We start from the raw sequence: 56,871 nt of genomic DNA on the forward strand, positions 1-56,871 counted from the left end.
ACGTGCAGTACAACCAGATCCCCGAGGGCGGTGACGGCCTGCTCTCGATCGGCGACGCGCGCAAGACGAGCTTCGGCTCGCAGTCGACGAACGTCTTCGCGCTCGACGCCGGTGCCGGCGAGTTCGTGTACATGGGCGACCGCTGGAACGCCGGCGCCGCGAACTCGACCTACGTCTGGCTGCCGATGACCTTCGGCGAGAACGGCCGCCTCGAGATGCGCAACCCGTCGGCGGAGTCCGCGGAGTGGAAGGACGGCTGGACCGCCGAGTACTGGCGGAGCCACGGCGGCGGCGGCCTGAGGTGGAGCGTCGTCGACGACGGCCTTCCCGAGACCGCGCGCACGAACGTCGACCTCGGCGACGTGCTGCCCTCCGACGTCACCGTCCGCGCCGGCGGCGTCGACCGCGAGGTCGGCGTCACCTGGAACCGCGACGTCTTCACCGCGACGGGTGCGCAGCGCCTGACCGGCACGCTCGACGCCGATGACGAGTTCGCAGCCGGGCGTACCTTCACGCGCACGATCGACGTCGTCGGCTACGGCGAGTTCAACATCGCGCCGCAGTCGACGGTGACCGTGTCGAGCCGTCCCGAGCTGGCCTCCGCCCTCACCGACGGGTCGAACGCCAAGGGCTGGGACGACTGGTCCTCCACGGGCACGCACCCGAAATCGAGCTGGCTCGCGTTCGCGTGGAACGAGCCGCGCGTGCTCGACCGCCTCGTCCTGAACACCTACAAGGACGGCACGGCGAGCTGGCCGTCGAAGGTCGGCGTGAGCTACCGCGACCCGAGCGGCACCTGGGTCGACGGCCGCGTCTCGGTCGACGTCGCGCAGGATGCCTCGGGCCCGGCGCCCGTCGTCGAGCTCGACCTGAGCTCGCTGCCCGTCGTCTCGCAGCTCCGCGTCGACCTGCGCACGACCGTCAACGTCTGGCAGGCCGTCACCGAGGTCGAGATCCAGGGCTACGCGCCGTCGGATGTCGCGGTGCCCACCGGGCTCTCGGTCGACGGCGACCCGATCGCCGGGTTCGAACCCGACGTGCACGACTACACGGTGCCGTTCGCTGGATCGGGCTACCCCGAGGTCACGGTCGAGACGGCCGGAGGCGCCGAGGCGACCGTCGAGGCCGACGTCGACCAGGCGAGCGCCTCGCGCCCGTGGGCGAGCGTCGCCGTGCGTGCGCTCGACGGTTCGACCGTCGCGGCTGCGCAGGGCTACCGGGTCTCGTTCCGGGCGCCCTCGACCGATGCGAGCCTCAGCGGCATCAGCATCGACGGCACGACGCTCGGCGGGTTCTCGTCGACGAAGACCGAGTACGCCGACCTCCCGATCCGCACGGGTCAGGTGCCGGTCGTCGCGGCAACGTCGACGAACGCGGGCGCGAAGGTCGTCGTCGGCGAGTTCGCCGGCAACCGGGTCGTGGTGAAGGTCACCGCCGAAGACGGCAGCGTGCGCACGTACACGCTCGGGTTCGTCGTCGATGACCGTTCCCGCAACGCGTCCCTCACGGGCATCACCGTCAACGGCGCCGCCGTGGCCGGCTTCACGCCGAACACGACCTCGTACACGGTCGACGTCGGCGACTGGGGCACGGTTCCCGAGGTCGGGGCCGCGGTCGCCGACGCGACCTCGAAGGTGACGGTGTCCTCCGATCTCGCGAAGGCCGTCATCACCGTGCAGGCCGAGCATCCCGACTTCGCCAGGACCTACACGGTCGCGTTCACGGCCTCCGGCGCCTGCCCGGCCGTGGCCGCGCCGTGGCGTTCGACGAGCTGGGGCACGGCGGGCGCGGTCTGCCAGGCCGACGGCGGCGCGTTCCGGGTGACCGACTCGAACGTCGGCGCGTGGACGAACAAGGACACGCTCACGCACGCCTGGCAGCCGGAGCGGCTCGCCGTCGGCGGCGCGATCGAGACGACGGTCGCCGGCATCCAGCGGGGCAGCAACAGCGACCCGCGTGCCGGCCTCATCGTGCGCAACGACCTCAGCGCCACCGGGCGCGCCTCGGCTGCCGGGTACGCGATCCTCGTGGCGAGCGCCACGGGCGCGTACCTGCAGAACGACGCGAACGGCAACGGCTACATCGACGCGGAGACCACCAAGGTCACCGGGGCCGCGGTGCCGGTGCAGCTGCGACTGGAGCGCACGAGCGCGACGACCCTCACGGGCTCGTACCGCCACGACGACTCCGAGGCGTGGAAGGCCGTCGGCACGGTCACCCTCGCGCGTCCGGACGCGAAGCTCGACGCGGGCGTGTACGCCACCGGCAACAACGGCGCGGGCGCCTCGACGGCCACGTTCGTCGGCACGCACTTCTCCGACGACCTCGCCGAGGTCGACGCGGTCGAGGGCACGACGGTCGCCTTCACGGCGCCCGTCCTGCCGGCAACGGTCACCGCACGCCAGTACGACGGCGTCGAGCGCAGCCTCGCCGTCGCGTGGGATGACATCGACCCGGCCTCGTACGCCGCGGTCGGCGAGTTCGCCGTGCACGGCACTGTCACCGGAACCGCGCTGCGGGCCACCGCGAACGTCACCGTGACGCCGCTCGATGCGGCGACCGCGGTGCCGGCCGTCGGCGTGCTCGAGCACGACAACGGCTGGGACACGGGGCTCCGCGACGGCGCGTACAACGTCACGATGAACCTGTGGTGGGGGCAGAACGCCTCGATCTTCCGGCTCTTCGAGAACGGCGTGCTCATGTCGGAGACCCCGCTCGCCTACAAGGGGCTCACCGCGCAGAAGGCCGTGGTACCGATCGCCGGCAAGGCGAACGGAACCTACGTCTACACGGGCGAGCTCGTGAACGGCACGGGCGTGACGGCGACCAAGCCGGTCACGGTGACCGTTCGCGATGCGAGCCCTGGCACGCCGGCGCTGAGCCACGACAATCACGACAAGGACGGCGCGTTCACCGTGACCGCCGACCTGTGGTGGGGCACGAACGCGACGTCGTACGAGTTCTTCGAGAACGGCGTGCGGGTCGGCGCAGGCGAGCTGAACGCGGCGACGCCGGCGGCGCAGCGCGCAAAGCTGCCCGTCACCGGCAAGGCGCCGGGAACGTACGAGTACACCGTCACGTTCACGAACGCCGCCGGCTCGACCACGAGCGCGGCGCTGAAGGTGACCGTCGCGAAGTAGCGGACGCCTGATCGGGGCAGGTCGGATGCCGCGGCATCCGACCTGCCCTTCCGCGTGCGGCCGTGGCTCGACGGCGCGGCCGACCGTGCGCCCGGCGACGCGCTGCGGCATCCGCCATGGTCCTTTCGGGCAGGCGGACGCACGTAAACTTGCCCGACGATGGATGAGCAGCCGACCCCGCCCACGCCCGAGATCCCCGCAGCCTGGTACCCCGACCCCTCGGGTGGCGATGGGCAGCGATGGTGGGACGGCACCGCGTGGACCGAGCACGTGCATCCTGCGGCTCCGGCTGTCGCGGCGACCGCCGGCCAGCCCGATGAGGGTGCCGCGCCCCCAGCGAAGCGGTCGCGACGGGGACTCGTCATCGGGCTCATCGCGGGCGGCACTGCCGTCGTGCTCGTCGCCGGAACGGTCATCGGCCTGAACGTGGCCGGGGTGTTCGGCGGCGACGACCTGACCACGGTCGGCGGCTACGACTACGCGGCGCCGATGCTCGACCTGGAGCGCGACCACGAATTCGAGTTCCGCGCCGCCTACGACCTCGAGGCGAAGGCGAGCGAAGTCGGGGCGGAGGAGTTCGACACCGACTTCGCCTTCGAGGTGTTCACGGACGCCGCGCTCAGCAAGCACGCGCCGACCATGGTGAATCAGTGGAACGACACGGTCACCATCTCCGCGCAAGAGGACTCCGAGGCACGGTACGCCGACAGCGACGCGTTCGACGGCCGCGAAGCGGAGAGCCCGCGCATCCGAGACGTCGGCGAGGCCTATGGCGCCTGGGGCCTGAACGCCACCTACTACCTCGTGCAGCACCTCGACGAGCAGGGCGCCGAACTCGAGCGCCCGCGTGTCACCCCGTTCACCGTGCAGCACGAGCTCGAGGCGCCGACCGTGACCTTCGCCACCGACGGCGGCACGGGCAACCTCAGTGTCGCCTGGCAGGCGGTCGAGGGAGCGAGCAGCTACCTCGTCGTGGCGTCGTCGACCAACGGCAACACGCGGGAGATCTCCGTCGTCGGCGAGACCGACGGCGAGACGACCTGGTCGACCACCGATGCCGTGTTCGACATGAACGAGGGCAGCAAGGCGACCTGGGCGATCGAGCAGAACGTCGGTCTGCAGCTCTTCGACCGCAGTGCCGACGAGCTCGAGAACGACGCCACGGCGTACCAGATGGCCGAGCTGCTGCGCAGCGCCGAGTTCGATCTCGGCGTGATCGCGACCGACGGCACGTCGTACTCGCCGTACATCTCGTACGACGGGCTCTCGGTGGCCGGCGACCTGCCGTTCACGCGCGCCGAGGGCGCCACCGACGAGCTCTACCCCGACCGCATCGTCGGCGTCGCGAACCTGCAGTCCGTGCCGACGAAGTTCGCGTTCACCTCGCTGGACGGGGCCACGCGCCAGAGCGTCGCGTACGCCGACCCCGCCGCGGTCGTCGAGTACCCCGATTACTCCGCCGTCGGCATCCGCGGCAAGGGCACCGACCTCGGCATGTGGCTGAACCTCGAGCCCGGAGTCGACGTCGCGGCCGAGATCGCCGCGTTCAACGCGCGCGCTGAGGCCGAGGCGCCGACCACCGGTGGCGGCGTCGAGCTCGTCTCCGCCCCGGTCGACGAGATGATCGACCAGTTCGAGCCGTCGACGACGGCTCCGGCGACCGACCTGCCCATCGTCGCGAGCAACGACTTCACGCGCTACCTCGCCGCGAACCTCATCGACCGCCAACAGGCGATCGATGTCTCGGCGTACGTCGGCGCGCCCGGCATGCCCTCGCTCGACGACGCACTGCAGGAGGCCACGGGGCAGAACCCCTACGTGGTCGGCGTCGACGGCTACGGTGCGAGCGAAGACATCCTCTACGTGACCTACACGGCCGCTGCCGACGACCTCGCCGCGAACCGCGACGCGACGCATGCGAAGGCGCAGGAGGTGGTCGCCGAGGTGATCACCGACGGCATGGGCGACGCCGAGAAGGTCACTGCGCTGAACGACTGGATCACGGCGAACGCGGAGTACGACTACGAGGCGCTCGCCGCGAAGGAGGCCCTCGGCTCCGTCCCCGGCGCGGAGGCGGCGGCCTGGCAGGCCTCCGGCGCGTTGGTCGACGGCTCTGCGGTGTGCGCCGGATACGCGTACGCGTTCGAGGCGCTGGCCCTCGAGGCCGGGCTCGACGCGGTGGTGGTCAGCGGAGATGTCACGGCCGGCGGTCGCCACGCATGGAACAAGGTGAAGGTCGACGGCCGGTGGCTCGCGGTCGACACCACCTGGAACGACGATGCGATGGCGAACCAGTTCCTCATGATCACCGACGCGGAGTTCACCGGGCCGGCCGAGCGCACCGAGGACATCTTCTGGATGCAGGACTCGCGCATCGGCGACTACGCGGCGAAGTAGCGCACGGGCGGATGCCGCGGCATCCGCCCGGCGCGTCGTCGCCGTTCGCTACTGTCGAGAGCGTGAACCCCAGGCCGAGCGAGCGCGACGACGAGGTCGACCTGCTCATCGACGCCTGGTCGCGCCGCCTGCCCGACGCCGACCTGTCGCCGCTCGACGTGATGTCGCGCCTGCGACGCGCCGCCAACCGGCTCGCGAAGCTGCGGGCTGCGGCGTTCAAGGACGCCGGCCTCGCGTCGTGGGAGTTCGACGTGCTCGCCGCCCTGCGCCGACAGGACGAGCCGCACGAGCTGAGCCCCGCACACCTCATCGCCGCCACCATGATCGGCAGCGCCGCGATGACGAACCGGCTCGACAACCTCGCGGTCCGCGGCCTCGTGGAACGCCGCCCCAATCCGCGCGACGGGCGCAGCGTGCTCGTGCGCCTGACCGCGGAGGGCACCATCCGCGTCGACGAGGCCATGCGGGGCCTCGTCGCGCGCGAGGGCGTCGAGCTCGAGGCGCTCACGCGCGACGAGCAGGCCACGCTCGCACGGCTGCTGCGCCGTCTCGCCGACGATCCGGAATGACCGGGCCGGCGCCGACTTCCCCCTTCGCCGCCGAACCGACGACAATGGGGTGTGATGCAGGAGGAACGGGCGATGACTGACCAGACGGATGCCACGACGGGCGATCGTGCCGTGGCCGCGCGCGCGAGCCGATCGCCCGCGCCGGCGCACGAGCACGTGCATGCGGCCGAGGGGTGCCCCGAGTGCTTCATCGAACTGCAGCCCGACGGGGAGTGGTGGAAGGCGCGGCCGGAGGGCTCGCGACTCGTCGGCCTCGTCGTGTCACGCCCCGACATGCCGTCGGTCACCGAGCAGCGCGACGGCCTCGCCGCGTTCGGGGTCGCGATCTTCGACTTCCGGCACCCGGCGCCCGAGAGCGTCGAGAACTGGGAGCAGCGCCTCGAGCGGTTCTTCGGCACGCTCCGTTCGGGCGACGTGCTCGTCGTCGCGAACCAGCACGCGCTCGGCCGCACCGTCGACGAGGAGACCCGAACGATCGCGGCCCTCCGTCGTCGCGGCATCGTCGTCAAGGTGCTGAGCCACGGGGCCCGCCACCTCGCCGACGCCGAGGCCTGATCTCCCGCGGAGCGCCAGCGCAACATGGCCGGTACCCACGCGTAATACGCCACCGATAGCGTGTGCGCACCGGACGGCCCACGACGTGGCCTCTGCGATGAAGGAGAGCTGATGACATCCCGACCCCTTCCCGACACCCGACGACGACGGCTCGTCGCGCTCGCCCTGCCCGGCCTGCTCGCGGCAGCCCTCCTCACGACGGCCCCGGCCGCGGCCGCATCCGCCGACGAGCCGATCGACGGTGCGCGCACCTCGGGCGACCCGATGTTCCCGAACGTCGGCAACGGCGGCTACGACGCACTCGACTACGACGTGTCGATCGCGTGGACCCCGAACGCCACGCAGTCCGGTTCGACGATCGCCGGCACGATCCAGGCCACCAGCACGATGACGGCCACCGCGTCGCAGCCGCTCAAGAGCTTCTCGCTCGACTTCGAGGGTCTCGAGGTGGACTCCGTCGTCGTCGACGGCGTCCCGGCCGCCTGGACGCGCGAGGTCGACCCCGCCGCGATCGAGTACAAGCTCATCGTCACGCCGACGACCCCCGTGAGCGGCGACTTCACGGTGAGCGTGGCCTACCACGGGGCTCCCAGCTCGCACACCGACCTCGACGGCTCCTCCGAGGGCTGGAACCGCACCGCCGACGGCGCGACCATGCTCGGCCAGCCGATCGGCTCGATGGCGGGCTACCCCCACAACAACACGCCGGCCGACAAGGCCACCTACACGTTCACCCTCGACATCCCGACGACCCTGAACACCGTCGCCGGCACCGCCCCCGGCACGGCGGCTGCGGTGAGCAACGGCGAGCTCGTGTCGAAGACCGCGTCGCCCGACGGCACGCGCACGACCTGGGTGTGGGAGCAGACGAAGCAGATGGCGTCGGAGCTCGCGGTGGTCTCGATCGGCCGCTACGACGTGATCGAGTCGCAGGTCCAGCTCAGCGACGGCAGCACGATCCCGTCGTGGTCGTTCATGGACTCGGCGCTCTCGGCGGCGAACAAGAACACCATCCGCACGCGCGAGGCGCAGCTCGGCACGATCATCCGCAACCTCGAGACGTTCTACGGGCCGTACCCGGGCAAGAGCACCGGCATGATCATCGACACCGTGCCGAGCGGCATCAACTACGCCCTCGAGACGCAGGACCGCTCGTTCTTCCCCTCCGCCGGCTCGGTCGGCGGCAACACGCTCATCCACGAGCTCGTGCACCAGTGGTACGGCGACAACGTGTCGCCGGTGACCTGGACCGACATCTGGATCGGCGAGGGCATGGCCACGTGGGGGCCGGCGTTCTACAACACGACCGAGGGCGTCGGCACCGGCGCGACGCCGACCGAGACCACGTACTTCAACTCGTGGAACAACTCCGCGCCGACGAGCGCCAACTGGTCGACCGCGCCCGGCGCCCAGACCGACTCGGGCAACCTCTACGGATACCAGACCTACACGCGCGGCGCGCAGTTCTGGGCCGCACTGCGAGTGGCGATCGGCGACGAGGCGTTCTTCCAGCTCATCGAGCAGTGGCAGGTCCGCTACTCGGGCCAGAGCCGCACGGGCGCCGACCTGAAGGCGCTCGCCGAGGAGCTCTCCGGACGCGACCTGACCGCCTTCTACACCGACTGGATCCTCGAGACGGGCAAGCCGGCCTGGCCTGAGAAGCTCACGGTGTCGCTCGCCGGCGCCCCGGCGACGGGCACGGTCCGCGCCGGTGACGTGGTCACCTACACGCTGAGCGCGACGAACACCGGCCGGGTGCCGCTCGCGACCTCGGTCGTGACGGTCGACCTCACGGGCGTGCTCGGCCAGGCGACGATCGATCCGGCCTCGCTGCCGGCCGGCGTCACGCTCGACGGTTCGACCCTGACCTGGGCGGTGCCCGCCACGGCGGTCGGCGCACCGGCGGCGACGGTCTCGTTCGGCGCGACCGTCTCGGCGGCCGCGGCGGGGGGCCCGCTCACGGCGACGGCGAGGGTCGCGACCCTCGGCGGCACGTGCACGGACTGCACCGCGACGCTCGACGTCGCCCGCGACGCCGAGCGCCCGACCGCGAAGCTCGTCACTCCGACGACGGCGGGGCCGTTCCCATCGCTCGCGGTGCGGGTCGACGCGACCGACAACGCCGGCTTGCGGCGCATCGTCGCCAACGTCTACAAGGGCACGACGCTCGTGAAGAGCACGCAGACGGCCGTCGAAGGCGGGGCGAAGAGCGGCACCCACACGGCGACCGTGCAGCTGCCCGACGGCGACTACACGGTGAAGTACAACTCGCAGGACCTCATCGGCAACATCTCGGCAACCTCGACGTTCGCGTTCACGATCGACGCGACGAAGCCGACGGTCACGGTCAAGGACGGCGCCTCGTTCACCGTGGCGACGGGCGGGTCGTACGACCTCGTGAGCTACAAGCTCTTCGACGCCGGCAAGGTCGATCGGGTCGTGATCAACGGGGTGGTCAAGGACCTGTCCGACAACCAGTGGTCCGACGTGAACTTCCTCAAGCCCGGTGTCTTCGGCGCGGTGAAGGGGCAGAACACGATGGTGGTCCACGACGTCGCCGGCAACGCGCAGACCGTGGTGTTCACGCTGAACTAGCGCGGCGCACCGCACGGTGGAAACGATGAGGCCCCTCCAGCAGGAGGGGCCTCATCGCGTCTGACGTGGCGCGCTGGACTCGAGACGGCGCCGGCGCGCCTACTCGACCGGCGACGCGAGTGCGGCGGCGAGGCTCTCGCGAACGATCGCGAGGCCGCGCATCAGCTCGTCTTCGGTGATCGTGAGCGCGGGCAGGAACTTCAGCACCTCGTCGTGGGCGCCTGAGGTCTCGATCACGAGACCGCGCGTGAACGCCTGCTTCGAGATGCGGGCCGCGAGCCCGCGGTCGGCGTCGCACGCGAGGCCGTACATGAGTCCGCGACCGCGCACCACGAAGCCGAGCTCGGGGTTCTCGGCGGCGATCTGCTCGAGCTCGGTGCGCAGCAGCGCCGACGTCGTCGCGACGCCGTCGACGAACGCGGTGTCGGCCCAGTAGTTCTCGAGGGCCGCGCGCGCGGAGACGAACGCGAGGTTGTTGCCCCGGAAGGTGCCGGTGTGGGCGCCGGGCTTCCAGACGTCGACCTCTGGGCGCAGCAGCACGAGCGACATCGGCAGGCCCGAGCCCGAGATCGACTTCGACACGGTCACGATGTCGGGGACGATGCCCGACTCCTCGAAGGCGAAGAACGCACCGGTGCGGCCGACGCCCGCCTGGATCTCGTCGAGGATCAGGAGGATGCCGCGCTCGGCCGTGATCGCACGAAGCCGCTGCAGCCAGGCGGCGCTCGCGACGTTGATGCCGCCCTCGCCCTGCACGGCCTCGACGATGACGGCGGCGGGCAGGTCGACGCCCGAGCCCGGGTCGTCGAGCATCTTCTCGAGCAGGTCGAGGGTGTCGACGTCGGCCCCGAGGTAGCCGTCGTACGGAAGGCGGGTGATGTTGTCGAGCGTGATGCCCGCGGCACCGCGGTAGTGGCTGTTGCCGGTGGCGGCGAGGGCGCCGATGCTGAGACCGTGGAACGCGTTCGTGAACGCCACGACGTTGGTGCGGCCGGTCGCCTGGCGCGCGACCTTGAGGGCGGCCTCGACGGCGTTCGCCCCGGTCGGGCCGGTGAACTGCAGCTTGTGGTCGAGCCCGCGCGGTTCGAGCACGAGGCGCTCGAACGCCTCGATGAACGCCTTCTTGGCCGAGGTGGCCATGTCGAGCCCGTGGATGATGCCGTCGCGCTCGAGGTACTCGACGAGAGCACGCGTGAAGAGCGGGTTGTTGTGCCCGTAGTTGAGCACGCCGGCGCCGGCGAAGAAGTCGAGGTACTCGCGGCCGTCTTCGCCCACCAGGGTCGAGCCGACGGCGCGATCGAACACGACCGGGAAGGCGCGCACGTAGCCGCGCACCTCGGATTCACGGCGGTCGAAGACTTCGAGTGCGTCGCTCATGGCAGGCAGGACCTCTTTCTGTTCGGCGTCGGCGGTGAGAGAAGCCTAAGCCTCTTGGCTGGGCGTCGACGCCGAGGCATCCGTCGCCCGCGCAGCGGTCGTCGCGCCCGCGCCCGCCTCGACGAGGCACGCCTCGAGCGCGACCCACGAGAGCATCGCGCACTTCACGCGCATGACGTACTTCGAGACGCCGTGGAACGCGATCGCGTCGCCGAGCAGGTCTTCATCGGGTTCGCCGGCGCCCTGCGAGCGCAGCATGGCGCGGAACCCGTCGATGAGCTCGCGCACGTGCGACGTGTCGGAGCCGACCACGAGCTCGGTGAGGGCCGAGGCCGACGCCATCGAGATGCTGCATCCGTCGCCCTCCCAGCCGAGGGCCTCGACCGTGGTGCCGGATGCGTCGAGGCGGATGCCGAGCGTGATCTCGTCGCCGCACGTGGGGTTCAGTTCGTGATGCGAGGCCTGCGGGTCGGCGAGTGCGCCGTCGCCGACGCGACGCTTGGAGTGGTCGAGGATCAGCTCCTGGTAGAGCCCGGACAGGTCGCTCATGCGTCGGCTCCGAAGAACGCGCGCACCTCGGCGAGGGCGGCCGTGAAGCGGCGCACCTCGTCGGCGGTCGTGTAGACGTACGCGCTCGCGCGGGTCGTGGCCCGCAGCCCGAGCCGGCGGTGCAGCGGTTGCGCGCAGTGGTGCCCGACGCGCACGGCGATGCCCCGCGAGTCGAGGAACTGGCCCACGTCGTGCGCGTGCACGCCGGGCACGTCGACGCTCGCGAGGGCGCCGCGCTCGACGCCGGCCCCGCTGCCGACCAGGCGGATGCCGGGAATGCGCGAGACCTCGTCGACGAGCAGCGCTGCGAGTTCGACCTCGTGCTCGTGCACGCGGCGCATGTCGAGCCGCTCGAGGTAGCGCACGGCCTCGGCGAGGGCGACCGCCTGCGACACGGGCTGGGTGCCGGCCTCGAACCGTTGCGGCGACGGCAGGAACTGGGCGGACTCCATGGTCACGGTCGTGATCGTCGAGCCGCCCGTGCGGGCCGGCGGCAGCGCGTCGAGCAGGTGCTCGCGGCCGTAGAGCACGCCGATGCCGTTCGGGCCGAGCATCTTGTGCGCCGAGAAGGCGGCGAAGTCCACGCCGAGCGCGGCGAAGTCCGTGGGGCGGTGCGGCACCGACTGGCACGCGTCGAGCAGCACGAGCGCGCCGTGGCGGTGGGCGAGTTCGACCACGTCGGTCACCGGCGCGATGTGGCCCGTCACGTTCGAGACGTGCGCGAACGCCACGAGCCTCGTCTTCGGGCCGATGACGGACGCCGCGTCGTCGGCGTTCCACGTGCCGTCGTCGTGCACCGCGACGAACCGCAGGGTCGCCCCCGTCTTCGCGGCGAGGCGCTGCCACGGGATGAGGTCGGCGTGGTGCTCGGCCTCGGTCACCACGATCTCGTCGCCCACGCCGAGCCGGAACACGTCGGCCTCCGGGCCGCCGAGGCCGGCCGCGGCATCCGCCATGCCGAGCGCGACGATGTTGATCGCGTCGGTCGCGTTCTCGGCCCAGACGATCTCGCGCTCGCCGGCGCCGACGAACGCGGCGACCGTGGCGCGCGCGCCCTCGAAGGCCGTCGTCGAGGTGCCCACGAGTGTGGAGGCGCCGCGGTGCACGGCCGCGTTCGCATGCGCGAGGAACGCGCGTTCGGCGTCGAGCACCTGCACGGGGCGTTGGGCCGTCGCGCCCGAGTCGAGGTACGCGAGCGGGAAGCCGTTGAGCTCCTGTGCGAGGTACGGGAAGTCGCTCCGGATGCTCGCGAGGTCGAGCGGCTGCGGCTGCCGGGTCTGCGTCTGGGGGTCGGGGTTCACGTGTTCTCCTGCGCCCGGCGCACGCGACGGTTCGCGCGCGGCGGCACCCCTCCAGTCTGACGCACTTCCGCTGGGAGGCGGCCGTCGCGGGCCAGATCGTCACCCGCGATCGCGTCCACCTCGCGCGGGTCCCGATGCGCTGCGCTCCTCGACCGGCGGTCGCAGCTGCGCCAGGCGGGCCTCGACGGCCGGGCGGAACGCATCGGCCCAGATGCGGTACCCGCGGTCGTTCGGGTGGAACAGGTCGCCCGCGAACTGCGTCGTGACGCCCCACATGCCCTGGCGGTTCGTGCGGGCGAAGAGCGGGACGACGGTGAGCCCACGTTCGGCGGCCGCCGCTCGCAGCAGGCGGTTCGCGGCGCGCACCCTCGCCTGCGCTGGCGGGAAGTAGAAGCTCGGCAGGTCGGCCACGATCGCGTGGTCGGGCAGCGCCGCGAACAGCTCGCGCACCTCGCGGTCGAACCGCACGGGGTCGAAGTCCGCGATGTCGTTGGCGCCGATGCAGACGGTGAGCACATCGGGCGCGAGCCGGGCGAGCACCGGCAGCTCGGAGTCGAGGGCGATGCCCAGCGTCGCCCCCGAGATGCCGAGGTTCACGGTCCTGACACGCCGAGCGGATGCCGCGGCCATCGCCCGCGCGACGAATCCCACGTAGCTGTGGCCGGGCCGGCTCGCCCCGATGCCCTGGGCCGCCGAGTCGCCGATGGCGACGTAGAGCAGCTCGCCTGGGCCGGCGCGCTGCTCGCGCCAGTACGCCGAGTTCACCGGGATCGCCTCGGCCAGTGCGATCCTCCAGTGGTGCTGGCGCCGCGCGAGCCACCTCCACCAGAGGGCGACGGCAGCGACGACGGCGATCAGGAGGCCGGCGGCGACCGATCGGCCGCGACGCGTCGACCCGTGCGCCTGTCCCACGCGCGCCTACTCGGCCGACGGCAGGCCGACCGCGTCGGGCCGCGCCCAGTCGAGCACGCGCAGCGCCCGCAGCGTGTTCCACGGGCTCGGATCGCCGGCCGGGGCGTCGATCGCGAAGAACACCGCGCCGTTCCACGGGTCGCCGGCGGCCCACCGGCCGTCGGCGCGGCGGTGCTCGAGCAGCAGGTCGACGGCGGGCCCGATGCGCGGGTCGGGCTCCGAGCCGGCGGCGAGGCTCGCGGCCCGGAAGTGGTCGAGCGAACGCAGCACGTCGTACACCCAGTACGGCGGGAAGATGAAGTTCTCGTACCGCTCGCGCACGATGCCGCCGGTCGACTTGCGCCGGTAGAGGTTGCGTTCGAGCAGGTACTCCTCGCCGCGGTGGCGGGCCTCGATCACCGTGGAATCGGTCGCTTCGCCGACGGCCTGCTCGTAGGCCAGCAGTCCCTCGAGCACGCAGAGCGTCGAGTCGAACGAGGAGCGGCTCGACTCCTCGGGCGGTTCGCAGTTCCACCCGCCGTCGTCGAGCTGCCCGTCGAGCAGCAGCCCGATCATGCGGTCGGCGCCATCGCCGAGCACCCCGAAGGTCGCGGATGCCGCGAGCACGCCGCCGTTCACGCACGCCTCGACCTCGCCGTCGAAGAACGACAGCCGCTCGTCGAAGTCGCGGAACTCGACGCCCTCTCGAACGCGGTCGATCGCGGTGCGCACGGCCGCGGCATCCGGATCGACCCCGAAGAAGCGGAGCGCCTGGAGGGTCCACATCACGCTGCGGCGATCGCCGTTCTGGCCGTACTCCTCGCCGCCCCAGTACCCGTCGGCCGTCTGCAGGTCGAGCAGCCTGGCGCCGTGCCCCTCGACGGCGACGCGGGAGCGCTCGGCCGCGACGACGTCGTCTGACTCGCCCGTCAGGTCGCGCATGACCTGCCAGCGCACGGAGGGATCGGACTCGAGCAGCCATTCGATGACATCGACGCGTTCCATGCGTTCCATGCTGTCGGGTGCGGATGCCGCTGCCAAGGGCTTGCGGCGGCAGACTCGGATCATGCTGCATTCGCTCGACCTGCCCGTCGTCCTCGACACGCGCGCCGGGACCGTGCGCCTCCGGCGTGCGACCGCCGCCGATCTCGACGGGCTCATGACCCTGCTCTCGGACGATCCGATCAGCGCGTCGCGCGGCGACGTGGCGTCTGGCGAGGACGCCCCGGCGTACGCCCGCGCACTCGCCGAGATCGTCGACGACCCCGCCAACGAGCTGCTCGTGGCGGTCGACGACGCAGACCGGATCGTCGGCACGATGCAGCTCACGCGCATTCCGGGCATGGCGCGGCGCGGCTCGACGCGGCTGCTCGTCGAGGCGGTGCGGGTGCGCAGCGACCTGCGCTCGGCGGGCATCGGGGGAGCGATGATGCGCTGGGTGATCGAGGTCGCGGCGCCCGCACTCGGGTCGAGCCTCGTGCAGCTGACCTCGGATGCCGCGCGCACCGGCGCGCACCGCTTCTACGAGCGGCTCGGCTTCGCCGCCTCGCACGTGGGATTCAAGTATCGAGTGCCAGGCGCATGAGCACCCGGGGGAACCCGTTGAGCACCGACGTGGTGTCGGCCGCCTTACGGAACCCCGCCTTCTGGAAGAGCCTGCGCGTGCCGACGTACGCCATGGTCAGGTCGACCTTCTCGCCCTCGTTGTCGACCGGGTAGCCCTCGATCGCCGGGGCGCCGCGCTCGCGGGCGAACTCGACGGCGCCCTCGAGCAGGCGATGCGAGATGCCCTCGCCGCGGTGGCCGGGGCGCACGCGGATGCACCACACCGACCAGACGTCGAGGTCGTCGACGTGCGGGATCCTGCGGTTGCGGGCGAAGCTCGTGTCGGCCCGCGGATGCACGGCCGCCCACCCGACGACCTCGTCGCCGTCGTAGGCGAGCACGCCCGGCGGGGGATCTTCTGCACAGAGCTCGCGCACGCGCTCGCCGCGGGCCGTGCCGGAGAGCGCGAGATTCTCTTTGGAGGGCACCCGATAGCTCAGGCAGAAGCACACGTTGGCATCGGGCCGCTTGGGCCCCACCATCGTGGCGACGTCGTCGAACACGGATGCCGGTCGCACCTCGATCCCCATGGGGCCACGATGCCACCGCCGACCGACATCCGGTAGAGCGACGAAGGATGGAGACCGCGAGGGGGTGTGTGACAGACTGACTCCGATATCCCGGGGGCGGGGAGGTGCGATGCATCGGGGCAACGGGCGCACGCGCCGCGCGGGGACGGGTCGGCTCGCGGCGCCCCTCGCGATCGGGGCGGTGCTGCTCGCCGTCGCCGGCACTGCGGCCACCGCGGCCGCGTGGACGGATGTCGTGGGCTTCGGCGCCGACGCGGGGGTCTCTGACGGGTTCGACGTGCAGGCGCGCACGGCCCTCACGATCAGGCTCGAGACGGCGGAACCCGAGTGGGGCGTGTGGGGCGACATCGGGCTCCCCGGCGACCCCGATTCCGATGTCGCGGGCAATGAGCTGATCACGCTGCCGGTCGAAGGCGTGCAGCCGAACTCGAACTACGCGCGCCCCATCCAGATCTGCAACACCGGACCGGTCGACGCCGAGATCGTCGACGCCGAGATCACCACGCAGGGCGTGCTGGTCGATGCAACCTCCGTGCTCGTCGAGGCGATCGACCTCGGCACGGTCATCCCCGCGGACTCCTGTCGACCGGTCGAGGAGGGTGGAGCGCCGTCGGTCACCGGCGTCATCCAGTTCACGTCGAAGACCGCATGGGTCGACGACGATCCCCTGGCCAATCCCACCGACCAGATCACCATCCGGATCTTCTGCCGGGAGGCGTCGTGAGCCGCCGGCCGCGCGTGTCACGGGCGCCACGGGGCCCGAGCCCGAGCCCGCGTGCCGACGGCGGCATTCGCCGCATTCTCGCGAGTGCGATGCGTGCGACGGCAGGGCTGCTGGGCGCCCTCGCGATCGTCGTGGTCGCCGCGACCGCCCCGTCGACGAGCGCTGATTGGGAAGACCGCGGACGCACCCTCGTGCCAGTCCTGGCCGGCGACCCGGCCCCCGACCCGACCGTGGTGGCGCCGATCACCGACGGGGCCAACACGGTGCTGGAGGACGAAGCGAATCCCGAGAACTGGGCGTGGACGAGCAGGGACACCGCCACCGGCGGGAGATTCCCGTACCCCGGGCCGAAGGACTTCTGCGTCGACCTCGTCGTCAACACCGAGACGGCGGAGCTCTCCGCCTGGGAGCTCGAGTTGCATCTCGCGGAGCCGCCGTGGGACTGGAGGCCGCCGTTCACGCAGTCGATGCTCAACAGCATCTTCTACGATGACAACTTCAGCGTCACGCCGGCGGCGGACTACGCGACCTCCGGCCTCGCGTACATGCGGCCCGACGGCGACGGGGGCGAGTACGCGTCGTTGATCCAGTCCTACGGCGTGTCCTTCTGCGCGGAGACTGGCTCCCCGGCGTATCTGCCGCCTGGCCCCGGCACCACCTACGAGATCACGAGTGTCGCGGTCGCCGACTCGGGCGGACAGGCGAAGATCACGCTCGTCGTCAAGGGCTACACGTGGTATTTCATCGGCTACACCGCGACGTTCAACCTCGAGGACCTGCTCGACGAGGCCCTCCTGAACGGCGAGATCACGCAGGCGCAGTACGACGCGTGGCTGCCGACGAAGGTCTGGTACGGCCCGTTCGCCTCTGGCGCCACCGGCGTCGGCTACAACGTGACGGTCACGCCGTACAACGAGTACGTCACGTTCATCAACGAGCACGCGACGATCACCCTCGAGGTGACCGGAAGCCAATGGGGAGTCCGCGCCTGATCCGGGGCGACGACAAGAAGGGGAAGAGCACATGAACACGAACACCAGCACGGGCACGGGGACGGGCCGACGAACGCGCGTCTTGAAGGTCGCGCTCGCCGGCATCGCGATCCTCGGCATCGGGGCCGCGATCACGACGGCGGCCTGGACCGACGACGTCTTCTTCGGAGCGGATGCCACGGCCTCGAGCTTCGACCTGCAGGGCGCCGCGAACCCGGAGGGGGCCGCGTGCGATGCCACGCTCACCTATGGGGATGAGGGGCTGCCGGGCGATGTGGCCGAGATCGACATCACGACGGCCGAACTCGGCGCCCTGTCGCCGGAGGACGTGGTCGTCGTCCCGTTCTGTCTGTACAACGCCGGTTCGCTGAGCGGCACGCTCACCCCGCCGGCGGCGGGCGGCGTCACCGTCGCCGGAACCCTGTTCGACGGCGGATTCCTGACGCCCGCCGACATCGCGGTCGCGCTCGACGCCACGACCATCGCGGCCGGCGGCTACGTCGCCGGAACGATGACGGTCACCACGCCGGACGACTGGACCGATGAGGCGTTCAGCCTGGCCGCCCACATCTCGTTCGTCGTGACCGGCACCTCGGACTGAGCGAACGCTCGCAGGCGCACGGTAGGACGATGCGAATCGTCCGTCGGATCGGCGGCATCCTGAGTTGGGTGCTCGCCGCGATCGGCGTGCTCGCCGGCGGCCTGTGGCTCGCGACGAACGCCGGGCTCGTGCAACCGCTGATCGTGGTCTCGGGCTCCATGGAACCCGGCATCCGCGTGGGGGACCTGCTCGTCGCGGTGCCGGTCGCGGCCCGTGGCGTCGGGGTGGGCGAGGTGGTGAGCCTGCCGAACCCGCAGACCGGCACGCTCGTGACCCACCGCGTGCTCGAGGTGGTGCCGAACGCAGACGGCTACGCCTTCACGATGCAGGGCGACGCGAACGAGGCCGTCGATCCGCTGCCGTACCTCGTGGCCGCCGATGCCTCCGTGTGGCATCCGACGCTGACCCTGCCGGGCGTCGGAGTCGTCGTGGACCGGATCGCCAGGCCATCGGTGGCGATCCCCCTGCTGGTGACCGTCGGAGCCCTCATGCTGTTCACCGCCCTGCCCGGCGGCCCGCGCCGGCCGGAGACATCGCCCGAAATGCCGCCGGCCCCCGCCCTGTCCGGGCCGGAGACGATGCCCGAGGTGCCGCCGCCCGGCGACGAGGCGCATCGGAGCGAGGAGGTGCGGACATGACGACGCCCCGCGCGACCAGGTCGTCGCCGCTGCGCATGCTCCTCGCTGCGCTGCTGGGACTCGGCATCGCCGGAGCCGCCGTGCCCGCTCCCGCTGCTGCCGCGGACTCGCCGCCGCCACTCGTCTTCGTGCTGCACTTCCAGGACCTCCAGCCCGGCGAACCGCAGACGCAGTCGGACACCTTCACCCTGCCGAGGTCCGCCGATCTCATCGCCCTCGAGTGGCTGGAGCGGTCCGGCATCTTCACGGTGCTCGACCTCGACACCGAGGTGTGCGACGCGTCGGGCACGTGCGTCGACCCCGATGCCGGCGGAGGCGTACTCGTCGCCGGCGAGCTGACGGTCACGGTGACCGCGACGATGACCGGCGCCGGCGCCGGCGCCACGCCGACGGGTTCCGCGGTCGGACGCCTGACCTTCACCGGGCAGGACCCCGCGCCGGATGCGGCGTCGGGTGCGGGCGCGCTCGGCGGAACCGGCGTGGACGGCTGGGTGCCGACCGCGTGGGCGGCCGCGCTGCTCGCCCTCGGCGCCCTCGCGCTCCGCGCCGGTCGGCGGGGCAGGCTCGCCCCAGGCGACGAAGGCCGCGAGGGCCACTAGGACGATCCACACCCGCCTCCGTCATCCGGAAGCCCTCGCGGACGCCGCGGCATCGGCTCGACCGGCCGCGAGCCCTGTCGCTCAACGGCCCGATCGGATAGGAATGACGCATGCTACGCGGCAGCACGGTGGGGCTCAGGGCCCGGTACGACGAGGACATCCCGATCCTGCGGACCGAGCTCTACGACGACGTGGTCAACTTCTCGCGCGCCGATGGCCGGGCGTGGCGGCCGATCACCCCCGGCTCGAACGAACCGCGGCTCGTCGTGGACGAGACCGATCAGGTGAACGTCGCCTTCTCGGTGGTCGAGCTCGGCAGCGGCGCGCTCATCGGCGCGGCCACGTTCTGGGACATCGACACCCACAACCGGTCCGCGCACCTCGGGATGTCGCTGCTTCCGGCGGCACGCGGGCGTGGCTTCGGTACCGACGTCGTGGCGGTGCTCTGCCACTACGGGTTCGTCGTGCGCGGGCTGCACCGGCTGCAGGTCGAGACCCTGAGCGACAACGACGCGATGCTGCGCGCGGCCGAGCGCAACGGCTTCGTCCGCGAGGGCGTGCTGCGTTCGTCGGCCTGGGTCATGGGCGAGTTCCTCGACGAGGTGCAGCTCGGACTCCTCGCCGAGGACTGGAAGCCGGCCCCGACGCCCTAGCGGTCCGGGTTCGTCGCAGCCCCGTCGAGCCAGAGCGTGTTGCTGGGATCGCTGTGCGCGGTGCCGGTGCCCACGTGCTTGTCGCTGATCTGCGGGCCCTTCGTGATGACGTGCACGAGCGCCATCGCGTGCCCCTGCCCGAGGCCGTAGTCGGCCTTCAGCCAGGCGACGATGGGCGCCGACTTGGTGGTCTCGTCGAAGCCCTGCTCATGCGCGAGCTCGATGAACTGGCGCGGCGTGATGCCGGTCTTCGCCTCGATGTTGTCGAGATATGCCTGGAACGTCATGTTCTTCCTTCTGGTTCGAGCGGTGGGTGAGCGGTGCTCAGTCTGCCCACGTCTGGATGATGACGGGCGACGCGTGGATGCACAAGACCTTGAGTCGCTCGGGACCGGCGTTGGTGAACCGGTGCCACACGCCGGTCGGCACGGTCGCCGTGTCGCCGACCGCGGCCGTGACCTGCCGGTCGCCGATGGTGAGCGTCGCCTCGCCCTCGAGCACGACCCAGGTCTCGGGATACGGATGCCAGTGCAGGTCGGTGCCCTGCCCGGTCTCGTAGTCGACGAGGAAGTACGAGACGCCCGATCCGTGCTCGGCGCCGACGAACCGGCGGGTGCGGCTCGTCGAGCTGATGAGCAGGTCGCTCGCGTGCACGAGCTCCGGCGCGGCGGACGAGTCCGTCGTCGGCGCGAGCGTGAGCTCGGCCGGCGTCGATGACGTGATCATGGATGCCTCCTGGCGGTGACGGCGGGTGATGGGAACAGGCTCCTCCCGCGGCATCCGCTCGCGTTAGTGTTTCGATGTGGATCGAAACTTCGTCGACTTCCGTCTCGTGCCGGGCGACATCTCGGCGATCCGGTTCGGCGTCTCGCCGGGCCACGAGCTCTGCAACGCGATGCGCGTGCTGCAGCGACCCGAGGAGCATCCGCTGCAGTGGGGGTGGCTCCGCGGCGTGCGATCCCGGATGCCGCGGCAGCCGTTCGAACTGCTCGCCACCGTCATCGGGGCCGAGGGGTACTTCCCCGACTTCTTCACGGCGACGCCGACGTGGAACATGCAGCCCGACGACGAGTTCGAGCGGCTGCGACAGGTCTCGCCCGACCTCATGCGGGTCGACCTGGCCAAGATGGTGCTGCGCTCGACGGGCGCCAGGCAGCGAGCGATCCAGCAGATGCTCGATGATCCGCTGCGCGCCCGGGCGATGCTCGCCGATGCGTTCGAGGCGATGTGGGAGGCCGTGCTCGCGCCCGTCTGGGTGCAGCTCGAACGTATCCTGCGCGCCGACATCGCGGTGCGGGCCCGGCGCATCACGACCGAGGGTCTCGCCGGCATGGTCGGCTCGCTGCACCGCACCGTGAGCTGGAGCGACGACGTCGTGCGCGTCGAGCTGCGCCTGCACCGCGAGGCCCTCGACTGCCGCGGCAGCGGGCTCGTGCTCGTACCGTCGGTGATGACGGCGCACGGCTGCTCGGTGCTCACCGAGCCGCCTGCCCAGCCCACGATCTTCTACCCCGCGCAGGGCGTGACCGAGACGTGGGCGCGCGACCCCGGTTCGGCTGCCGAGGCGCTCGGCGCGTTGCTGGGGCCTGCGCGCGCCGGCATCCTGCTCGCCGCGCATGCCGAGCGCACGACGTCGCAGGTGGCATCCGACGCGGGGCTCGCGATCTCGACGGCGTCGCACCACCTCGGCGTGCTCCGCGAGAGCGGCCTCATCGCGAGCCGACGCGACGGCGCGCGGATGCTGCACCTGCGCACGCCGCTCGGGGAGGCGGTGGTCGGGGCGGCCCTGTAGCGGGAGCCGGTGTCGAGCAGCCTGATGCTGCTCGAGGGGAAGGCAGTCGCCGTGATCCACGGCGGAGGGGGATCGATCGGTTCGGCGACGGCGCGCGTGTGAACGCCTTGGGATTGCACCACGTGCAGGGGCTCGCGATCGCCGACACGTCGCTCGAGGCCTACCTGCACCCGGTCACCGGCTCCCTGCACCCGGTCACCGGCTCCCTGCACCCGACCTCGACGAGGTCGCGGAGTACCTCGCGTTCGCGGCATCCGATCGCGCCGCCTCTCACCGGGGTCGTGTCGAACCTCCCCGCGGGGGCGCTCGTCGACTGAGGGAGCGAGGTGCCACGATGGGCGGCATGACCTGGCCCGACGCACGAGACCTGCTGCCCATCGATGCCGCCCGAGCGACCCTGGTCGGTCGTGCGTGGCTGCCCTCTGGTGTTGCGAGCGCAGCGGCGGCAGCCGGGCCAGCAGTCGTCGCGGTGCGCGGCGACGAACTCCACGACGTGTCGCGCGCCTTTCCGACGATGCGCGCGCTGACCGAGGCCGCCGACCCCGCCACGGCACTGGATGCCGCGCTCGAGGCGAGCATGGGGGAGCGCATCGGCAGTTTCGGCGAGGTCGTGGCGAACACGCCGCCCGAGACGAGGGATGACACGAAGCCGTGGCTGCTCTCGCCGATCGACCTGCACGTGGTCAAGGCCGCGGGCGTGACGTTCCCCGTCTCGATGCTGGAGCGCGTCATCGAGGAGCGGGCGCGAGGCGACCAGGACGCCGCGACCGAGATCCGCCGTGAGATCCTGGCCGCACTCGGCGGGAGCCTCGACGACCTGAAGCCCGGATCCGACGAGGCGGCGGCGCTCAAGGCGCTCCTCCTCGAACGCGGATGGTGGAGCCAGTACCTCGAGGTCGGCATCGGGCCCGATGCCGAGGTGTTCACCAAGGCCCCCGTCCTCGCGACGGTGGGCACGAACGTCGACGTCGGCGTGCACCCCGCGTCGCAGTGGAACAATCCGGAACCCGAGGTCGTGCTGGTCGTCACCTCCGAGGGCCGCATCGTCGGCGCGAGCCTCGGCAACGACGTGAACCTCCGAGACGTCGAGGGCCGCAGCGCGCTGCTGCTCGGCAAGGCGAAGGACAACAACGCTTCGGCCTCGGTCGGGCCATTCATTCGACTGTTCGACGGCGGTTTCGGGCTCGACGACCTGCGGCTGGCGGTCGTGTCGCTCACGATCGACGGAGCAGACGGCTACCACCTCGATGGCATGAGCGAGCTCGCTCGAATCAGCCGCGAACCCGCGGACCTCGTCGACCAGGTCGTCGGGGAGCACCACCGCTACCCCGACGGATTCGTGCTCTACCTCGGCACGATGTTCGCTCCCGTCGATGATCGGGACGCGCCCGGTCGCGGCTTCACGCATCACGACGGCGACCTCGTGCGCATCGCCGAGCCGCGCCTCGGGGCGCTCGTCAACCGGGTGCGCTCGACCGCCGACGCCGAGCCGTGGACGTTCGGCATCGACGCCCTCTACCGTTCCCTCGCCGCGCGCGGACTGCTGCGCTGAATCCACGGCCAGGATCCGGCGATTGAGGAGACCAATTCGCCCCGTTTGCTGCGTTGTGTCGTCACGCGTGGCGTGGTCAGGCGAAATCATCTAACCTTTAGGAACCCCGTTCTCACGCCTGGAGGAACTCGATGAAGAGTCGCACGCTGCGATCCGGTCTGTCGCTGACCGAGCTCGGCTTCGGCGCCGCGCAACTCGGCAACCTGGTCCGCGCCACCACCGACGACGAGGCGTCCGCCGCCGTCGCCTCCGCGTACGACCGCGGCATCCGGTACTTCGACACGGCCCCGCACTACGGGCTCGGCCTCTCCGAGCGTCGGCTCGGCGCGGCCCTTTCCGCGTACCCCCGAGACGAGTTCGTGCTCTCGACGAAGGTCGGCCGCCTCATCGTGCCGAACGAGGCCTACGACGGCCGTGCGCGCGACGACGAGGGCTTCGATGTGCCCGCCGACCTTCGGCGGCGGTTCGACCTCAGTCGCGACGGCATCCGTCGCTCGATCGACGAGAGCCTCGAGCGGCTCGGACTCGACCGCATCGACATCGCCTACCTGCACGACCCAGACGCCTACGGCCCCGAGGCCCACGCCGAGGCGATCCCGGCGCTCATCGAGCTGCGCGACGAGGGCGTCGTGCGCGCCGTCGGCGCCGGCATGAACCAGTCGGCGATGCCCACCGAGTTCGTGCTCCGGCACGACATCGACCTCATCATGCTCGCCGGCCGCTACACGCTGCTCGAGCAGGGCGCGCTCGACGACCTGCTGCCCGCGGCGGCCGAGCGCGGCGTCGGCATCGTCGCGGCCGGCGTCTACAACTCCGGCCTGCTCTCGCGCCCGAGGCCGCCGGCCGACGCGCGCTACGACTACGCGCAGGCTCCCGCCGAGATCATCGCCAGGGCCGACGCCGTCGCCGACGTGTGCGAGGCCTTCGGCGTGACCCTGCCCGAGGCCGCACTCGCGTTCGCGCTGCGGCATCCGACCGTGGTCTCCGTCGTCGTCGGCATGCGCACGGCCGACCAGGTCGAGCAGACCATCGAGCGGTACGCGGTCGACATGCCCGACGGGCTCTGGTCGACGCTGGCCGACCGCGGACTCCTACTCCTGCGCGATGCCTGAGGCGTCAGGCCTCCTGCGCCTGCCCGAGGCCGCCGGCGACTCCACGGCCCGCGATGCCCGGTTCGCCGCCGTCGACGATCTCGGGCGCGGATTCGTCGAGGTGGGCGGCCGTGTACTCCTCGACGCCGAGCACGTGCACCATCATGCGGATGCGGGCCCGGTCGGGGTCGTGCGCCGCGAGCGCGGTGAGGATCGCGCGGTGCTCCTGCTGCGTCGAGTGCACGGCGTCGTGCTGGTGGATCGCGCGCCAGAGGCGCGCCCTGGCCGTGCGGCTCACGAGTGCGTCGATGATCGCCGCGAAGGCCGGGTTGCCGCTCGCGTTCGCGATGAGGCGGTGGAAGTCGGTGTCGACGTCGATCGTGGCCTCGAGGTCGATGCGCTCGTCGGTGAGCAACGACTCGCCGCGGTCGAGGATGCGTGCGGCCTCGGCGAGGTCGTCGTCGCTGATGCGCAGCGCCGCATGCGCGGCGGCCTCGGGCTCGAGCACGCGGCGAACGCCGAGCAGGTGCACGTTGTTCTCGGGGCTCTGCAGCTCGGCGAGCATGCCGAGCGGCTCGAAGAGCCGGCCGGGCTCGAGCGAGGTCACGTAGGTGCCGTCGCCCTGGCGAGTCTCGAGGATGCCGAGGATCACGAGGGCGCGCACCCCTTCGCGCAGGGGCCCGCGCGAGACGCCGAGCCTCGTGCCGAGCTCGCGCTCGACGGGCAGGCGGGAGCCCGCGACGAGCTCCCCGCTCGTGATCATCTGACGGATGCCGTCGATCACGACCTGGGCGCGGGATCGCGCCGGGCCGGCCTCGGGGGTGTTCTCGCTCGTCATGGGCACAGCCTAAATCACCACCTGCGCACCACCCGTGAATTCATCAGATCTTTGGAGGAGGCTGCATGACCGAGGTCATCGACGCCCATCAGCACGTGTGGGATCTCGAACGAGCCGAGTACTCGTGGCTCACCCCCGAGGCCGGCGTGCTGCACCGCACCATCGAGATGGCCGAGGTGCTGCCCGAATTCGCCGCGGCCGGCGTCACGGGCAGCGTGCTCGTGCAGTCGGCCGACAACGACGACGACACCGACAACATGTTCGAGGTCGCCGCTCGCGAGCCCGTCGTGCTCGGCGTCGTCGGGTACGTGCCGCTGCACGAACCCTCGCGGGCGGCAGAACGGCTCGCCGAGCTGCGACTGCGGCCCGGCTTCTGCGGGGTGCGCAACCTGATCCACGACCGGCCCGACCCGCACTGGCTGCGCCGGCCCGACGTCGACGAGAGCCTCGGCCTGCTCGCCGCGGCCGGCGTGCCGTTCGACGTCGTCGGCGTGCTGCCCGAGCACCTCGAGGCCGTGCTCGCGATCTCGGAGCGGCATCCCGACCTCGACATGGTGCTCGACCACCTGAACAAGCCGCCGATCGGCACCGACGAGTGGGAGCCGTGGGCCACGCTCATCGCCAGGGTCGCCGAGAATCCCAGGGTGCACGGCAAGGTCTCCGGCCTCTACGCCGCGACGGGGAACCCAGCCGACTGGACGGTCGAGACGGTCCGCCCCGTGTTCGACCACGCCCTCGCGGTCTTCGGACCCGACCGGCTCATGTACGGCGGAGACTGGCCCGTCTCACTCATCGCGGGCGGCTACACGCACGTCTGGCATGGGCTCTCCGAGCTCCTCGCCGACCTCACCGACGCCGAGCGCGCCGGCATCCTCGCGGGAACCGCCCGCAGGTTCTACACCCTCCCAGAATCGGAGCTCCTCGATGACTGACCAGTTCACCTTGGCTCGACTCGGCGACGCGGGCCGGGAAGTGCCCGTCGTCCGGATCGGCGCACGCACGCTCGACGCCCGTTCGGTCACAACCGACTTCGACGGCGCCTTCTTCGCCGCCGACGGCATCGCCCGTGTCGCGGCCGCCCTCGACACCCTGCCCGTGATCGACGCGACCGGCCTGCGCGTCGGCGCCCCGATCGCGGCACCCGGCAAGGTCGTCTGCATCGGGCTCAACTACCGCGACCACGCTGAGGAGACCGGCGCCGCGCTGCCCGCCGAGCCGGTCATCTTCATGAAGGACCCCTCGACCGTCGTCGGTCCGTTCGACGACGTGCTGATCCCGCGCAACTCGACGAAGACCGACTGGGAGGTCGAGCTCGGCGTCGTGATCGGCACGACCGCGCGCTACCTGGCGTCGCCCGACGAGGCCCTTTCCCATGTCGCCGGCTACGCGGTCTCGCACGACGTGTCGGAGCGCGAGTTCCAGCTCGAGCGCGGCGGGCAGTGGGACAAGGGCAAGAGCTGCGAGACCTTCAACCCGCTCGGCCCCGTGCTGGTGCCCGCCGCCGACGTCGCCGACCCCCAGGCGCTCGGCCTGCGGCTCTGGGTCAACGGGGAGATCCGCCAGAACGGCACGAGCGCCGACATGCTCTTCTCCGTCGCGCACGTGATCTGGTACCTCAGCCAGTTCATGGTGCTGCGTCCGGGCGACCTGATCAACACCGGTACACCCGCCGGCGTCGCGCTCGGCATCGAGGGCAACCCGTACCTGCGCGCCGGCGACACCGTCGAGCTCGAGATCGACGGCCTCGGCCGCGCGACCCAGAGCCTGGTGCAGGCGTGAGCGCCGGCGAGTTCGACGGCCTCGTCGCGATCGTCACGGGCGGGGCCTCCGGCATCGGCCTGGCCACCGCGAAGGTGCTCGCCGAACGCGGCGCCACCGTGGCCGTGCTCGACCGCACCCTCGTCGGCCTCCCCGAGCCGCTCATCGGATTCACGGCGGATGTCACCGACCGGGCCTCGATCGACGCGACCGTCGCCGAGGTCGCCGAACGCCTCGGCGGCATCGACGTCGTCGTGAACAACGCCGGCATCAGCGCCGTCGGCACCGTCGCCGAGAACGACGACGCCGAGTGGGCGCGCGTGCTCGACGTCAACGTCATCGGCATGGCGAGGGTGACCAGTGCGGCGCTGCCGTGGCTGCGGCGCTCCGACGCGGCATCCGTCGTGAACGTCAGCTCGATCGCGGCGCTCAACGGCCTGCCGCAGCGCGCGCTCTACTCCGCCTCGAAGGGGGCGGTGCTCGCGCTGACCTACGCGATGGCCACCGACCACGTCGCCGAGGGCATCCGCGTCAACTGCGTCTGCCCCGGCACCGTGCACACCCCGTTCGTCGATCGGATGCTGCAGGGCTTCGCCGACCCCGTCGCCGAGCGGGCGGCGCTCGACGCCCGACAGGCCACGGGCAAGATGGTGGCACCCGAGGAGGTGGCCGCGGCGATCGCGTACCTCGCGAGCCCGAGCTCGGTCTCGACCACCGGCACCGCGCTCGACGTCGACGGCGGCGTCTCGCACCTGCGCGTCAGGCCGGCCGGGGCGCGCTCGTGAAGCGCCTCGCCTCGGTCCTCGGCATGCCGGCCGAGAACCGCGAGGAGTACGAGCGCCTGCACGCCGAGGTCTGGCCCGCGGTGCTCGAACGCCTCTCCGCGAGCAACATCCGCAACTACTCGATCTACCGCCACGGCGAGGTGCTCTTCGCCTACATGGAGTACGTCGGCGACGACCTCGAGGCCGACATGGCCGCGATCGCCGCCGACCCCGAGACGCAGCGCTGGTGGTCGGTGTGCGAGCCGCTGCAGCGCCCCTTCGCCGAGCGGGCCGAGGGCGAGTGGTGGATGGAGATCCCCGAGGTCTTCCACCTCGACTGAGCGGATGTCGCGGGGCGGGGCAGGTCGACGTCGCGCGCGCCGGCGACGGCGGAACTCCGGAGTCCTGGGGCGACGCGCCGTATTCATCGGCGGCGGCGCGGCGTGTCGAACGAGAACTCCGGAGAACGGCCGGCCGACGCATGCCGGCACGGCATGATGGCCGTATGGCCCCAGAGATCCCCGGCATGATCGGCATGCCAGCCCCGCAGTACGTCATGAGCACCAACGGGCGCCGCATCGCGACGTACTCGTGGGGCGGCGACGAGGCGCCGACGGTGCTGCTCGTGCACGGGTTCGCGTCGAGCGCGCGAGACAACTGGGTGAACACGGGCTGGGTGCGAGACCTCACGCGGGCCGGATACCGCGTGCTCGCGATCGACCAGCGCGGCCACGGGGCGAGCGACAAGCCGTACCTCGACCGCGCCTACGTCATGGACCTCTTCGTCGAGGACATCGTGACGGTCCTCGACACCTACCTGCTCGAGAACGCGCACTACGTCGGGTACTCGCTCGGCGCGCGCGTCGGGTGGCAGGTCGCCGTGGCGCACCCCGAGCGCCTCGACCGCGCCGTGCTCGGGGGCATCCCCGACGGGCGGCCGCTCGCACGCCTGCAGATCGACCAGGCCCGCGCCTACCTCGAGCACGGTACGCCCGTCGAAGACCAGGTCACGCGCAATTACGTCCTGCTCACGGAGCGCGTGCCGGGAAACGACCTCGGGGCGCTCATCGCGCTCGCCGAGGGGATGCGCCTCGGCGACGCCGACCCCGACGTGTCGAATCCGCCGACGCAGCCCGTGCTGTTCGCCACCGGCAGCGAGGACGCGATCCTCGAGCGTTCGCGCCTGCTCGCTGCGGCCACGCCAGGCAGCCGGTTCATCGAGCTGCCGGGGCGGCACCACTTCAACGCGCCCGTGTCGCGGGAGTTCCGTCAGGGCGCGATCGCGTTCCTCGGCGAGGCCTGAACGGCGCGAGCGTCAGCGGGCAGGTCTGATCCGCAGGAGCGTCAGCGGGCAGGTCTGATTCGCAGGAGCGTCAGCGCCCGAGGCCCGGCCGCTCGACGTCGAGTCCGAGCCAGTCGGCGAGGCTGCCGATCTCGGCATCGACCGCCGCGCTCGTCGACCGGTCGAAGGCCGCGTCTTCGTGGATCGCGGTGATCACGAGCACGCCGCGCTTGCGGTCGGCCACGGCGTCGAGCTTGCCGACGAGCCGGTCGCCATGCAGGATCGGCAGCGCGAAGTAGCCCCAGCGGCGCTTCGCCGCGGGCTTGTACATCTCGAGCGTGTACTCGAAGTCGAACAGCTGCTGCGCGCGCAGCCGGTCGTAGGCCAGGCGGTCGAACGGTGAGAGCAGCGCTGTTCGCCCGGTGAAACCCGAGCGCACCTCGTCGAGCACGACCGGGTCGACGCGCCATTCGCCCGGCACCCCCTCGACCACGGCCGGCTCGCCGGCTGCGCCGACGTCGACGGGTTCGAGCGGCATCTTCGTCGACTTCGCCCGCGCGATGCCGAGCGCGGCGAGGCGGCGCTCGTTGCGTGCACCGGCCGCCTGCTCGGGCGTGAACGATGCGGTGTCGGCGGTGTCGGCGGGGTAGACGCGGTCGGCGATCGTGAAGAGCCGTTCACGGCCGCGACGGCCGGCGATCGCGATCTCGCCCTGGAGCGCGAGGACCTCGAGCATGCGGCCGACGTTGCGGTTGTGGGTCCACCCGGTGGACTGCCACGACACGATGCTGGTGTCGTCGATCTCGCGCGACGCCAGGGGCTCGGTCGAGGCCTCGAGCCGGCGTAGGACATCGCGCCGGAACGCGGCGTTCTGCTCGAGCCAGACCTGTGCGCGGTCCCATGTCGGCCACTCCGCCATCTCGGCTCGGAAGAGCGGTAGATCGCCGATCGGCCGGACCAGGGCGTCGAGCTCGAACAGCGCGCGGTCGTGCTCGAGCGCTCGCACCAGGTCGGCCGGGCGGTACGACGCGCCGAGGCGGCTGAAGGCGACGAGGTCGGCGTTCGGTGCGATGGCGGCGGTGGGGTCGACCTGCAGCAGGGTCAGGCGCCGGACCACTTCGAGCAGGTCGGTGGGGCGTTCGGCATCGAGCAGTTGGGCGCGCACGGCGACCCGGCGAGCGGTCGTGGCGTCGAGCCGGTGCACGGTCAGCCCACCGGAACGTCGGCGGTCGGCTCGTGCCGTCAACTCGGGCGGATCGCCCGGTTGCTGCGGATGAGCCCCGCCGGGTCGACCCGCTGCTTCACCGCGGCGAGCCGGTCGAGCACGGCCGGCTCGTAGACGTCGGCGAGCGTGCCGGCGCCGAGCATCGACGGGACGCCGCCGAGGACGCCGTGCCGCTCGGCGAGGTCGTGCAGCGGCCGCAGTGCCGCGACCGGGTCGATCGACGGGTCGAGCAGCAGCACGCCGGCGCTGAGCAGCAACGGCGCCCTGATCGCACCGACGGCGGAGAGGTCGGCGCCGAGCTCCTCGGCGGTCGCCCCGCCCATGGCGCGCAGCCCGCATCGCATGAGTCCGAGCTCGGCACCCGCGAGGAACGCCTCGACCAGCTCGGCGGCGAAGTCGTCGTCGTCGCTGCCGATGGTCGCGCCGAAGTCGGCCGTGGGCATCGGGTCGACCGGTTCGGCGGCCACGGCGGCGAGCCGGCCGATCGTGAAGGTCGTGAGCGAGTTCGCGATCGGCTCGGCGACCCCGAGCAGCCGTGCGGCGTACCCGCGCCCGGTCGCCTCGTCGCCGACGTGCACGAGCCCGATCGAGGCGACCACGCGGCCGCGCAGGTGCGGGGGCATCACGGGCAGGTCGGGGAACCGCATCATGCCGATGTCGAGGCCCAGCTCCGGCACGTCGCGGGCCAGCGCGAACGCCGCGGCGAGCACCGGAACCGCGGCCTCGACCGGGAACACCAGGCCGCCGCCGAACAGGGTGTCACCGTCGAAGAGGGCGAGCTCGATCGCCGTGACGACGCCGAAGTGCCCGCCACCGCCGCGCAGCGCCCAGATCAGCTCGGCGTCGTCTTCGTCGGAGACCCGGCGCACCGCGCCCGACGCGTCGACGAGCTCGACCGCGACGATCGACCGTGCGGTGAGGCCGTGGCGGCGGCTGAACATCGAGTGGCCGCCGTTGATCGCGAGCCCGACGACGTTGACCTCGGGGTTCGACCCGGCGAGGCCGATGAGGCCGGTGCCGTCGAGCGCCTGCAGCGCCGCGCCCCAGTTGACCCCGGCGCCGACGCGCAGCGTGCGGCCCTCGACGTCGACCGTGATCTCGTCGAACGCCGACGGGCGGATCAGGATGACGCCCTCGAGGTCGTCGGCGGCCCCGTGCCCGTTGGGCTGCGTCGTGACGCCGAGTCCGCCGGCGCGAGCGGCGGCGAGGACCGCCTGCACGTCGGCGACATGCGCCGGCGTCGCGACGGCCGCCGGCCGCTGGTCGACGCTGAGGTTCCACGGCGATCTGGCCGCGTCGTAGTCGGCCTCGCCGGGCAGCACGAGCGTGCCGGCGAGGTTCGATCGGAGGTCTTCGAGCGCGGTCGCGCGGGCGTCGGTCATCGGTGGAGCCCCTCTCATCCGCCGCACACGTTACTCCCGGCATCCGACATCGTCACGGGCCCACCTCGCCCGTGCATGGGTCGCGAGCGGCGCTCGGCACGGATGCCGCGGGGCGGGCGCCCGGCCGGGCAACGTACGCTGGTGGGCGCAGAACCCCGGCGTGCGGCATCCGTTCGCATGCCCATCGAGAGGACCCCCGTGAGCCTGATCCGCCTGAACGACGTGAGCATCGAGTTCGACGGGCGACCCGTGCTGAAGGAGGCGTTCCTCAAGCTCAAGGCGGGCGACCGCGTGGGCCTCATCGGCAAGAACGGCACCGGCAAGACGAGCCTCCTCGAGGTCGTGCTCGGTCGCCGTGAGCCGTCCAGCGGCACGCGCGACGTCACGCTCGGCACCACGATCGGGTACTTCTCGCAGTTCTCGGAGCTCGATGGCGAGCAGAGCATCCAGCAGACGCTGAGCGCGCACTTCGCGCAGGTGCACGAGACGCAGGCGCGCATCGACGAGATCGGCCTCGCGCTCGCCGAGCCGATGGGCGACGACGAGATGACGCGACTGCTCAGCGAGCAGGGCGAGCTCTTCGAGCGCATGGACCACATCGGCGGCTGGACCTACGAGACCACCATCGACACCGTGCTCACGCGCCTCGGCTTCGACGCCGAGCGCCGTGACCTGCCGGTCGGGCGGCTGTCGGGCGGATGGCGCAACCGGGCCGCGCTCGCACAGATCCTGGTGCAGTCGCCCGACGTGCTGCTGCTCGACGAGCCGACGAACTTCCTCGACCTCGACGGCGTGAAGTGGATCGAGAACTGGCTCGCCTCCTTCGCGGGTGCCGTGCTCGTCGTCTCGCACGACCGCCAGTTCCTCGACGGCGTCGTCGACCGCATCATCGAACTCGAGAACTACCGACTGCAGGAGTACGAGGGCGACTACTCGGCCTACGTGCACGCGAAGCAGTCGCGCCTGAAGATGCTCGAGAAGCAGTTCGCGCATGAAGAGGAGCTGCTGGCCTACGAGCAGACCGCCTCGGCCGCCCGCCGTGAGGCGGCACGCAACCCGTCGAACGCGGTCGCACGGCGCCTCGCCGACATCAAGAAGCGTCAGGCACCGCGCCCGATCGACCAGATCATCACGGGCATCTACGAGGGCCTCCGCGTCAGCAACGACCTGCTCACCGTCACCGGGCTCGCGAAGGGCTTCAACGGCTTGCCGCTGTTCGAGGGCGTCTCGTTCGACCTGCATCGCGGCGACCGCGTCGCGGTGCTCGGCTCCAACGGCTCGGGCAAGTCGACGCTGCTCGACGTGCTCACGGGCGAGACCGAGGCGGATGCCGGCAGCGTGCGCTGGGCGAAGGGGGCCAGGTTCGTGTCGTACAACCGGGTCTCCGCCGAGCTCGACCTCGAGGACACCGTCGGGCATGCCGTGAACGCCTACCCGGACTCGCTCGCGTTCACCGCGACGAAGAAGTCCGTGCACCGGTTCCTCGCGATGCTGCAGTTCTCGGAGGCCGACCTGAAGCAGAAGATCGGCACGCTCTCGGGCGGGCAGCGCGCCCGCGTCGCGATCGCGCAGTGCCTGCTCTCCGGCGCCGCGGTGATCGTGCTCGACGAGCCGACGAATCACCTCGACATCACGTCGACCCAGGTCATGGAGCGCGCGCTCACGCACTTCCCCGGCGCCGTCGTGGTGGTGAGCCACGACCGCTTCTTCGTCGACAAGCTCGCCGATCGCCTGCTCGTGTTCGAGGGCGGCGGGCGCGTTCGCGAGACGCCGGCGACCGGTGCGCTGTAGTCCGGACTCGGCGGGCCTGCGCCGCCGTACGAACCGGGGCTGAACGATCCGCGGCGGATTCCCTGATGCCGCCGCGCCGAACCGGGGATAGGCTCCGCGTCCATGGACATGCTGAAGGGCGAGCAGATCGCCGCGGCCGGCCTGACCGACTGGCGCAAACTGGCCCAGGGACTGCACGCGCGGTACCTGGTCGACGACTTCGGCGCCGGCGCGCGGTTCGTCGTCGCGGTGGGCGAGGCGGGTGACGCCCTCTCCCACCATCCACGCGTGACGATCGGAACCGGGTACGTCGACCTGGAGCTCGTGAGCGACGACGCGGTCTACCGCGACGGCGAGGGCACCGAGCACGTCATCGAATGGGTCACACAGCAGGACGTCGACCTCGCACGACGGATCACCGAGATCGCCGCCGCCAGCGGGGTCACGGCCGACCCGGCCTCGGTGGGCGAGATCGAGCTCGGGCTCGACACGGCCAGCTCCGCGACCATCGCCCCGGTCTGGGCCGCCCTCCTGACCGGGAGTGCCGAGTCCCAGGGCCGAGGGACCCCGAGCGATGAGGTGCGCGACGCCACGGCTCGGGTGCCGAACCTCTGGTTCGGCGACGACGAGGAGTACGAGACCTCGCGTCAGCGGTTCCACCTCGAGGTCTACGTGGCACCGGAGGTGGCCGAGCAGCGGATCGCCGCCGCCGTCGCCGCCGGCGGCACCGTCGTCGATGACAGCGACGCGCCCTCGCTCACGGTGATCGCCGACCAGGACGGCAACCGGGGCGTCGTGTGCATCGACGCGTCCGCCGCTGCGAAGGCCTGAATCGCCGGGACGGCACCTCGGATCAGCCCCAATGGTTGACGCGCCCGCGGAAAGCGATTACCTTGCGAATCGAGCATCCGCGAGAAAGCGCTTTCTCGGCCATTCGACGCGGAACGACACGATCTCGACGAGGAGACCCATGCCCCAGCTGTCGCGCGCCCTCCGAACCTCCCTGACGGCATTGACCGCCGCCGCCCTCACCCTGACCGGAACCGCCGGCGCGACCGCGTTCGGTCCCTCCGGTGCGCTGAACGCGGGGAACCTCCCCATCGCCGATCACGTCGCGATCACCCCGACCGGCAGCGACTTCACGATCTACGCCGCCCCGGGCAAGAACGTGACGGTCGACGCCCACAGCCGCATCTCCGACCGCGGCGAGGCGTTCACGAAGCGCATCAAGTTGAACGGGTCGGGCGCCGAGGCCGCCCGGTCGCTGCACTTCGCGGTCGCCGAGTCCGAGGTGCCCACCGAGGTCTTCGTCGCCGCCCGCAGCGGCAGCGCGACGGCCGACCGCGCCGTCGCCCTCTACACCGCGACCGGCGAGGTCGGCCGTGCGCCGGCGCTCGCCGATGTCGACTCGCTGGCGGTGACCACGGAACGCATCGCGATCACCTCGCCCGGCGAGTACTGGTTGGCGTCGCCGAGCTCGGGCGTCAACGTCTACTTCGCGCAACTCGGGGCGTTCGAGCCGCAGGCCCGCGCCGCCTGGGGCGACGTCGCGACGCCGGTCGTCACCTCGGTCGAACCCGACCCCGTGAACCCCGCGAACCTGCTCGTCGCCTACGAGGGCCTGCTCGGCACCGACGGCGGCGACGTGGTCTACGCCAGCCTCCTCGCCGCGAACGGCGCCGTCGTCGACCAGACGCTCGCGGCGACGGACGGCACCGCAGGGACCCTCTCGCTGACGCCGCCGGCATCGGGTGCGTACGAGGTCGAGGTGCGGCTCACCCGTGCGGGCGAGACATCCGCCCTCATCTCCGCCCGTGCCGCGGTCGGGGACTTCTCGCTCCCGCTCGTCGGCCCGACCGTGACCGGCGCCCTGACGAGCGGCATCGTCGGCGGCTCGGCCACCGTGACGCTCTCGTGGTCGGCGACCGCCGAGGCCGACTCGTACTCGGTCGAGGCGAGCTCCGGCGGCGCGCCGTTCACCGCCCTCGCGCAGGGCGTGACCGGCACCACGGCCGACGTTCCCGGCTTCACGCCGGGCGCGAGCCACCAGGTGCGCATCGTCGCCCACCGCGGTGCCGAGTCGGCGACCGGAGCCGAGTCCACGGTCGACGTGGCCGCCGGGGTCGAACGCTGGCAGATCGCCGACATCGGCTCGAACGCGGGATCCGGCGGCTCGGTGCTCGAGCACGACGACGGGTCGATCACGTTCGACGCGAAGGCCAGCTCGACCAAGCTCGCCAACAGCGAGGACGGCTTCCAGTACTTCTACACGCAGGTCGACCCGGCAACCGAGAACTTCACGCTGACCGCGACGTTCCGCGTCGACGACGCGACCGCGAAGGACGCCCAGTCCGGGTTCGGCGTGCTCGCCGTCGACGACCTCGTGCCGGGCGTCTCGGCCGCGAGGTACTTCAACTCCGCCGGAGCGCTGCTCACCCGCTACCCCTTCGGCACCGGTGCGGGCGAGTGGCAGGACGGCACGCCCGGCGCGCGCTTCGTGCACGGCTACACGGGTGCGACCACCGACAACACGGCCGGCACCCGCGACATGGGCGACTCCGAGGCGTTCGACTGGGAGTACCGCCCCGACGCGGTCGGCCCGAAGTTCGCCGCAGGAGACGAGTACGAGCTGACGCTGCGCAAGTCCAACACGGGATACCACGCCATCTGGCACCGCGACGGACAGGACCTCGAGGTGATCCACTACGACCCCGACATGCTCGACGTGCAGAACGCGGATGCGTCGTTCGTCGGGCTCGCGGTGGCCCGCAAGATCCAGGTGACGGTCACCGACTGGGAGTTCACGACCATCCTGCCCGCCGACGACGAGCCGAGGCAGGACCCGCCGACCGAGTACGTCCCGGCGACGCTCTCGGTCGACGTGACGCGCACCACCCCGGAGTCGAGCCTCGATGTGCCGCTCGTCGCGAACATGTACGGCACCGGCCGGATCCTCGACGCCTCGGGCGAGGTCGTCGCCGGCGACGTGCCGCTCGCGCCCGGCGAGCGCGTGCTCGTGCCCGTCGAACTCGAGCCGGGCGTGAACGAGCTCACGGCACGGTTCCTGCCCGCGGCCGAGCAACCGCACCTCGGCGAGGACGAGCAGGTCGAGTCGACCGACCCGGTCGACGTGCCGCTCACCGTCACGGTCGACTCGTTCGGCGAACCCGGCCAGTCGATCCGCGTCGCGCCCGACGGCACTGCCGACGGCGACGGCACGACCGCGTCGCCGCTCGACCTGCCCACCGCCGTCGCCTTCGCGCAGGCCGGGCAGCAGATCGTGCTCGAGGGCGGCACCTATGCGCTGCCCCGCAGGGTCGTCGCCGAGCGCGGACGCGACGGCACCGCAGAGGCTCCGATCACCCTCATGTCGGAGCCCGGCGCGCGAGCCGTGCTCGACCTCTCGGGTTCGCCCGACGGCGGCCTCGTGCTCCGCGGCGACTGGTGGCACGTGTACGACCTGGAGATCACCGGGTCCGCCGACAAGAAGAAGCCGATGCTCATCCAGGGCCACCACAACGTCGTCGAGCGGGTCGAGTCGCACCACAACATGGACACCGGCATCCAGATCTCCGGATCCGAGGCCGAGCCGCCCGCCCTGTGGCCGACCGACAACCTCGTCGTCTCGTCGGTGTCGCACGACAACGCCGACCTCGGCGGCAACGACGCCGACGGCTTCGCCGCGAAGCTCAGCGTGGGCGAGGGCAACGTGTTCCGCTCGAACATCGCGTACAACAACATCGACGACGGCTGGGACCTCTACGCCAAGTCCACGACCGGCCCGATCGGCACGGTCATCGTCGAGGACTCCGTCGCCTACGACAACGGATGGCTGCAGGCCGACCCGAGCCGCATCGGGGAGGGCAACGGCTTCAAGCTCGGCGGCGAGTCCATGCCCGGCGACCACCTGCTGCGCAACTCGGTCAGCTTCGGCAACCTCGCGACCGGCGTCACCTCGAACTCGGGACCCGACATCCGCCTCGACCGGGTCACCTCGGTCGGCAACGACCGCGGCGTCCGGCTCGAGACGAACGCCGCGGCGACCGACTATCGCGCCGCCGGCGTGCTCTCCTGGCAGTCGCCCCAGACCGATGTGCTCGCGCTGAAGCAGGCCGACACCTCGCTGCTCGCCGACCCGACGAACGTCTGGAACACGGGCGCCGCGTCGCCGGTCACGGCCGACTGGTTCGAGTCCGTCGATCTCGACGGCCCGCGGCCCGAGATCGCGGCGGACGGCTCGATCGACCTGCACGGCCTGCTCGAATTGACGGATGCCGCGCCCGCCGCCTCGGGCGCCCGGATCGAGCCGATCGCCGAGCCGACCGAGATCGCGGTGCTCCCCGAGGTCACGGTGCCGTTGGCCAACCTCACCGCGCCGTCGATCGCCGGGAACCCGGTCAAGGGGGCGACCCTCACGGCCGATCCCGGAACCTGGTCGCACGGCGACGCGGCCATCGCCTACCAGTGGCTGAGCGACGGCGAGCCGATCCCCGGCCGCAAGGGCACCGAGGCGACCTACAAGGTCCGCGGCGGCGATGTCGCCCACGACCTGTCGGTCGCCGTCACCGCGACGGTCGACGGGCAGGGGCCGGTGACGGCGACCGCGCCCGCGGTGACCATCGTCGACGACCGCCCTGGGCCGGCGCAGGTGATCGCGCAGCTCGTGCAGACGCTCCTCGACTGGCTGCGGAGGCTGTTCGGCTGAGGTCCGGGGGCGACGAGGGTGTGCGGACCCCGCGCCGCGTTCGTGCGTTCGGAGGATCCCGCCGAATCGGGCATGGCGCTGCGTGAGAGCGCTCCACTACCGTGGTCAGCATCGACACGCCACCGTCTGCGCTCCTCGGCCGTGCCGGCGAGCGCGAGCGCCTCGCCGAGCTCGTCGGCTCGGCGCGCAACGGGCGAGGGTCGGCGCTGCTCATCCGCGGCGAGCCGGGCATCGGCAAGACGGCGCTCCTCGACGAGGCGACGCGCGAACTCGCCGGAGTGCGGGTCGTGCGCGCCGACGGCTTCGAAGCCGAGCAGGCGATGCCGTACGCGACGCTGCAGCGGCTCGGTTCCCCGTTCACCGAGCTCGTGGCCACCCTGCCCCCACGCCAGGCGTCCGCGCTGCGCATCGCCGCCGGCATCGACGACGGCCCGCCGCCCGACCGCTACCTGGTGGGGCTCGGAACGCTGTCGCTGCTCGCGGCGGCGGCCGAGCGGCATCCGCTCGTGTGCGTCGTCGACGACGCGCACCTCGTCGACGCGGAGTCGCTCGAGGTGCTCGCGTTCGTCGGTCGCCGGCTCGAGGCCGAATCGGTCGCACTCGTACTCTGCACGCGCCCCGAGGCGCGCGTCGACGTCGCGGCGGCCGGCGTCGCGGTGCTCGAGCTCGGCGGCCTCGACGCCCCGACGTCGGTGCAGCTGCTGAACCGGTCGGCGACCGAGCCGGTCGACCCGTTCCTCGCGACCCGCTTCGCCGAGGAGACCGGCGGCAATCCGCTCGCCCTCATCGACCTCGCTCGCGAGTTCACGGCGCAGCAGCTCACGGACTCGTCGCTCGCGGTCGGACCGGTGCCGATCGGCCTGCGGCTCGAGTCCACCTACCTGCGGGCGGCCGACGCGCTGCCGGCCGACACCAGGCGCTGGCTCGGCATCGCCGCGGCCGAGTCCACGGGGCGCGCCGCGATCATCGACGAGGCGGCGCTCCGGCTCGGGGTGGCGACGGATGCCGCGGGCGGGGCCGAACGCGCGGGGCTCGCGTCGGTGCGCGAACGTGTGCGGTTCCGGCATCCGCTCGTGCGGGCCGCGGTCTACAACGCGATGCCGGCGGGCGAGCGGCGCGCGGTGCATGCGGTGCTGCGCGAGGTCGCCGACGAGCAGGGCCGACCCGACCTCGCGGTCTGGCATGCGGCGGCCGCGGCATCCGGTGTCGACGACCAGGTCGCCGATCGCATGGAGCGGGCGGCGGATGCCGCGGGCGGCCGCGGCGGCACGGCCTCGCGCGCCCGGCTGCTCGCCGGGTCCGCGGACCTCACGACGCCGGGGCCACTCCGCGACGCCCGGCTCATGGCGGCAGCCGAAGCCGCGGCGGCGGCAGGCGCTGCCCAGCTCGCGCTCGACCTCGTCGACCGCATCGAGCACGACCGCGTCGCTCCCGTGCCCCTCGATCCCGTGACCGAGGGGCGACTGCTCATGGTTCGGGCGATGCTCGCCCTCTTCGTCGGCGACCCCGACGGCGTGCGCGGCGGCGGCGAGCGGCTGCTGCGAGCAGCCGGACTCTTCCACGGGCGGGCGCCCGAGCTCGAGCAGCGAGCCCTGCTGTTCGCCTTCAACGCCGAGCTCACCTCGGAGTCGGCCGTGCGCAGCGGCACCCTGCGGGAGCTCGGGCGACGGCTCGCCGACGGCGCCGACGTCGCCGACGGACGCACGTCGCTCACGTTGCGCGCCCTCGGCGCGCACATCCTGCGGCCGTACCCCGAGGCGGTGCCGATCATGCGCGAGGCGGTCGCGATGCTCCAGGACTCGAGTGACGCGCAGCTGCTCGAGCTCGGCTCCGAGGGGGTCGCCCTGACGATGGCGTTGTGGGACGAGCGCACCTGCGTCGAGCTGCTCGAACGCACGATGCGCGCCGCCACCGAGGCGGGCAACCTGCGCGTGCTCGACACCACCCTGTGGGTGCTCGGACTCGTCGAGCTCGCGCGCGGCGACCCCGCGGCATCCGGCCGATACGTGGAGCAGGTGCGCGAACTGCGCCGAGCCATCGGCTACGACGCGGAGCAGGTCGTGAACGCCTCCTACCTCGCGTGGTCGGGGGCGCCGACGGAGCTCGTCGAGCGGGTCGCCGAGGCCATGCTCGGCACCGGATTCGACGGCGTGTGGACGGTCGCGATGACCGGCCTCGCCATCCGCGAGGTCGCGGACGGCCACTACCGCGACGCCTACGAACGCCTCCGCCCCCTGGTCGAGCTCGAGTTCCTCCAGGTGACGTATCAGGAGCTGCCCGACCTGGTCGAGGCGAGCGTGCGCAGTGGCAACACCGGCGCCGCGAGGGACGCGGCCGACCGGCTCGCCGGGTTCGCGGCGGTGAGCGGCACGCCGTGGATCCGCGGTGTCGCGGCACGTGCCGCCGCCCTGGTCGCCGAGCCCGAGGCGGCGGAGCCCAGGTACCTCGAGGCGATCGAGCACCTCGGCCGAGCGACGGCGCCCGGCGAGCTCGGACGCGCGCACCTGCTCTACGGCGAGTGGTTGCGGCGCGTGAAGCGCCGTCGCGAGGCCAGGGAGCACCTCCGCACCGCATGCGAGATCTTCGAGCGCGTCTCGGCGCCGGCGTTCGCCGCCCGTGCGCGCCGGGAGCTCGAGGCCACCGGAGAGCATGTCGTCGCCCACGAGCCGGGCGACGACGGCGCCGAGCACCTCACGCCGCAGGAGGAGGCCGTCGCGCGTCTCGCCGCAGCGGGTCGCACGAACGCCGAGATCGGCGCGGAGCTCTTCATCAGCGCGAACACCGTCGACTACCACCTGCGCAAGGTGTTCCGGAAGCTCGGCATCACCTCGCGGCGGCAGCTCGTCGAGCGGCACCCCGTGCACTGACGCAGGACCCGGCTTCGCCCGGTTCGCGTTCCCACGACGCCTTGCGGCCTGGAGGTCGCGCCGAATCCGCACTCCAAGCCGCAAAAGGTCGTGAGAACCGCCGCGCGACGCCGTGCGGTGTTCGCGACTACGCGCACCACGTGATTCGGTGCCCGGCGCACGCGCGCGAGCATCGAGGCATCCGCGAATCGCGAGCCGCGCGACTCGCCCCGAATCCGGGAGGCGCCCATGCCCTACGTCACCGCCGATGACGGCGCGCAGATCTTCTACAAGGACTGGGGCTCGGGCGGCACGCCCGTGCTGCTGAGCCACGGCTGGCCGTTGAACGCCGACGCGTGGGAGGCGGCGGCGCTGTTCCTCGCCGAGCACGGGCACCGCGCGATCGCGCACGACCGGCGCGGCCACGGCCGCTCGAGCCAGACCTGGAACGGCAACGAGATGGACACCTACGCCGACGACCTCGCGTGCCTCATCGAGCACCTCGACCTCACCGAGCTCACCCTCGTCGGCCACTCGACCGGCGGCGGCGAGATCGCGCACTACGTCGGACGGCACGGTTCCGCACGCGTCGCGAAGCTCGTGCTCGTCTCGGCGGTGCCGCCGCTCATGCTCGCCACGGACGACAACCCCGGCGGGCTGCCGATCGCCGTGTTCGACGGCATCCGCGCGGGCGAGGCATCCGATCGCTCGCAGCTGTACCGCGACCTCGCCGACGGCCCGTTCTTCGGCCACAACCGCAACACCGACATCTCGCAGGGCGTGCGCGACGCGTTCTGGCTGCAGAGCATGGCCTGCGGGCATCGCGCCGCGTACGAGTGCATCGCCGCGTTCTCGGCGACCGACTTCCGGCCCGACCTGGCGAAGATCGATGTTCCGACGCTCGTGATCCACGGCGACGACGACCAGATCGTGCCGTTCGAGGTCGGCGGCGCCCGCTCGGCCGAGCTCATCGACGGGGCGACGCTGCTCGTCTACGAGCACGGCGCGCACGGCCTGCCCGACACCGACCGCGAGCGGCTGCACGCCGACCTGCTCGCGTTCATCGACTCCTGACGTTCATCGACTCCTGAAGCTCATCGACACCCGGGTTCATCGACACCCGGGAGCGGATGCCGCGGCGCCGGCTCGCGACATCCGCTCGCCCCTCGCTATATCACCCTCGAAAGGACAGCACCATGACCGACGGCAGCACCCCCGACCGCACCGTCCCCGACACGATCGTGCTCGTGCACGGCCTCTGGATGACCCCGCGCAGCTGGCGCGGCTGGAAGGAGCACTTCGAGGCGAAGGGCTTCACCGTGCTCACGCCCGCCTACCCGGGCTTCGAGGTCGAGGTGGAGTCGCTTCGCGAGACCCCCGACGTCATCGCGAAGCTCACCGTGCCCGAGACCGTCGACCACCTCGCCGCCCAGATCGAGGCGCTGCCGAACCCGCCGGTCATCATGGGGCACTCGTTCGGCGGCACGCTCACGCAGCTGCTGCTCGCGCGCGGACTCGGCGCATCGGCCGTCGTGGTGGACTCGGCGCCCACCGAGGGCGTGCGCATGACGCCGCTCTCGCAGGCGAAGTCGCTGTTCCCGGCGCTGAAGAACCCCGCGAACATCCACCGCGCGGTCGCGTTCACGCCAGAGGAGTTCCACTACGCGTTCGCGAACACCCTCTCGCGCGAGGACTCCGACGCCGCCTGGCAGGAGTTCGCGATCCCTGCGCCCGGCAACTGGATCTGGGCGTACGGCCTCATCGCGAACTTCAAGCCGGGCCACCAGGAGACGTGGGTCGACTACGCGAAGGACCGCGCGCCGCTGCTCTTCATCGGCGGCGAGAAGGACCACATCATGCCGCCCTCGGTGAACCGGTCGAACGCGAAGCACTACGCCAAGTCGCCCGCGCTCACCGAGTACGTGGAGTTCCCCGGCCGCTCGCACTGGATCTGCGCCGAGCCCGGCTGGGAGGAGGTCGCCGACCACGCCCTCGAGTGGGCGCTCGCGCATGCGCGCCCGGCTGCGGTGACGGCCGGGGCGTGACGCGCCCGTCGCGACCAGCCCGTCGCGACCCGATCGTCGCGACCCGATCGTCGTGTCGCCCGTCGTGCCGCGGCCATCGTGACCCGAAACGGGTCCTCGACGTGCGGCCCGGGCTGACATAGTGTCACGGGCATGAAGCTCACGCGGATCGGCGGCCCGACCGTGCTCGTGGAGCTCGACGGGTGGCGACTGCTCGTCGACCCGACATTCGATCCGGCCGGTCGGCACTACGCGTTCGGGTGGGGCACCGGGTCGACGAAGACGCGCGGGCCGGCGATCGCCCTCGACGACCTCGGGCCGATCGACGTCGCGCTCGTCAGCCACGACCATCACGCCGACAACCTCGACGACGCCGGCCGCGCGATGCTGCCGTCGGCCGGCGCCGTGGTGACCACGGTGAGCGGCGCGGGCCGGCTCGCGCAGGGTGCGCCCGGCTCCCGGGTTCCCGGCGATCGCCTGCACGGGCTCGCGACCGGCGGCTCGGTCACGCTGCCCGCACCGCGGCCCGGCCTGCCGGCGCTCGTGATCGCGGCGACGCCGTGCCGTCACGGCCCGCCGCTCACCCGGCCGATCGTCGGCGACGTGATCGGATTCGCCGTCCGCAGGCAGGGCGAGGAGCAGGTCGCCCTCTGGGTCACCGGCGACACCGTGCTCTTCGAGCCGCTGCGGCGTGCCGCGGAGGAGCTCTCGATCGACGTCATGCTCGCCAACGTCGGCGGGGTGCGTTTCGGCGTTACCGGCCCGCTGCGGTTCACGATGACCGGTCGCGATGCCGTCGAGCTCGTCGGCATCGCCGCGCCGCGTGTCGCGACGTTCGCGCACTACGACGGCTGGTCGCACTTCGTCGACGGCGAGGAGGGCCTGCGCGACGCGATCGACGCGTCCGCGGCATCCGTCCACGATCGCGCCGTGTGGCTCGCCGAGGGCGTTGCGCTGGAGGTCTGAGGCCCCGCCCCCGCCCCGGCCCCGACCCCGGCCCGCCCCCCCCGGCCCGCCCCCGGCCCGCCCCGCCTCGGCCTCGGCCCGCCCCCGGCCCGCCCCCGCCCCCAGCCCGCCTGACCACGCACCGAGAGGACGGGTTTCGGCGGTCTTGGGGTGCCGACACCGCCGAGACCCGTCCTCTCGCGGCGCGCGAAGGCGGGCGCCGACGAAACGTGCGCGTGACACGGCCGTGCGAGGATGCTCCGCGTGCCAGAACCCGTGATCGCCCCCGGAGACCTCACCGACCCGCGCGTGCTGCGCCTGCTCGAGGACCACCTCGCCGACATGCACGCCACTTCGCCCGCCGAGAGCGTGCACGCGCTCGACGTCTCCGGCCTCTCCGACCCGGCCGTCACGTTCTGGGCGATCGCCGACGGCGACGACGTGCTCGGCTGCGTGGCGTTGAAGGAGCTCGCGCCCGGTCACGGCGAACTCAAGTCGATGCGAGCGGATGCCGCGGCGCGCGGCCGTGGCCTCGGTCGCCGCCTGCTCGAGCACGTGCTCGACGAGGCCGGCCGTCGCGGCTACGCGCGGGTCAGCCTCGAGACGGGGACCGAGGACTTCTTCGCGCCCGCCCGCGCGCTCTACGAGAGGGCCGGATTCGTGGAGTGCCCGCCGTTCGGCGACTACGCGCTCGACCCCAACAGCGTCTTCTACACGCTGGAGCTCGGCGCGCGCGACTGACCCGACGCGCGCGACCGAGTGCGGCTCTTCCGCGAACCTGACCGAAACTCAGGATTGTCTCGACAAATATCATTGTCGGTACGAGGCCGGATGACCTCGATCGACGCTGGGCGGCGATCCTGACCGACCTCGGCGTGAGCGGTCGCGAGGCCGTCGGCGAGCGGGTCGTGCTCTCGCCCGCCGGCCTGCCGGACGTCGCAGGCGTCGAGGGCGTCGTCGACCTCGCCGATGCCGCGAACCTCGGCGTGCGCACCGATGCCGCCATGTACCGCTTCACGCGCGGGTCCTTCGCCGCGGGCATCGGGCGCCACCTCTTCGGTGCGGATGCCGCCAGCTGACCCCCGGGGGGCGCGCCGCGCTGCGCTGCGTCGCGCCGCGTCGCGCCGCGTCGCGCCGCGCCGCGCTGCGCCGCCGAGCGGTCACGATCTGCGGCATCCGGAAGGTGGGATGCCGCAGATCGTGACCGCTCGCGAGCGCTGACCGGCGTGGCGGGCCGGAATCGGCGACTGGAGGGCGCCGGATCGGCCCCGCCGGAGAGCTGGGCGTCAGCGCCGCGAGGCGAAGAACGCCGCGATGTCGCCCGCGAGCACGTCGGGCACCTCGAGCGAGGCGAAGTGCCCGCCCTCGGGGAACCGGCTCCAGTGCACGATCGCGTCGTTGTCGCGCTCGGCGAACACCTTGATCGTCTGGAAGTCGTCGGCGAACACGGCGACGCCGGTGGGGGCGTGGTTCACGCGCGGTTCCTCCTCGAGACCACGTGGATGAAGTGGATCGGCTGCCCGTCGATCTCGGTGATGAAGTTCGGCACGGCGTTGATCCGGGCCTCGACGGCGCGCCAGTCGAACGTCTTCCACTGCTCGACCGCGTCGCGCAGGTAGTGGTTCGGGGTGCCGGTGGTCCAGTCGTCGGCGGGCGCCGCCTGGGGCAGGCGCGTGCGGGCGAGGCGCTCGGCCAGGTCGTCGAGGTCGGCCTGCGGCACGGCGACGGTGAAGGGTCGGATGTCGGTCTGCGATGCGGTGTCGATGTTCATGTCTTCGACGGTACGGTCGAGAGCGGAAAGGATCGTTCCTGTTGGCTGAATATCGTCGGACATCGTCGTGACCGAGACCGCTGGCCGCCTGCTCGCCCTGCTGGGTCTGCTGCAGTCGCGTCCGTCGTGGCCCGGGCCCGAGCTCGCCGAACGGCTCGGGGTCACCACGCGCACGATCCGCAACGACGTCGAGCGGCTGCGGGCGCTCGACTACCCGGTCGAGGCGACCCGCGGCTCGATCGGCGGCTACCGGCTCGGGGCCGGCGGCCGGTTGCCGCCGCTGCTCCTCGATGACGAGGAGGCCGTCGCCGTGGCGATCGGCCTGCGCGCGGCCACCGGCGTCGCGGGGGTCGGCGAGTCGAGCCGCCGCGCGCTGGCCAAGCTCGAGCAGGTGCTGCCACCGCGGCTCCGGCCCATGGTCGAGGCCGTGACGAGCGTCATCGACCGGGCGCCCGAGAACAACGGCACGGATGCCCCAGACCCCGAGGTCGACCCGGAGGTGCTGCGGGCGATCGCGACCGCCATCCGCTCGACCGAGTGGCTGCGCTTCGACTACGCCTACGACGACCGTGACGACGAGCCGCGCCTCGTCGAGCCCTACCGACTGCTCGCCTGGCTGCGGCGCTGGTACCTCGTCGCCCGCGATCCCGAGACGGGGGAGTGGGACGTCTTCCGCGCCGACCGGGTGCGTCCGCGCATGCCGACCCGCAGGCCGTTCACGCCGCGGCTCGTGCCCGGCGGCGACTACACGGCGTTCACGATGCGGCAGGTCGCGGTCAGCGGATGGAACGTGCACGCCCGCCTCCGCGTGCACGCCGCGGCATCCGCCGTGCTCGATCGCATCCACCCCGCCGTCGGCATCGTCGAGGAGGTCTCGGCGCACGAGTCGGTGCTGCTCACCGGCGCCGACAGCCTCGACACGGTCGCGGCGTACATCGGCATGCTCGGCATGGACTTCACGGTCGAGTCGCCGCCCGAGCTGCGCGACCTGCTGCGGGTCTACGCCGATCGCTACCGCCGGGCGGCCGACGGCGCCTGACGCCCCGTCAGGGGAGTGCCGCGAGGAGCCGCTCCGCCGTCGCTCGAGCCGATGCCGTGCCCGTCGCGACCGAGACGATGTCGCTGAGGAACACGTTGTGCAGCGCGATGGCGACGATGCCGTAGGCCGTGCTCGCGCAGGCGTCGGCGTCGGCGTCGGGGTGCTCGACGGCGATCAGGCGCGCGAGGAGCTCGTGCGTGCCCCGGTAGGCGTCGACGATGAGCTCGGCGAGCGCGGGATCGCTGCGGGCGGCCTCGACGAAGCCGAGCACGACCGCGTTCTCGCGGCCCGGCGCGGCGAACTCGTCGCCGAAGAGGTGGTCGAGGGCGGATGCCACGGAGTCGGTGCCCGCAGGCAGGATCGAGGTCCCCTCGGCGCCGTCGTAGTAGAAGCTCCGGGCGCTCGCGCGCAGCAGCTCCTCGCGGTTGCCGACGAAGTGGCGCACGTGCCCGCGCGACATGCCCGCCTCCTCGGCGATGCGGTCGAGGCTCGCGCCGGTGATGCCGTTGGTGCCGATGGTGCGGATCGTCGCCTCGACGATCTGCTTCGTGCGCTCATCGGCCACTGATGGTCGCGCCATGTGTCTCCTCCCTCTCGCACGATAGCGGCCCGCCATCGTCTTCGAGGTTTATTTTCTAGTCGGACTTGACTAATAACCCTATCCGAACCTACCGTGGCATCCACCCGAACCCATGAGAACGGCCAGAGAGGCACCCATGCAGCACATCGAGCACGTCGGCCCCGGGCCCGTGAGCCCGCTCGCCAGGGAGGAGTTCGTCCGCATGCGCGACGGCGTCCGCCTGGCGACCGACGTCTACCTGCCCGGTGCGCCGGCGGCTTCGGATGCCTCGCCAGGCGACACCGTCCTCATCCGCCTGCCCTACGACAAGAGCGGCGCCTACACGTACATCCCGCTCATCGCCGAGTACTTCGCGCAACGCGGCTATCGCGTCGTCGCCCAGGACGTGCGCGGCAAGTTCCGCTCCGAGGGCGAGGCACTGCTCTTCGTGAACGAGGCCGACGACGGCTACGACACGATCGAGTGGATCGTCAACCAGGCGTGGTCGAACGGCCGCGTGGCCATGTGGGGCGACAGCTACTACGGGTTCACCCAGTGGGCCGCGGTCTCGTCGCAGCATCCGGCGCTCAAGGCGATCGCGCCGCGCGTGACGGGCACGCAGCTCGGCGAACCCGTTCGGACCGCGCCCGGCGCCCGCACCAGCGGCGTCGAGTGGGGCATCACCTACCTCTACCCGCTCACGTACTTCCACTCGCAGGACGCCTACTTCTGGGACCTCGACCCCGAGCGCCGCCCGTACAGCGCCCAGGTCGAGGCCGTGCTCGAGCAGCTCGGCTCGCGCTCGATCTCGTACGACCAGTGGTACCCGCGGCCCGTGCACCTGCCGCGCTTCCCGAACGGCGACCCGTTCGATGCGCGGCCCGTGCCCACCCTGCACACCATCGGCTGGTGGGACAACTGCGCGCCGCTCTCCTGGGCGGATGTCGCGCGCATCGCGCAGCGCCCGGCCTGGGCGCTCAACCACTTCCTGCGCATCGAGTCGATGGACCACGAGTCGTACTACCTCGGCGAGCCGGAGGAGGACCGGGTCGCGGAGCGCTCGCACGAACAGTTGCTCGCCGGCCTGCCGCGCATGCTCGAACCGGCGCTCGCGTTCTTCGAGGTCTTCGTGCGCGGCAACGGCGTGCCGACCGACATCCCGCGGGTCGCCTACAACCTGGCCGGCACGCCGGGCATGCGGGCGAGCGAGACCTGGCCGCCGGCGGATGCCGCGCCGCTCGACCTCTTCGCCCACGCGGGCGGCGAGCTGTCGCCGGAGCGGCCGGCCGCGGCATCCGACATCGAATGGGTGCACGACCCCGCCGACCCGGTGCCCTCGAGCGTGGCGAACGCGTTCGCGTTCCTGCTCGACGCACCCGACGAGGCCGCGCTCGCCGACCGCGACGACGTCGTCGCGTTCACGACCGAGCCGGTGGCCGACGACCTCGACCTGACCGGGCCCGTGAGTGCCACGGCCGTGATCGCCTCCGACGGCCCGGGCATGGACCTGTTCGTGCGCCTGCTCGACGTCGACGAGCGGGGCCGGGCGTTCCGCATCGCCCGAGGGCAGGTGCACCTGCACGAGGCGCGGCAGGCGGCGCACGTCGAGGTCGACCTCGGCCAGCTCGGCTATCGGCTCCCGGCCGGCCACCGCCTGCGGGTGCACGTCTCGAGCAGCGACGCGCCCGAGTTCATTCCGCAGCCCGGAACGGGCGAGCACCCGTGGGGTGCGACCGAGCTCACGACCAACCGCCAGCGCCTGCACCTCGGCGGCGACCGGCCGTTCCGACTCACCCTCACGGTCGGCACACGCGCCGACGCCGACGAGACCGACACCGCCACGAAAGGAATCCACCATGTCTGAACCCGTCCTCGAGTTCGCCTTCGAGCTCCGCGTCGACTGCGACCCGCACCTGCGCATCGGGCGCAGCGCCGACGAGGAGCTCACGTTCACCCCGATCACCGGCGGCACCGTCGCCGGCCCGCTCCTGAACGGCGCCGTGCTCGCCGGCGGCGGCGACTGGGCCGTGGAGCGCAGCGGCACCTCCCAGCTCGAGGCGCGCTACCTGCTGCGCGCCGACGACGGCGCCGTCATCGACATCCTGAACCGCGGCTACTTCCGCGCGTCGGCCGAGGCCATCGCACTCCACGAGGCCGGCGAGCACGTCGACGAAGCCGAGATCTACTTCCGCACCGCCCCGGTGTTCCAGACGGATGCCCCGGCGCACCGCTGGCTCGCCGAGCACCAGTTCGTCGGCCTCGCGCGCGACGAGGACGGCCAGGTCTGCGTTCGCGTCTTCGTCGTGCGCTGACGCGCCGACGCTCGCCCCGCGACGCCGGCCACCGACATCCGCCCATCCCACCGATCGCATCACCTGACGCTCCACCGCCGAGGCGCACCGCCGACGCACTGCACCGCCACCCCCACAGCAGCACGAAAGGACCCGTCATGAGAGTCACACGCATCACCGCGGCCGCCGCCGGCGCCGTCGCAGCCCTGGTGTTCCTGAGCGGATGCACGGGTCGAGCCGACACGTCGCCGGTCACGTCGGAGCCCGTCGACACCTCGAAGCTCGTCTCGTCGCTGCCCGCGGCGACCGGCGAGGTCGACGAGGTCACCTGGGCCCTCGTCGAGGGCGAGCCGTCGACGCTCGACCCGGCGGGCGACTACAGCCTGGCGATCCCGAACCTCTGCGAGAACCTGCTGACGATCAGCCCGGACTTCTCGGTCGGTCCCGGCGTCGCGACGAGCGCCGACTGGGCCGACCCCGTGACCTTCGTCATCGACCTGCGTGACGACGTGACCTTCTGGGACGGCACGTCGCTCACGGCCGACGACGTCGCATTCAGCCTCGAGCGCAACCGCGCCGAGACCTCGGCCTGGTTCTCGGCCTTCGTGCTCGTCGAGTCGATCGAGGTCACCGGCGACCATCAGGTCACCGTGCACTTCACCGCACCGGATTCCACGTTCCGCGATGCGATCGCGGGGGCGGCGGGCGCCGTGCTCAGCAAGGCGTTCGTCGAGCAGGCCGGCGACGCGTTCGGCACCTCCTCGGGCGGCGTCATGTGCACGGGCCCGTACGTGTTCGACGAGTGGACGCCGGGCACCGAGATCGTCACGAGCGCGAACCCCGACTATTGGGGCGGCGCGCCGCTCGTCGACACCCTGACGTACACCTTCATCACCGACGGTGCGACGCTCGCCAACGCCCTGCTGGCGGGCGAGGTCGACGGCGCCTTCAACGTGCCGCCCGCCAGCCGGGACAACTTCGCCGGCTCCGACAGCGGTCGCCTCGTGCTCGGGCCGTCGACCGCGTCGTACTCGTTCGGCCCGACGAAGTCGACCGGCGCAGGCGCGGATCCGCGCATTCGCCAGGCGCTCAGCCTCGCGATCGACCGCGAGCAGTTCATCACGACCGTGCTGCACGGGCTCGGCGAACCCCAGTCGACGTTCACCCCGCCGTTCGCATGGGCCGGAATGGAGGCCGCCGACCAGTACACGGCCGCCTACGACGCGATCCCGGCACCCGACCTCGACCTCGAGCAGGCGAAGCAGCTCGTCGAGGAGTCGGGCGTCGACACGACGACGCCGCTCGTCGTCGCGATCCCGGCCGGCGCGAAGGAGCTCTCGCAGACCGCCGCCATCATCCAGAGCGCGGGAGCGCAGATCGGCCTCACGATCGAGATCGACGAGCGCCAGCCCTCCGACTTCTCGCAGATCTTCTTCGACCCGGCGGCACGCGAGTCCATCGACTTCGTCGCGACCGTCGGCTACCTCGACGCCCCTGGCGTGCTCGGCTACGCCCAGCAGTTCCTGCTGCCCGCCGAACTCGGCGGCTTCTTCAACTGGAGCGGCTACTCGAACGACGAGGTGACCGCCGACCTGCAGACCGCGCGCACGACGCTCGACCCCGCGGCATCCGCGGATGCGTTCATCGCCGCGCAGGAGATCTTCGCACCCGACCAGCTGCAGGTGACGCTCGCCTCGGCGTACCAGACGACGTTCCTGCAGGACGGGCTCACGGGTGTCACCACCTCGGTCGCGGTCTACAGCAGCCCCTGGGCGCTGCACCTCGGCAGCGAATGAGCACCGCGACGCCGGCCGGGATCGGAGGCACCACATGAACGCGGGAGTCGTGCGCACCCTCGCCGGCAAGCTCGGCGAGCTCGCGCTCACCCTGTTCCTGGCCAGCGTCGTCATCTTCTCGGCCGTGCTGCTCACGCCGGGCGACCCGGTCTCGGCGCTCGCCGGCGGCATCCGCCCCACCCCCGAGCTCGTCGAGGCGATCCGTGCGCAGCACCACCTCGACGACCCGGTCTGGCAGCAGTACCTGCACTGGGTCGGCGGGGTGCTCACGGGCGACCTCGGCACGTCGTTCGTCTACAAGACGGATGTCGGCGCGCTCATCGCGCCCCGCATCGGCGTGACCGTGATGCTCGTGCTCTACACGGCCGTGCTCATCGCGATCTTCGGCATCGGGTCGGGGGTGTTCGCCGCGACCCGGGGACCGAGGGCGGATCGCGCCGTGCTCATCGGCACCTCGATCGGCATGGCGATGCCCACGTTCGTCGTCTCGATCCTGCTGATCTGGGTGTTCGCGAGGGTCCTCGGATGGTTCCCCGTCTACGGTGCGGGCGAGGGCCTCCTCGACAACCTCTACCACCTGACCCTGCCGGCGATCTCGCTCGCGGTGCTCTACATCGCGTTCTTCAGCCGCATCACGAGGGGCGCGGTCGTCGGCCAGCTGCACTCCGAGCACGTCGACACGGCGCGGGTCCGCGGCATCCCCCGCTCGCAGGTCTTCCGTCGGCACGTCTTCCTGAACGCCTCGCCGCAGATCCTCGCGGTCTCGGGCGTGACGGTCGCAGGGCTCTTCGCCACCTCGGCGATCGCCGAACAGGCCTTCGGCATCGGCGGGCTCGGGTCGCTGCTCACCGAGGCCGCGGCCCGGAAGGACCTCCCCGTGGTGCAGGTCATCTCACTGCTGCTCGTGGTCGTCTTCGTCGTGCTGAACGCGGTCGCCGACATCGCGATCGCCGTCATCGACCCCGACAGCGCAAAGCCCAGGAGGAACGCATGAGCGTCGCACAACTCGCCGGCGGCCGGGTCGCGGCCGTCGTGCGCCGGGCCGCCACGCGCGACCCGCTCGTCATCGCCGCCGTCATCGTGGTGGTCGGCGTCGCCGTGATGGCCGTCTTCGGCCAGGCGCTCGCGCCGTACGATCCGAACGCGATCTACGTCGGGCCCGTCTCGGCGCCGCCGAGCCTGGAACATCCCTTCGGCACCGACGACCTCGGCCGCGACATCCTCTCCCGGCTGCTCGCCGGCACCGCGCCCAGCGTCATCGGGCCGGTGATCGTGGTCGCCGTCTCGAGCCTCACAGGCGCCGCGCTCGGCATCTCCGCCGCATGGTTCGGCGGTGCGGTCGACGGCATCGCGTCCCGCGTGATCGAGCTGATCTTCGCGATCCCGGGTCTCGTGCTCGCCGTGCTCGCGGTCGCGATGTTCGGCAAGGGCCTGCTCGCGCCGACCCTCGCGCTCGCGATCGCCTACCTCCCGATCGTCGCGCGGCTCATCAGGGCCGGCGCCAGGGCGGAGCTCGGCAAGCCGTACATGGCGGCCCTGCGCATCCAAGGCGTCGGCTCCGCGGCGATCTGCTTCCGGCACCTCGTGCCGGCGCTGCTCCCTGCGCTCTTCGCGCAGACGACCATCGGGTTCGGGTACGCGATGCTCGACCTCGCCGCGATCTCGTTCCTCGGGCTCGGCGCCCAGCCGCCGGCATCCGACTGGGGCGTCATGATCGCGGGCGGCCAGCCCGCGCTCATCGCCGGCGCACCGGAGCAGTCGGTGTTCCCGGCGCTGTTCGTCGTGCTGACCGTGCTCGCCGTCAACGTGCTGGGCGCCCGGGTGACCGCATGGTCCGAAGGAGGCGAACGATGACCGAGGCGCTGAGCGGGATCGTGCTCGAACTGGATCGCGTGTCGATCACCACGTCGCCCGCGGCCGGTGCGCGCACGCTCGTGCACGACGCGTCGCTGACGGTGCACGCGGGCGAGGCGGTCGGCCTGGTGGGGGAGTCCGGCTCAGGCAAGACCCTCTCGACCCGCGCCGTCGCGGGATTGCTCCCCGAGGGATTCACGGTCGGCGGCACGATCCGGATCGACGGCGAGGACGTGTCGCTCCTGCCCGCGGCGCGGCTCCGCGATGTGCGGGCCCGACGCCTCGGCATGGTGTTCCAGACGCCGCGAGCCCACCTCAACCCCTTCCGCACGATCGGCGACTTCATGACCGAGGCGCTCGTCTCGGTCGCGGGCGAGCGAGCGGATGCCGCGGCCGGGCGCGCGATCGACCTGCTCGACGAGGTCGGGGTGCCCGATCCCTCGCGGCGCATGCGCCAGCGCCCCGGCGACCTCTCGGGCGGGCTGCTGCAGCGCGTCATGATCGCCGCGACGCTCGCGATGGACCCGCGCATCCTGCTGGCCGACGAGATCACGACGGCCCTCGACGTCACGACGCAGGAGGAGGTCATGGCGGTCATCGCCGACCTGCGCCGGCACCGCGACCTCGCGATGCTGTTCATCACGCACGACCTGCCGCTCGCCGGCGCGGTCTGCGATCGCGTCGTCGTGATGAACCAGGGGCGCACCGTCGAGACGCTGCCCGCGGCGAGCATGCGAGAGCGGGCCCGCGACCCGTACACGATCCGGCTGCTGTCGGCGTCGCTGCCCGGCGAGGCCGCACGCCCCTCCGAAGCCCCCGCCGAGCCGATCCTCCGGGTCGAGGGCCTGCGCAAGACCTTCCGGGTGCGCGCCGCGAAGGGCTTCGGACACGACGAGTTCGTCGCCGTCGACGGCGTCGGATTCGACCTCGCCCCCGGCGGCTCGCTCGGCATCGTCGGCGAGAGCGGCTCGGGCAAGTCCACGACCGCGCGCATCATCTGCGGGCTCGAGTCGGCGGATACCGGTTCGGTCACCGTCAAGGGCGAGGACTGGACGCGCCCTGCGCGCGGTGCACGCGGACGCCGACGACGTGCCCGCATCGCGCAGATGGTGTTCCAGGACCCGTACCAGTCGCTGGATCCGCGCCAGACCGTGCGCGAATGCCTCACCGAGGCCGTCGCCCTGCACCGGCCGAGAGCCGGCCGACCCGAGCAGACGGCCAGGGTCGACGAGCTGCTCGCGAGCGTCGCACTCGATGCGGCGCTCGCCGACCGGCATCCACGCGCCCTCTCCGGCGGACAGCGACAGCGCGTCACCATCGCCAGATCGCTCGCCGCCGAGCCCGAGATCCTCGTGCTCGACGAGGCGGTCTCGGCGCTGGACGTCACGACCCAGGTCGAGGTGCTGACGCTGCTCGACGGCATCCGCCGCACGACCGGGGTCGCGCTGCTCATGATCTCGCACGACCTGAACACCGTGCGACGCTTGTGCGACGAGGTCGTCGTCATGCGGTCGGGCGTCATCGTCGAGCAGGGGCCGATCGCCGACGTGCTCGACCGTCCCGCCGCCGACTACACGAGGATGCTGCTCGACTCGATTCCCCGCGAGGGATGGGTGCCGCGACGCCGGCGCCCCGCCCGAACCGGTGCCCTGCCCAGTGTCGCCACATCGACGACCGCCATTCCCCGAGGAGGAACCCCGTGACCGAATCCCAGTTCCGCGAGCCCGCGACCGAGCCGGACGCCGAGGCCTCGGCCTCGCCGGTGCCGGCGCCCGAGCCCTGGACGCTTGGCGCGCGAGAGATCGCCAGGCGCGTGCGTTCGGGCGAGCTCACCGCCACCGCCGTCATCGAGGCGCACCTCTCGCGCATCGACGCCGTGAACCCCGCGGTCGGCGCGGCCACCGTCGTGTTCGCCGATCGCGCCCGCGAGCTCGCCGCGGCGATCGACGAGCGCATCGCCGCGGGCGAGGAGGTCGGCCCGCTCGCCGGCGTGCCGATCAGCGTGAAGGAGAACATCGACCTCACCTGGTCGGCGTCGACGCAGGGCTGGACCTTCCTCGCGGGGGCGGTCCCGGCCGAGAACGCGACGCTCGTCGACCGCCTGCTCGCGGCCGACGCGATTCCGATCGCGCGCGGCAACATGCCCGACTTCGGGCTGCGCTGGGACACCGTCAACGACCTCTTCGGCCGCACGAACAACCCGTGGGACCCCGAGCGGGTGCCGGGCGGTTCGAGCGGCGGCGAAGCGGTCGCGGTCGCGACGGGCATGGCCGCGATCGGACTCGGCAACGACTACGGCGGATCGCTGCGACTGCCCGCGTACGCCGCGGGTGTCTGCGCGCTGCGGCCATCGGCCGGCCGGGTGCCCGCACCGTCGGCCGTCGTCGAGCCGCTGCCGCTCTCGTTGCAGATGTTCGCCGTGAACGGGCCGATCGCGAGGCATGTCGACGACCTCGACCTCGCGTTCTCGCTCATGCACGGCGCCGACGGCCGCGACCCGCTCGTGGCGACCGTGCCGCATCCGTCGGCCTACGACGGCGTGCGCCGGGTCGCGGTCGTTCGCGACCCGCTCGGCTGGGGCGTCGAGCCGCAGGTCGCCGAGGCGATCGAGCGTGCGGCGACCGCGCTCGCCGCGGCGGGCTGGGAGGTCGTCGACGCCGAGCCGCCCATGCTCGAGGACGCCGCCGTGATGTGGCGCCAGCTGTCGGTCACCGAGATGGTCGGCGCGTTCCGCCCCGGCGGCCTGCCCGCGCCGCTCAGCGACGGCGCGACGCAGTACTTCCTCGACAACGCCGCCGAGACGCACGTGCTCGAGTCGGGCGATGAGTACGGCGGCGCCTGGGCGCAGCGCGTGGTGGTCGCCGCCGCATGGGCGAGGTTCCAGGCGGAGCACCCGATCGTGCTCGGACCGGTCTCGACGAGGCGGATGCCGCGCATCGGCGTGGATCTCTCGGGCCCCGCCTCGACGACCGAACTCTGGCGCGACCACCGCCTGCTCGTCGCCGTGAACTTCCTCGGCCTGCCGTCGGTCGCCGTGCCCGCCGGCCTCGACGACGAGGGCCTTCCGACGGGCGTGCAGCTGATCGGCCCGATGAACGGCGATCACATCGCCCTGGCCGCGGCGCGCGACGTCGAGGCGGCGCTCGGCGTGCTCACCCCCGTCGACCCGCGCTGACCCGGGCTGCCCGCCAAGGGGCTGCCCGCCAAGGGGCGGCCCGCCAAGGGGCGGCCCGCCAACGGGCGGCGCGATGGCCGGCGGTGCGACTCAGCGCGGCGGCGCGGTGCTCTGGCGCACGACGAGTTCGACGTCGACGACGGAGTTGCCGCGCCGCTCGCCGACCTCGACCTCGCGCAGCAGCGCCTCGACCGAGCGGCGGCCGACCTCGCCGAAGAACTGGTGCACGGTCGTCAGCGGCGGCCAGAAGCTGCTCGACTCGGACATGTCGTCGAACCCGACGACGCTCACGTCGCCCGGCACCTGCCGCCCGGTCTCGTGCATGGCTCGCAGCACTCCGAGCGCCATCTGGTCGTTCGCGGCGAACACGGCGGTCACGGCGGGGTTCGCGGCGAGTTCGAGTCCGAGCTCGTAGCCCGACTCGGTCGACCAGTCGCCCTCGAGCACGGGGGGCGCCGTGGCGCCGTGCTCGGCGAGCGTCGCTGCCCAGGCCTCGCGGCGGCTCGTCGCCGAGTAGGAGCGCTCGGGGCCGGCGACGTGCCAGACGCTCTCGTGCCCGAGGTCGAGCAGGTGCTGCACGGCGAGGCGGGCGCCGTGCGCCTGATCGGTGTCGACGCCCGGGAACCGCTCGTCGCCCGAGGCGTCGACGATGACCACGGGCAGCCCGTCGGGCAGCTCGACGTCGGACTCGTCGAG

53 protein-coding genes (2 of these 53 running past the window's edge) are annotated in these 56,871 nt (G+C 72.0%); 38 read left to right on the forward strand and 15 right to left on the reverse strand.

What is annotated here, in order from left to right:
• The 5 genes from ABIC29_RS02755 to ABIC29_RS02775 all read left to right on the forward strand — a co-directional run.
• A protein-coding gene (locus ABIC29_RS02755) for a family 43 glycosylhydrolase (protein WP_354242499.1) crosses the window boundary here: on the forward strand, positions 1-3,140 show its 3' portion. The gene continues 1,159 nt to the left of window position 1, outside the view; the window shows 3,140 of its 4,299 coding nt (coding positions 1,160-4,299); the start codon falls outside the window, past its left edge; its stop codon occupies positions 3,138-3,140.
• A 159-nt stretch (positions 3,141-3,299) separates the two neighbouring features.
• Entirely contained in the window at positions 3,300-5,537 is a 2,238-nt protein-coding gene (locus ABIC29_RS02760) for a DUF2510 domain-containing protein (protein ID WP_354242502.1), read from the forward strand.
• Positions 5,538-5,599: 62 nt separating this feature from the next.
• Positions 5,600-6,106, forward strand: coding sequence for a MarR family winged helix-turn-helix transcriptional regulator (locus ABIC29_RS02765; protein WP_354242505.1), 507 nt, complete (start codon positions 5,600-5,602; stop codon positions 6,104-6,106).
• A gap of 72 nt (positions 6,107-6,178) precedes the next feature.
• Positions 6,179-6,661 carry a recombinase family protein gene (locus tag ABIC29_RS02770; RefSeq protein ID WP_354242508.1) on the forward strand — a complete coding sequence of 161 codons (483 nt, stop codon included), beginning with the start codon at positions 6,179-6,181 and terminating at the stop codon, positions 6,659-6,661.
• A 111-nt stretch (positions 6,662-6,772) separates the two neighbouring features.
• Positions 6,773-9,256: a M1 family aminopeptidase gene (locus tag ABIC29_RS02775; RefSeq protein ID WP_354242511.1), complete on the forward strand. Its 2,484-nt coding sequence runs from the start codon at positions 6,773-6,775 to the stop codon at positions 9,254-9,256.
• Between the two features lie 99 nt (positions 9,257-9,355).
• On the opposite strand, the gene ectB is transcribed toward ABIC29_RS02775, so the two are convergent.
• The 5 genes from ectB to ABIC29_RS02800 form a co-directional block, all read right to left on the reverse strand.
• Entirely contained in the window at positions 9,356-10,633 is a 1,278-nt protein-coding gene (gene ectB / locus ABIC29_RS02780; RefSeq protein ID WP_354242514.1) for a diaminobutyrate--2-oxoglutarate transaminase, read from the reverse strand.
• 45 nt (positions 10,634-10,678) lie between these two features.
• Entirely contained in the window at positions 10,679-11,182 is a 504-nt protein-coding gene (sufU, locus tag ABIC29_RS02785) for a Fe-S cluster assembly sulfur transfer protein SufU (protein WP_354242516.1), read from the reverse strand.
• Complete coding sequence (locus ABIC29_RS02790; RefSeq protein WP_354242519.1) at positions 11,179-12,483, reverse strand: SufS family cysteine desulfurase; 1,305 nt, start codon at positions 12,481-12,483, stop codon at positions 11,179-11,181. The genes sufU and ABIC29_RS02790 overlap by 4 nt, the downstream gene beginning before the upstream one ends.
• 99 nt (positions 12,484-12,582) lie before the next feature.
• Positions 12,583-13,395 carry an SGNH/GDSL hydrolase family protein gene (locus ABIC29_RS02795; protein WP_354242521.1) on the reverse strand — a complete coding sequence of 271 codons (813 nt, stop codon included), beginning with the start codon at positions 13,393-13,395 and terminating at the stop codon, positions 12,583-12,585.
• Between the two features lie 6 nt (positions 13,396-13,401).
• The gene (locus tag ABIC29_RS02800) at positions 13,402-14,379 is read right to left on the reverse strand and encodes a prenyltransferase/squalene oxidase repeat-containing protein (RefSeq protein WP_354242524.1); all 978 of its coding nucleotides are present in this window, start codon (positions 14,377-14,379) and stop codon (positions 13,402-13,404) included.
• Positions 14,380-14,440: 61 nt separating this feature from the next.
• Between ABIC29_RS02800 and ABIC29_RS02805 the strand changes: the two genes are divergently transcribed.
• Positions 14,441-14,959 carry a GNAT family N-acetyltransferase gene (locus ABIC29_RS02805; RefSeq protein ID WP_354242526.1) on the forward strand — a complete coding sequence of 173 codons (519 nt, stop codon included), beginning with the start codon at positions 14,441-14,443 and terminating at the stop codon, positions 14,957-14,959.
• Here the strand turns inward: ABIC29_RS02805 and ABIC29_RS02810 are convergent.
• Positions 14,934-15,509, reverse strand: coding sequence for a GNAT family N-acetyltransferase (locus ABIC29_RS02810; RefSeq protein WP_354242529.1), 576 nt, complete (start codon positions 15,507-15,509; stop codon positions 14,934-14,936). The two genes, ABIC29_RS02805 and ABIC29_RS02810, sit on opposite strands and share 26 nt — an antisense overlap.
• A 109-nt stretch (positions 15,510-15,618) precedes the next feature.
• Here ABIC29_RS02810 and ABIC29_RS02815 point away from each other — a divergent pair, with 109 nt between their 5' ends.
• The 6 genes from ABIC29_RS02815 to ABIC29_RS02840 all read left to right on the forward strand — a co-directional run bounded on the left by ABIC29_RS02815 (position 15,619) and on the right by ABIC29_RS02840 (position 19,716).
• Positions 15,619-16,233, forward strand: a complete 615-nt coding sequence (locus tag ABIC29_RS02815) for a hypothetical protein (RefSeq protein WP_116080749.1) — start codon at positions 15,619-15,621, stop codon at positions 16,231-16,233.
• 89 nt (positions 16,234-16,322) lie between these two features.
• A complete protein-coding gene (locus ABIC29_RS02820; protein WP_354242532.1) occupies positions 16,323-17,225 on the forward strand; it encodes a hypothetical protein in 903 nt (300 codons plus the stop codon).
• Between the two features lie 31 nt (positions 17,226-17,256).
• Positions 17,257-17,826 carry a hypothetical protein gene (locus ABIC29_RS02825; protein ID WP_354242535.1) on the forward strand — a complete coding sequence of 190 codons (570 nt, stop codon included), beginning with the start codon at positions 17,257-17,259 and terminating at the stop codon, positions 17,824-17,826.
• A gap of 29 nt (positions 17,827-17,855) precedes the next feature.
• Positions 17,856-18,464 carry a signal peptidase I gene (locus ABIC29_RS02830; protein WP_354242538.1) on the forward strand — a complete coding sequence of 203 codons (609 nt, stop codon included), beginning with the start codon at positions 17,856-17,858 and terminating at the stop codon, positions 18,462-18,464.
• Positions 18,461-19,063, forward strand: a complete 603-nt coding sequence (locus tag ABIC29_RS02835; RefSeq protein ID WP_354242541.1) for a hypothetical protein — start codon at positions 18,461-18,463, stop codon at positions 19,061-19,063. Before ABIC29_RS02830 ends, ABIC29_RS02835 begins: the two co-directional genes overlap by 4 nt.
• 110 nt (positions 19,064-19,173) lie before the next feature.
• A complete protein-coding gene (locus ABIC29_RS02840; protein WP_116080754.1) occupies positions 19,174-19,716 on the forward strand; it encodes a GNAT family N-acetyltransferase in 543 nt (180 codons plus the stop codon).
• Here ABIC29_RS02840 and ABIC29_RS02845 read toward each other — a convergent pair.
• The gene (locus ABIC29_RS02845; RefSeq protein WP_116080755.1) at positions 19,713-20,003 is read right to left on the reverse strand and encodes a DUF4287 domain-containing protein; all 291 of its coding nucleotides are present in this window, start codon (positions 20,001-20,003) and stop codon (positions 19,713-19,715) included. The genes ABIC29_RS02840 and ABIC29_RS02845 overlap by 4 nt on opposite strands.
• A 37-nt stretch (positions 20,004-20,040) precedes the next feature.
• Complete coding sequence (locus tag ABIC29_RS02850) at positions 20,041-20,442, reverse strand: cupin domain-containing protein (RefSeq protein ID WP_116080756.1); 402 nt, start codon at positions 20,440-20,442, stop codon at positions 20,041-20,043.
• Between the two features lie 76 nt (positions 20,443-20,518).
• Here ABIC29_RS02850 and ABIC29_RS02855 point away from each other — a divergent pair, with 76 nt between their 5' ends.
• The 4 genes from ABIC29_RS02855 (at position 20,519) to ABIC29_RS02870 (ending at position 24,172) form a co-directional block, all read left to right on the forward strand.
• Positions 20,519-21,508: an ArsR/SmtB family transcription factor gene (locus ABIC29_RS02855; protein WP_116080757.1), complete on the forward strand. Its 990-nt coding sequence runs from the start codon at positions 20,519-20,521 to the stop codon at positions 21,506-21,508.
• 98 nt (positions 21,509-21,606) lie between these two features.
• On the forward strand, positions 21,607-21,825 hold the full coding sequence (locus tag ABIC29_RS02860) for a hypothetical protein (protein ID WP_116080758.1): 219 nt from the start codon (positions 21,607-21,609) through the stop codon (positions 21,823-21,825).
• A gap of 26 nt (positions 21,826-21,851) precedes the next feature.
• The gene (locus ABIC29_RS02865; RefSeq protein ID WP_354242547.1) at positions 21,852-23,060 is read left to right on the forward strand and encodes a fumarylacetoacetate hydrolase family protein; all 1,209 of its coding nucleotides are present in this window, start codon (positions 21,852-21,854) and stop codon (positions 23,058-23,060) included.
• A gap of 131 nt (positions 23,061-23,191) precedes the next feature.
• A complete protein-coding gene (locus ABIC29_RS02870; RefSeq protein WP_354242550.1) occupies positions 23,192-24,172 on the forward strand; it encodes an aldo/keto reductase in 981 nt (326 codons plus the stop codon).
• Between the two features lie 4 nt (positions 24,173-24,176).
• Here the strand turns inward: ABIC29_RS02870 and ABIC29_RS02875 are convergent, their stop codons facing one another.
• Entirely contained in the window at positions 24,177-24,989 is an 813-nt protein-coding gene (locus tag ABIC29_RS02875) for a FadR/GntR family transcriptional regulator (protein ID WP_116080761.1), read from the reverse strand.
• A gap of 65 nt (positions 24,990-25,054) precedes the next feature.
• On the opposite strand from ABIC29_RS02875, the gene ABIC29_RS02880 reads away from it, so the two are divergent.
• The 5 genes from ABIC29_RS02880 to ABIC29_RS02900 all read left to right on the forward strand — a co-directional run bounded on the left by ABIC29_RS02880 (position 25,055) and on the right by ABIC29_RS02900 (position 28,814).
• Positions 25,055-25,921, forward strand: a complete 867-nt coding sequence (locus tag ABIC29_RS02880; RefSeq protein WP_354242553.1) for an amidohydrolase family protein — start codon at positions 25,055-25,057, stop codon at positions 25,919-25,921.
• Positions 25,914-26,768: a fumarylacetoacetate hydrolase family protein gene (locus ABIC29_RS02885; protein ID WP_354242556.1), complete on the forward strand. Its 855-nt coding sequence runs from the start codon at positions 25,914-25,916 to the stop codon at positions 26,766-26,768. The genes ABIC29_RS02880 and ABIC29_RS02885 overlap by 8 nt, the downstream gene beginning before the upstream one ends.
• The gene (locus ABIC29_RS02890) at positions 26,765-27,532 is read left to right on the forward strand and encodes an SDR family NAD(P)-dependent oxidoreductase (protein WP_116080764.1); all 768 of its coding nucleotides are present in this window, start codon (positions 26,765-26,767) and stop codon (positions 27,530-27,532) included. The genes ABIC29_RS02885 and ABIC29_RS02890 overlap by 4 nt, the downstream gene beginning before the upstream one ends.
• Entirely contained in the window at positions 27,529-27,852 is a 324-nt protein-coding gene (locus tag ABIC29_RS02895) for an L-rhamnose mutarotase (RefSeq protein WP_354242559.1), read from the forward strand. Before ABIC29_RS02890 ends, ABIC29_RS02895 begins: the two co-directional genes overlap by 4 nt.
• Positions 27,853-28,016: 164 nt before the next feature.
• A complete protein-coding gene (locus ABIC29_RS02900) occupies positions 28,017-28,814 on the forward strand; it encodes an alpha/beta fold hydrolase (protein ID WP_354242562.1) in 798 nt (265 codons plus the stop codon).
• Positions 28,815-28,884: 70 nt separating this feature from the next.
• On the opposite strand, the gene ABIC29_RS02905 is transcribed toward ABIC29_RS02900, so the two are convergent.
• The gene (locus ABIC29_RS02905; protein ID WP_354242565.1) at positions 28,885-29,997 is read right to left on the reverse strand and encodes a DNA glycosylase AlkZ-like family protein; all 1,113 of its coding nucleotides are present in this window, start codon (positions 29,995-29,997) and stop codon (positions 28,885-28,887) included.
• 38 nt (positions 29,998-30,035) lie between these two features.
• Positions 30,036-31,400, reverse strand: a complete 1,365-nt coding sequence (locus ABIC29_RS02910) for an FAD-binding oxidoreductase (RefSeq protein ID WP_158551745.1) — start codon at positions 31,398-31,400, stop codon at positions 30,036-30,038.
• Positions 31,401-31,541: 141 nt separating this feature from the next.
• On the opposite strand from ABIC29_RS02910, the gene ABIC29_RS02915 reads away from it, so the two are divergent.
• The 9 genes from ABIC29_RS02915 (at position 31,542) to ABIC29_RS02955 (ending at position 44,769) form a co-directional block, all read left to right on the forward strand.
• Positions 31,542-33,191 (forward strand): ABC-F family ATP-binding cassette domain-containing protein, encoded by a 1,650-nt coding sequence (locus tag ABIC29_RS02915; RefSeq protein WP_354242568.1) that lies wholly within the window; start codon positions 31,542-31,544, stop codon positions 33,189-33,191.
• Positions 33,192-33,293: 102 nt separating this feature from the next.
• Positions 33,294-34,001: a 4a-hydroxytetrahydrobiopterin dehydratase gene (locus ABIC29_RS02920; protein WP_354242571.1), complete on the forward strand. Its 708-nt coding sequence runs from the start codon at positions 33,294-33,296 to the stop codon at positions 33,999-34,001.
• 139 nt (positions 34,002-34,140) lie between these two features.
• Positions 34,141-37,875, forward strand: coding sequence for a right-handed parallel beta-helix repeat-containing protein (locus tag ABIC29_RS02925; RefSeq protein ID WP_354242574.1), 3,735 nt, complete (start codon positions 34,141-34,143; stop codon positions 37,873-37,875).
• A gap of 101 nt (positions 37,876-37,976) precedes the next feature.
• Positions 37,977-40,742 (forward strand): helix-turn-helix transcriptional regulator, encoded by a 2,766-nt coding sequence (locus tag ABIC29_RS02930; protein ID WP_354242577.1) that lies wholly within the window; start codon positions 37,977-37,979, stop codon positions 40,740-40,742.
• A 228-nt stretch (positions 40,743-40,970) separates the two neighbouring features.
• The gene (locus tag ABIC29_RS02935) at positions 40,971-41,795 is read left to right on the forward strand and encodes an alpha/beta fold hydrolase (RefSeq protein WP_354242580.1); all 825 of its coding nucleotides are present in this window, start codon (positions 40,971-40,973) and stop codon (positions 41,793-41,795) included.
• A 122-nt stretch (positions 41,796-41,917) separates the two neighbouring features.
• Positions 41,918-42,766: an alpha/beta hydrolase gene (locus tag ABIC29_RS02940; RefSeq protein WP_116080770.1), complete on the forward strand. Its 849-nt coding sequence runs from the start codon at positions 41,918-41,920 to the stop codon at positions 42,764-42,766.
• 132 nt (positions 42,767-42,898) lie between these two features.
• The gene (locus ABIC29_RS02945) at positions 42,899-43,711 is read left to right on the forward strand and encodes an MBL fold metallo-hydrolase (protein WP_354242583.1); all 813 of its coding nucleotides are present in this window, start codon (positions 42,899-42,901) and stop codon (positions 43,709-43,711) included.
• Between the two features lie 234 nt (positions 43,712-43,945).
• Complete coding sequence (locus tag ABIC29_RS02950; protein WP_116080772.1) at positions 43,946-44,431, forward strand: GNAT family N-acetyltransferase; 486 nt, start codon at positions 43,946-43,948, stop codon at positions 44,429-44,431.
• A 134-nt stretch (positions 44,432-44,565) separates the two neighbouring features.
• On the forward strand, positions 44,566-44,769 hold the full coding sequence (locus tag ABIC29_RS02955) for a hypothetical protein (protein ID WP_354242589.1): 204 nt from the start codon (positions 44,566-44,568) through the stop codon (positions 44,767-44,769).
• 207 nt (positions 44,770-44,976) lie between these two features.
• On the opposite strand, the gene ABIC29_RS02960 is transcribed toward ABIC29_RS02955, so the two are convergent.
• Positions 44,977-45,165 carry an alpha/beta fold hydrolase family protein gene (locus ABIC29_RS02960; RefSeq protein ID WP_354242592.1) on the reverse strand — a complete coding sequence of 63 codons (189 nt, stop codon included), beginning with the start codon at positions 45,163-45,165 and terminating at the stop codon, positions 44,977-44,979.
• A complete protein-coding gene (locus ABIC29_RS02965) occupies positions 45,162-45,461 on the reverse strand; it encodes an epoxide hydrolase N-terminal domain-containing protein (RefSeq protein WP_354242595.1) in 300 nt (99 codons plus the stop codon). The genes ABIC29_RS02960 and ABIC29_RS02965 overlap by 4 nt, the downstream gene beginning before the upstream one ends.
• A 67-nt stretch (positions 45,462-45,528) precedes the next feature.
• Here ABIC29_RS02965 and ABIC29_RS02970 point away from each other — a divergent pair, with 67 nt between their 5' ends.
• Positions 45,529-46,500, forward strand: coding sequence for a helix-turn-helix transcriptional regulator (locus ABIC29_RS02970; RefSeq protein WP_354242598.1), 972 nt, complete (start codon positions 45,529-45,531; stop codon positions 46,498-46,500).
• A gap of 7 nt (positions 46,501-46,507) precedes the next feature.
• Here the strand turns inward: ABIC29_RS02970 and ABIC29_RS02975 are convergent, their stop codons facing one another.
• Positions 46,508-47,080, reverse strand: a complete 573-nt coding sequence (locus ABIC29_RS02975) for a TetR/AcrR family transcriptional regulator (RefSeq protein ID WP_116080776.1) — start codon at positions 47,078-47,080, stop codon at positions 46,508-46,510.
• Between the two features lie 136 nt (positions 47,081-47,216).
• Here ABIC29_RS02975 and ABIC29_RS02980 point away from each other — a divergent pair, with 136 nt between their 5' ends.
• The 7 genes from ABIC29_RS02980 to ABIC29_RS03010 all read left to right on the forward strand — a co-directional run bounded on the left by ABIC29_RS02980 (position 47,217) and on the right by ABIC29_RS03010 (position 56,175).
• The gene (locus tag ABIC29_RS02980) at positions 47,217-48,923 is read left to right on the forward strand and encodes a CocE/NonD family hydrolase (RefSeq protein ID WP_354242601.1); all 1,707 of its coding nucleotides are present in this window, start codon (positions 47,217-47,219) and stop codon (positions 48,921-48,923) included.
• Positions 48,916-49,371 carry a DUF3237 domain-containing protein gene (locus ABIC29_RS02985; RefSeq protein WP_116080778.1) on the forward strand — a complete coding sequence of 152 codons (456 nt, stop codon included), beginning with the start codon at positions 48,916-48,918 and terminating at the stop codon, positions 49,369-49,371. The genes ABIC29_RS02980 and ABIC29_RS02985 overlap by 8 nt, the downstream gene beginning before the upstream one ends.
• A gap of 137 nt (positions 49,372-49,508) precedes the next feature.
• Positions 49,509-51,146, forward strand: a complete 1,638-nt coding sequence (locus ABIC29_RS02990; protein WP_354242604.1) for an ABC transporter substrate-binding protein — start codon at positions 49,509-49,511, stop codon at positions 51,144-51,146.
• 34 nt (positions 51,147-51,180) lie between these two features.
• Positions 51,181-52,140, forward strand: a complete 960-nt coding sequence (locus tag ABIC29_RS02995; protein WP_116080780.1) for an ABC transporter permease — start codon at positions 51,181-51,183, stop codon at positions 52,138-52,140.
• Positions 52,137-53,000, forward strand: a complete 864-nt coding sequence (locus ABIC29_RS03000) for an ABC transporter permease (RefSeq protein ID WP_116080781.1) — start codon at positions 52,137-52,139, stop codon at positions 52,998-53,000. The genes ABIC29_RS02995 and ABIC29_RS03000 overlap by 4 nt, the downstream gene beginning before the upstream one ends.
• Positions 52,997-54,703, forward strand: a complete 1,707-nt coding sequence (gene nikE / locus ABIC29_RS03005; protein WP_354242608.1) for a nickel ABC transporter ATP-binding protein NikE — start codon at positions 52,997-52,999, stop codon at positions 54,701-54,703. The genes ABIC29_RS03000 and nikE overlap by 4 nt, the downstream gene beginning before the upstream one ends.
• Positions 54,700-56,175 (forward strand): amidase, encoded by a 1,476-nt coding sequence (locus ABIC29_RS03010; protein ID WP_354242611.1) that lies wholly within the window; start codon positions 54,700-54,702, stop codon positions 56,173-56,175. The genes nikE and ABIC29_RS03010 overlap by 4 nt, the downstream gene beginning before the upstream one ends.
• A 90-nt stretch (positions 56,176-56,265) precedes the next feature.
• Here the strand turns inward: ABIC29_RS03010 and ABIC29_RS03015 are convergent, their stop codons facing one another.
• Positions 56,266-56,871 carry the 3' portion of a LacI family DNA-binding transcriptional regulator gene (locus ABIC29_RS03015; RefSeq protein ID WP_354242614.1) on the reverse strand. 429 nt of this gene lie beyond the right edge of the window, so the window shows 606 of its 1,035 coding nt (coding positions 430-1,035); its start codon lies beyond the right edge, outside the window; its stop codon occupies positions 56,266-56,268.

Origin of the sequence: Agromyces sp. PvR057, from assembly GCF_040547485.1 — a bacterium.
GTDB lineage: Bacteria > Actinomycetota > Actinomycetes > Actinomycetales > Microbacteriaceae > Agromyces.

What these genes read in the sequence shown, in the direction of transcription:
- ABIC29_RS02945 (WP_354242583.1), top strand. Translation starts at nt 42,899, where the DNA reads ATGAAGCTCACGCGGATCGGCGGCCCGACCGTGCTCGTGGAGCTCGAC.
- ABIC29_RS02805 (WP_354242526.1), top strand. Translation starts at nt 14,441, where the DNA reads ATGCTGCATTCGCTCGACCTGCCCGTCGTCCTCGACACGCGCGCCGGG.
- ABIC29_RS02775 (WP_354242511.1), top strand. Translation starts at nt 6,773, where the DNA reads ATGACATCCCGACCCCTTCCCGACACCCGACGACGACGGCTCGTCGCG.
- ABIC29_RS02965 (WP_354242595.1), bottom strand. Translation starts at nt 45,461, where the DNA reads ATGAACATCGACACCGCATCGCAGACCGACATCCGACCCTTCACCGTC.
- ABIC29_RS02925 (WP_354242574.1), top strand. Translation starts at nt 34,141, where the DNA reads ATGCCCCAGCTGTCGCGCGCCCTCCGAACCTCCCTGACGGCATTGACC.
- ABIC29_RS02910 (WP_158551745.1), bottom strand. Translation starts at nt 31,400, where the DNA reads ATGACCGACGCCCGCGCGACCGCGCTCGAAGACCTCCGATCGAACCTC.
- ABIC29_RS02825 (WP_354242535.1), top strand. Translation starts at nt 17,257, where the DNA reads ATGAACACGAACACCAGCACGGGCACGGGGACGGGCCGACGAACGCGC.
- ABIC29_RS02770 (WP_354242508.1), top strand. Translation starts at nt 6,179, where the DNA reads ATGACTGACCAGACGGATGCCACGACGGGCGATCGTGCCGTGGCCGCG.
- ABIC29_RS02835 (WP_354242541.1), top strand. Translation starts at nt 18,461, where the DNA reads ATGACGACGCCCCGCGCGACCAGGTCGTCGCCGCTGCGCATGCTCCTC.
- ABIC29_RS02870 (WP_354242550.1), top strand. Translation starts at nt 23,192, where the DNA reads ATGAAGAGTCGCACGCTGCGATCCGGTCTGTCGCTGACCGAGCTCGGC.
- nikE (WP_354242608.1), top strand. Translation starts at nt 52,997, where the DNA reads ATGACCGAGGCGCTGAGCGGGATCGTGCTCGAACTGGATCGCGTGTCG.
- ABIC29_RS02990 (WP_354242604.1), top strand. Translation starts at nt 49,509, where the DNA reads ATGAGAGTCACACGCATCACCGCGGCCGCCGCCGGCGCCGTCGCAGCC.
- ABIC29_RS02885 (WP_354242556.1), top strand. Translation starts at nt 25,914, where the DNA reads ATGACTGACCAGTTCACCTTGGCTCGACTCGGCGACGCGGGCCGGGAA.
- ABIC29_RS02840 (WP_116080754.1), top strand. Translation starts at nt 19,174, where the DNA reads ATGCTACGCGGCAGCACGGTGGGGCTCAGGGCCCGGTACGACGAGGAC.
- ABIC29_RS02845 (WP_116080755.1), bottom strand. Translation starts at nt 20,003, where the DNA reads ATGACGTTCCAGGCATATCTCGACAACATCGAGGCGAAGACCGGCATC.
- ABIC29_RS02995 (WP_116080780.1), top strand. Translation starts at nt 51,181, where the DNA reads ATGAACGCGGGAGTCGTGCGCACCCTCGCCGGCAAGCTCGGCGAGCTC.
- ABIC29_RS02760 (WP_354242502.1), top strand. Translation starts at nt 3,300, where the DNA reads ATGGATGAGCAGCCGACCCCGCCCACGCCCGAGATCCCCGCAGCCTGG.
- ABIC29_RS02830 (WP_354242538.1), top strand. Translation starts at nt 17,856, where the DNA reads ATGCGAATCGTCCGTCGGATCGGCGGCATCCTGAGTTGGGTGCTCGCC.
- ABIC29_RS02865 (WP_354242547.1), top strand. Translation starts at nt 21,852, where the DNA reads ATGACCTGGCCCGACGCACGAGACCTGCTGCCCATCGATGCCGCCCGA.
- ABIC29_RS02820 (WP_354242532.1), top strand. Translation starts at nt 16,323, where the DNA reads ATGCGTGCGACGGCAGGGCTGCTGGGCGCCCTCGCGATCGTCGTGGTC.
- ABIC29_RS02975 (WP_116080776.1), bottom strand. Translation starts at nt 47,080, where the DNA reads ATGGCGCGACCATCAGTGGCCGATGAGCGCACGAAGCAGATCGTCGAG.
- ABIC29_RS02850 (WP_116080756.1), bottom strand. Translation starts at nt 20,442, where the DNA reads ATGATCACGTCATCGACGCCGGCCGAGCTCACGCTCGCGCCGACGACG.
- ABIC29_RS02800 (WP_354242524.1), bottom strand. Translation starts at nt 14,379, where the DNA reads ATGGAACGCGTCGATGTCATCGAATGGCTGCTCGAGTCCGATCCCTCC.
- ABIC29_RS03000 (WP_116080781.1), top strand. Translation starts at nt 52,137, where the DNA reads ATGAGCGTCGCACAACTCGCCGGCGGCCGGGTCGCGGCCGTCGTGCGC.
- ABIC29_RS02880 (WP_354242553.1), top strand. Translation starts at nt 25,055, where the DNA reads ATGACCGAGGTCATCGACGCCCATCAGCACGTGTGGGATCTCGAACGA.
- ABIC29_RS02815 (WP_116080749.1), top strand. Translation starts at nt 15,619, where the DNA reads ATGCATCGGGGCAACGGGCGCACGCGCCGCGCGGGGACGGGTCGGCTC.
- ABIC29_RS02950 (WP_116080772.1), top strand. Translation starts at nt 43,946, where the DNA reads ATGCTCCGCGTGCCAGAACCCGTGATCGCCCCCGGAGACCTCACCGAC.
- sufU (WP_354242516.1), bottom strand. Translation starts at nt 11,182, where the DNA reads ATGAGCGACCTGTCCGGGCTCTACCAGGAGCTGATCCTCGACCACTCC.
- ABIC29_RS02985 (WP_116080778.1), top strand. Translation starts at nt 48,916, where the DNA reads ATGTCTGAACCCGTCCTCGAGTTCGCCTTCGAGCTCCGCGTCGACTGC.
- ABIC29_RS02810 (WP_354242529.1), bottom strand. Translation starts at nt 15,509, where the DNA reads ATGGGGATCGAGGTGCGACCGGCATCCGTGTTCGACGACGTCGCCACG.
- ABIC29_RS02935 (WP_354242580.1), top strand. Translation starts at nt 40,971, where the DNA reads ATGCCCTACGTCACCGCCGATGACGGCGCGCAGATCTTCTACAAGGAC.
- ectB (WP_354242514.1), bottom strand. Translation starts at nt 10,633, where the DNA reads ATGAGCGACGCACTCGAAGTCTTCGACCGCCGTGAATCCGAGGTGCGC.
- ABIC29_RS02900 (WP_354242562.1), top strand. Translation starts at nt 28,017, where the DNA reads ATGGCCCCAGAGATCCCCGGCATGATCGGCATGCCAGCCCCGCAGTAC.
- ABIC29_RS02875 (WP_116080761.1), bottom strand. Translation starts at nt 24,989, where the DNA reads ATGACGAGCGAGAACACCCCCGAGGCCGGCCCGGCGCGATCCCGCGCC.
- ABIC29_RS02980 (WP_354242601.1), top strand. Translation starts at nt 47,217, where the DNA reads ATGCAGCACATCGAGCACGTCGGCCCCGGGCCCGTGAGCCCGCTCGCC.
- ABIC29_RS02920 (WP_354242571.1), top strand. Translation starts at nt 33,294, where the DNA reads ATGGACATGCTGAAGGGCGAGCAGATCGCCGCGGCCGGCCTGACCGAC.
- ABIC29_RS02940 (WP_116080770.1), top strand. Translation starts at nt 41,918, where the DNA reads ATGACCGACGGCAGCACCCCCGACCGCACCGTCCCCGACACGATCGTG.